This window comes from Variovorax sp. GW460-12-1-14-LB1, from assembly GCF_059423605.1.
Genome location: NZ_JBWKYF010000061.1, coordinates 1 through 41,834 on the forward strand (window position 1 = coordinate 1; position 41,834 = coordinate 41,834).

Annotated in this window: 39 protein-coding genes and 1 pseudogene; 16 read left to right on the forward strand and 24 right to left on the reverse strand. The window is 69.0% G+C overall.

The features are described 5' to 3' along the window. The 4 genes from AC07Y4_RS24750 to AC07Y4_RS24765 all read left to right on the forward strand — a co-directional run. Window positions 1–1,043 (forward strand): AI-2E family transporter (locus AC07Y4_RS24750; RefSeq protein WP_495266772.1); only part of this gene is annotated, 1,043 nt, incomplete at its 5' end. Between the two features lie 112 nt (window positions 1,044–1,155). After that, window positions 1,156–1,728: an isochorismatase family protein gene (locus AC07Y4_RS24755; RefSeq protein ID WP_495275230.1), complete on the forward strand. Its 573-nt coding sequence runs from the start codon at window positions 1,156–1,158 to the stop codon at window positions 1,726–1,728. A 61-nt stretch (window positions 1,729–1,789) separates the two neighbouring features. Further along, a complete protein-coding gene (locus tag AC07Y4_RS24760; RefSeq protein WP_495275231.1) occupies window positions 1,790–2,419 on the forward strand; it encodes a DJ-1/PfpI family protein in 630 nt (209 codons plus the stop codon). Continuing rightward, on the forward strand, window positions 2,389–3,384 hold the full coding sequence (locus tag AC07Y4_RS24765) for a GlxA family transcriptional regulator (protein ID WP_495275232.1): 996 nt from the start codon (window positions 2,389–2,391) through the stop codon (window positions 3,382–3,384). The genes AC07Y4_RS24760 and AC07Y4_RS24765 overlap by 31 nt, the downstream gene beginning before the upstream one ends. Here AC07Y4_RS24765 and AC07Y4_RS24770 read toward each other — a convergent pair. After that, on the reverse strand, window positions 3,381–4,673 hold the full coding sequence (locus AC07Y4_RS24770) for an RNA polymerase sigma factor (RefSeq protein WP_495275233.1): 1,293 nt from the start codon (window positions 4,671–4,673) through the stop codon (window positions 3,381–3,383). The genes AC07Y4_RS24765 and AC07Y4_RS24770 overlap by 4 nt on opposite strands. 143 nt (window positions 4,674–4,816) lie before the next feature. Between AC07Y4_RS24770 and AC07Y4_RS24775 the strand changes: the two genes are divergently transcribed. Continuing rightward, window positions 4,817–5,710 (forward strand): formylglycine-generating enzyme family protein, encoded by an 894-nt coding sequence (locus tag AC07Y4_RS24775; RefSeq protein ID WP_495275249.1) that lies wholly within the window; start codon window positions 4,817–4,819, stop codon window positions 5,708–5,710. Window positions 5,711–5,717: 7 nt separating this feature from the next. Here AC07Y4_RS24775 and AC07Y4_RS24780 read toward each other — a convergent pair whose 3' ends face one another. The 5 genes from AC07Y4_RS24780 to murJ all read right to left on the reverse strand — a co-directional run bounded on the left by AC07Y4_RS24780 (window position 5,718) and on the right by murJ (window position 9,637). Continuing rightward, complete coding sequence (locus AC07Y4_RS24780) at window positions 5,718–6,137, reverse strand: YciI family protein (RefSeq protein WP_495260982.1); 420 nt, start codon at window positions 6,135–6,137, stop codon at window positions 5,718–5,720. A 31-nt stretch (window positions 6,138–6,168) separates the two neighbouring features. After that, window positions 6,169–6,591: a YciI family protein gene (locus AC07Y4_RS24785; RefSeq protein WP_307694766.1), complete on the reverse strand. Its 423-nt coding sequence runs from the start codon at window positions 6,589–6,591 to the stop codon at window positions 6,169–6,171. Between the two features lie 123 nt (window positions 6,592–6,714). Then, complete coding sequence (locus AC07Y4_RS24790; protein WP_056571928.1) at window positions 6,715–7,143, reverse strand: bleomycin resistance protein; 429 nt, start codon at window positions 7,141–7,143, stop codon at window positions 6,715–6,717. A 24-nt stretch (window positions 7,144–7,167) separates the two neighbouring features. Continuing rightward, entirely contained in the window at window positions 7,168–8,019 is an 852-nt protein-coding gene (locus AC07Y4_RS24795; protein WP_062477211.1) for a SirB1 family protein, read from the reverse strand. A gap of 64 nt (window positions 8,020–8,083) precedes the next feature. Further along, window positions 8,084–9,637, reverse strand: coding sequence for a murein biosynthesis integral membrane protein MurJ (gene murJ, locus AC07Y4_RS24800; protein WP_495275234.1), 1,554 nt, complete (start codon window positions 9,635–9,637; stop codon window positions 8,084–8,086). A 118-nt stretch (window positions 9,638–9,755) separates the two neighbouring features. Here murJ and rpsT point away from each other — a divergent pair, with 118 nt between their 5' ends. Continuing rightward, window positions 9,756–10,070: a 30S ribosomal protein S20 gene (rpsT, locus tag AC07Y4_RS24805; RefSeq protein WP_056571937.1), complete on the forward strand. Its 315-nt coding sequence runs from the start codon at window positions 9,756–9,758 to the stop codon at window positions 10,068–10,070. A 165-nt stretch (window positions 10,071–10,235) separates the two neighbouring features. Here the strand turns inward: rpsT and AC07Y4_RS24810 are convergent, their stop codons facing one another. Continuing rightward, window positions 10,236–10,574 (reverse strand): DUF3579 domain-containing protein, encoded by a 339-nt coding sequence (locus AC07Y4_RS24810; protein ID WP_062477206.1) that lies wholly within the window; start codon window positions 10,572–10,574, stop codon window positions 10,236–10,238. A 160-nt stretch (window positions 10,575–10,734) separates the two neighbouring features. Here AC07Y4_RS24810 and AC07Y4_RS24815 point away from each other — a divergent pair, with 160 nt between their 5' ends. From AC07Y4_RS24815 to AC07Y4_RS24830, 4 genes are read left to right on the forward strand one after another with little or no spacing between them, the layout of a single operon-like run. Further along, complete coding sequence (locus AC07Y4_RS24815; protein ID WP_492684589.1) at window positions 10,735–11,946, forward strand: aspartate aminotransferase family protein; 1,212 nt, start codon at window positions 10,735–10,737, stop codon at window positions 11,944–11,946. Beyond that, window positions 11,943–12,878 carry an ornithine carbamoyltransferase gene (gene argF, locus AC07Y4_RS24820; protein ID WP_139706507.1) on the forward strand — a complete coding sequence of 312 codons (936 nt, stop codon included), beginning with the start codon at window positions 11,943–11,945 and terminating at the stop codon, window positions 12,876–12,878. The genes AC07Y4_RS24815 and argF overlap by 4 nt, the downstream gene beginning before the upstream one ends. Window positions 12,879–12,908: 30 nt before the next feature. After that, a complete protein-coding gene (locus AC07Y4_RS24825) occupies window positions 12,909–13,469 on the forward strand; it encodes a hypothetical protein (RefSeq protein ID WP_369646124.1) in 561 nt (186 codons plus the stop codon). After that, window positions 13,466–13,783 carry a YkgJ family cysteine cluster protein gene (locus AC07Y4_RS24830; RefSeq protein WP_495275235.1) on the forward strand — a complete coding sequence of 106 codons (318 nt, stop codon included), beginning with the start codon at window positions 13,466–13,468 and terminating at the stop codon, window positions 13,781–13,783. The genes AC07Y4_RS24825 and AC07Y4_RS24830 overlap by 4 nt, the downstream gene beginning before the upstream one ends. A gap of 4 nt (window positions 13,784–13,787) precedes the next feature. Here the strand turns inward: AC07Y4_RS24830 and AC07Y4_RS24835 are convergent, their stop codons facing one another. Beyond that, a complete protein-coding gene (locus AC07Y4_RS24835; RefSeq protein WP_062477192.1) occupies window positions 13,788–14,264 on the reverse strand; it encodes an Lrp/AsnC family transcriptional regulator in 477 nt (158 codons plus the stop codon). 175 nt (window positions 14,265–14,439) lie between these two features. Between AC07Y4_RS24835 and kynB the strand changes: the two genes are divergently transcribed. The 4 genes from kynB (at window position 14,440) to AC07Y4_RS24855 (ending at window position 18,584) form a co-directional block, all read left to right on the forward strand. Beyond that, the gene (gene kynB, locus AC07Y4_RS24840) at window positions 14,440–15,084 is read left to right on the forward strand and encodes an arylformamidase (protein WP_159273237.1); all 645 of its coding nucleotides are present in this window, start codon (window positions 14,440–14,442) and stop codon (window positions 15,082–15,084) included. A 14-nt stretch (window positions 15,085–15,098) separates the two neighbouring features. Continuing rightward, entirely contained in the window at window positions 15,099–16,379 is a 1,281-nt protein-coding gene (kynU, locus tag AC07Y4_RS24845; protein ID WP_495275236.1) for a kynureninase, read from the forward strand. After that, window positions 16,376–17,236 carry a tryptophan 2,3-dioxygenase gene (kynA, locus tag AC07Y4_RS24850; RefSeq protein ID WP_369646120.1) on the forward strand — a complete coding sequence of 287 codons (861 nt, stop codon included), beginning with the start codon at window positions 16,376–16,378 and terminating at the stop codon, window positions 17,234–17,236. The genes kynU and kynA overlap by 4 nt, the downstream gene beginning before the upstream one ends. 94 nt (window positions 17,237–17,330) lie before the next feature. Continuing rightward, the gene (locus tag AC07Y4_RS24855) at window positions 17,331–18,584 is read left to right on the forward strand and encodes an SMI1/KNR4 family protein (protein ID WP_495275237.1); all 1,254 of its coding nucleotides are present in this window, start codon (window positions 17,331–17,333) and stop codon (window positions 18,582–18,584) included. Window positions 18,585–18,839: 255 nt separating this feature from the next. On the opposite strand, the gene AC07Y4_RS24860 is transcribed toward AC07Y4_RS24855, so the two are convergent. The 11 genes from AC07Y4_RS24860 to AC07Y4_RS24910 form a co-directional block, all read right to left on the reverse strand. Then, on the reverse strand, window positions 18,840–20,024 hold the full coding sequence (locus AC07Y4_RS24860) for an FAD-dependent monooxygenase (protein WP_495275238.1): 1,185 nt from the start codon (window positions 20,022–20,024) through the stop codon (window positions 18,840–18,842). 5 nt (window positions 20,025–20,029) lie between these two features. After that, window positions 20,030–20,332 (reverse strand): DUF6587 family protein, encoded by a 303-nt coding sequence (locus AC07Y4_RS24865; RefSeq protein ID WP_062477175.1) that lies wholly within the window; start codon window positions 20,330–20,332, stop codon window positions 20,030–20,032. Between the two features lie 27 nt (window positions 20,333–20,359). Next, window positions 20,360–22,255 carry a ferrous iron transporter B gene (gene feoB, locus AC07Y4_RS24870; RefSeq protein WP_495275239.1) on the reverse strand — a complete coding sequence of 632 codons (1,896 nt, stop codon included), beginning with the start codon at window positions 22,253–22,255 and terminating at the stop codon, window positions 20,360–20,362. Beyond that, window positions 22,248–22,547, reverse strand: a complete 300-nt coding sequence (locus AC07Y4_RS24875) for a FeoA family protein (RefSeq protein WP_070062301.1) — start codon at window positions 22,545–22,547, stop codon at window positions 22,248–22,250. The genes feoB and AC07Y4_RS24875 overlap by 8 nt, the downstream gene beginning before the upstream one ends. 140 nt (window positions 22,548–22,687) lie before the next feature. Further along, window positions 22,688–23,524 (reverse strand): iron uptake system protein EfeO, encoded by an 837-nt coding sequence (efeO, locus tag AC07Y4_RS24880; RefSeq protein WP_082818180.1) that lies wholly within the window; start codon window positions 23,522–23,524, stop codon window positions 22,688–22,690. 48 nt (window positions 23,525–23,572) lie between these two features. After that, entirely contained in the window at window positions 23,573–24,874 is a 1,302-nt protein-coding gene (efeB, locus tag AC07Y4_RS24885; protein WP_492744675.1) for an iron uptake transporter deferrochelatase/peroxidase subunit, read from the reverse strand. A 22-nt stretch (window positions 24,875–24,896) separates the two neighbouring features. Beyond that, a complete protein-coding gene (gene efeO / locus AC07Y4_RS24890; RefSeq protein ID WP_495275240.1) occupies window positions 24,897–26,078 on the reverse strand; it encodes an iron uptake system protein EfeO in 1,182 nt (393 codons plus the stop codon). 12 nt (window positions 26,079–26,090) lie between these two features. Then, a complete protein-coding gene (gene efeU, locus AC07Y4_RS24895; RefSeq protein ID WP_495275241.1) occupies window positions 26,091–26,927 on the reverse strand; it encodes an iron uptake transporter permease EfeU in 837 nt (278 codons plus the stop codon). Window positions 26,928–27,048: 121 nt separating this feature from the next. Then, a complete protein-coding gene (locus AC07Y4_RS24900; protein ID WP_495275242.1) occupies window positions 27,049–27,510 on the reverse strand; it encodes a metallophosphoesterase family protein in 462 nt (153 codons plus the stop codon). Window positions 27,511–27,520: 10 nt separating this feature from the next. Further along, a complete protein-coding gene (locus AC07Y4_RS24905) occupies window positions 27,521–30,388 on the reverse strand; it encodes an aconitate hydratase (protein WP_495275243.1) in 2,868 nt (955 codons plus the stop codon). A gap of 290 nt (window positions 30,389–30,678) precedes the next feature. Then, a complete protein-coding gene (locus AC07Y4_RS24910; protein WP_495275244.1) occupies window positions 30,679–31,092 on the reverse strand; it encodes a hypothetical protein in 414 nt (137 codons plus the stop codon). A gap of 132 nt (window positions 31,093–31,224) precedes the next feature. Here AC07Y4_RS24910 and AC07Y4_RS24915 point away from each other — a divergent pair, with 132 nt between their 5' ends. After that, window positions 31,225–32,079: a helix-turn-helix domain-containing protein gene (locus tag AC07Y4_RS24915; RefSeq protein WP_062477152.1), complete on the forward strand. Its 855-nt coding sequence runs from the start codon at window positions 31,225–31,227 to the stop codon at window positions 32,077–32,079. Here the strand turns inward: AC07Y4_RS24915 and AC07Y4_RS24920 are convergent. The 5 genes and pseudogenes from AC07Y4_RS24920 to AC07Y4_RS24940 all read right to left on the reverse strand — a co-directional run. Continuing rightward, window positions 31,985–34,243 carry an acyl-CoA dehydrogenase gene (locus AC07Y4_RS24920; RefSeq protein ID WP_495275245.1) on the reverse strand — a complete coding sequence of 753 codons (2,259 nt, stop codon included), beginning with the start codon at window positions 34,241–34,243 and terminating at the stop codon, window positions 31,985–31,987. The two genes, AC07Y4_RS24915 and AC07Y4_RS24920, sit on opposite strands and share 95 nt — an antisense overlap. A 122-nt stretch (window positions 34,244–34,365) precedes the next feature. After that, window positions 34,366–34,956 (reverse strand): hypothetical protein, encoded by a 591-nt coding sequence (locus tag AC07Y4_RS24925; RefSeq protein ID WP_492697135.1) that lies wholly within the window; start codon window positions 34,954–34,956, stop codon window positions 34,366–34,368. 11 nt (window positions 34,957–34,967) lie between these two features. Continuing rightward, on the reverse strand, window positions 34,968–36,134 hold the full coding sequence (locus AC07Y4_RS24930) for a DUF2827 domain-containing protein (RefSeq protein ID WP_495275246.1): 1,167 nt from the start codon (window positions 36,132–36,134) through the stop codon (window positions 34,968–34,970). Then, window positions 36,131–37,282 (reverse strand): DUF2827 domain-containing protein, encoded by a 1,152-nt coding sequence (locus AC07Y4_RS24935; RefSeq protein ID WP_495275247.1) that lies wholly within the window; start codon window positions 37,280–37,282, stop codon window positions 36,131–36,133. Before AC07Y4_RS24935 ends, AC07Y4_RS24930 begins: the two co-directional genes overlap by 4 nt. An 85-nt stretch (window positions 37,283–37,367) precedes the next feature. Continuing rightward, a pseudogene (locus tag AC07Y4_RS24940) lies at window positions 37,368–41,132 on the reverse strand (beta strand repeat-containing protein); the annotation flags it as partial. Here AC07Y4_RS24940 and AC07Y4_RS24945 point away from each other — a divergent pair. Further along, a partial coding sequence (locus tag AC07Y4_RS24945; protein WP_495275248.1) for a hypothetical protein occupies window positions 41,092–41,834 on the forward strand: 743 nt, incomplete at its 3' end. The pseudogene AC07Y4_RS24940 and the gene AC07Y4_RS24945 overlap by 41 nt on opposite strands.

Here is a 41,834-nt window from a genome sequence, read left to right on the forward strand (position 1 = left end):
TCGCCGCCCCGCCCCCGGCCGCCGCCTCCCGCCACGTGGTACTGGCCAGTTACCTGCTGATGCTCGCGGGGCTGATGCTCGTGATGTGGCAGCACCTGCTGCCGGGGCTGCTGTGCGTGTGCATCGGCTTCCTGGTCGCACGCTGGTTCGCCCGGCTGCTGGGCGGCTGGCTGTCGCGCCTGAAGCCCCTGCGTTCCGCCGCCGGCAGCCTGGCCCGGGTGGTGGCGGTCACGCTGGTGCTGCTGGGCCCGATCGGCCTGGTCACGCTGGGGTTCTCGCAGGCGCGCGAGTACGTGCTCGATGCGCCCGACCAGTACCGCGAACTGCTCGACTACACGGCCCGCACGGTGCTCGAGCTGCGCTCCAAGCTGCCACCCGACATCGCCGTCTACCTGCCCGAGGGCGCGGCCGAGGTGCAGCGCATCGTCGCCAACTACCTGCGCACGCAGGCCGGCTCGCTCGCCATGGCCGGGCGCGCCTGGCTGGGCGGGCTGCTGTTCGCCTACGTGGGCCTGATCATCGGCGCGCTGGCCGCCGTGGCGCCGGCGCCTGCCCAGCGCCGGCCGCTGGCGCAGCAGATGTTCCTGCGCATCACCACCTTCGGCGAGGCCTTCGGCCAGATCGTCGCGGCGCAGTTCTGGATCGCCGCCTTCAACACGCTGCTGACCGCGATCTTCCTGCTGTTCCTGATGCCGCTGTGGGGCCTCGAGCTGCCCTACACGCCCGCGCTGATCACACTGACCTTCGTGGCCGGGCTGGTGCCGATCGTGGGCAACCTGGTCTGCAACTCGGTGATCACGCTGGTGGCGCTGTCGGTGTCGCCAGTCACGGCCGCGGCCTGCCTGGGCTTCCTGATCCTGATCCACAAGGCCGAGTACGTGATCAACGCCAAGGTGGTCGGCGCGCGCACGCAGATGCGCGTGTGGGAGCTGCTGTCGGTGATGTTCGTGGCCGAAGCGGTGTTCGGCCCCGCCGGGCTGGTGGCGGCGCCGCTGTACTACGCGTACCTGAAAAAGGAACTGCACGCAGGCGGCCTGGTCTAGCGACCGGGCAATGTCCTGATCTGATCGATTCCGGTCCGCTTCGGCGCGGACGAAGCGCTGGCGGCGTCCAAGAATAGGCGGCATCATCCACTTTGCCTTGCCCGCCACCGCCATGACCACCTGTCTGATTGTGATCGATGCCCAGGAATCGTTCCGCCACCGCCCCTACTGGAACGCCGCCCTGCTCGCGCCTTACCTCGAGGCCCAGAACGCGCTGATCGCCGGCGCCGTGGCGGCCGGACTGCCGGTCGTGCGTGTTTTCCACGTCGATCCGCCGCAGGTTGCGTCCAACCCCTTCGCGGTCGAATCGGGCCATGTGCGCCCGATCGACGGCCTCGCGCCCTTCGAGGCGGCCGCCACCTTCACGAAGCACCGCCACAGCGCGCTGGTCAACAGCGGGCTCGATGTGTGGCTCACGCAGCACGGCATCCGCCGCCTGATCGTGAGCGGCATCCGCACCGAGCAGTGCTGCGAAACCACCACGCGCCACGCCTCGGACCTGGGCTGGGAGGTCGACTACGTGACCGACGCCACCCTCACCTTCGACATGGTGCAGCCCGACGGCCGGCTGCTGTCGGCCGCCGACATCAAGGCGCGCACGGCGACCGTGCTGGACGGGCGCTTCGCCACGGTCTGCAGCGTGGCGCAGGCGTTGGCGCGTGCCACGGAAGGCGCGACCGCATGAGCGCCGCGCCGGGCCGCCCCAAGCAAGCTCGCACCGAAGTGCGAAGCACGGAGGTATTTCAATGACCCCGCTGCGCGTGCGCATCCTGGCCTACGACGGCGTCGAGGCGCTCGATTTCGCCGGCCCCTTCGAGGTCTTCACCACCGCCGCCCGCGTCCACCAGCGCCTGCAGCCGGGTGCGCCCGCGCCGTTCGAGGTCGCCTCGGTCGCCCACACCCGCACCGGGGAACCGGTGCAGGCGCGCGCCGGCCTGCGGCTGCTCGCCGACCACACGCTGGCCGATGCCGCCGCCACCGCCGACGTGCTGGTCGTCCCCGGCGGCCTGGTCGATGCGCCGATGGCGAGCCCCGACACCCTGCGCTGGATCGCCCGCTGCGCGGCCGGCGCACAGCTCGTCGCCTCGGTTTGCACCGGCGTCTTCCTGCTGGCGCAAAGCGGCGTCGTGACGCGCGAGGCGGTCACCACGCACAGGGAAGACCTCGCCGACCTGCGCGCCCAATTCCCACAGCTCGACGTGCGCGACGGCGTGCGCTGGGTCGACACCGGCCGCATCGTCAGCTCGGCCGGCATCAGCGCGGGCATCGACATGAGCCTGCACCTGGTCGAACGCCTGGCCGGACGCGACCTGGCCGAGCGCACCGCGCGCCAGATGGACTACGCATGGACCCGCAACGAGCCCCTGTCCGCGTAGTCTTCGTGCTCCTGCCCGACAGCCTGGTGCTTGACTGGGCCGGGCCGGCCGAGGCGCTGCGCATCGCCAACCAGCGGCTGCGCGCGGCGGGCCAGCCCGAGCGCTTCATCATCGAATTCGCGGGGCCGCGGCCCAGCATGAGGGGCTCGGTCGGCGTCGCGCTGTCGGGGCTGTCGCCATTGCCGACGCAGTGGGACGGCCCGGGCTGGGTGGTGCTGGTCGGCCTGCCGGGCGACACCATCGCGACCGACACCCCCGAGGCGCAGGACCTGCTGCACTGGCTGCGCGGCCAGCGCTTCACGCGCGGCGGCGTCGAGCTGGTCACGGTCTGCGCGGGCGCGCTGCTCGCGGCGCATGCGGGCGCGCTCACGGGGCGGCGCGTCACCACGCACCACCATCACCTGGACGAGCTGCGCGCCGTGGAGCCGCGCTGCGAGGTGGTGAGCAACCGCGTGTTCGTGATCGACCCGCCGGTCTACAGCAGCGCGGGCGTCACGACGGGCATCGACCTGATGCTGCACCGCATCGCCGACACCTGCGGCGAGGCGCTGGCGGCCCAGGTGGCGCAGGCGATGGTGGTGGCGCTGCGGCGCGGCCCGCACGACCCGGAGCTGTCGCCCTTTCTCGCCTACCGCAACCACCTGCACGCGGCGCTGCACCGGGTGCAGGACGCGGTCAGCGAACAACCGCAGGCCGACTGGAGCGTGCCGCGCATGGCCGAGGTCGCCCACACCTCGGCGCGGCACCTGACGCGCCTGTTCGTCGAGCACGCGGGCGTGGCGCCGCTGGCCTATCTGCGCCGGCTGCGGCTGGCGGCCGCGCAACTGGCGCTGGCCTCGGGTGCCAGCGTGACGCGGGCGGCGGAGCTGTCGGGCTTCGGCTCGGACACGCAACTGCGCCGCGCGTGGCACCAGTTCGGGTTGCCGGGCTCGCCCTCCGCGGGCACATCGGCGCCCGTCCGCTAAGGCTTGTCGCCGCAGGCCTCGGCGCGCGCCCGCAGCAGCGCCTGCTCGCGCGTGTTGCGCGTGAGCGCGGCCGCGCGCTGGAACTCCCGCCGCGCCTCGTCGCGACGGCCCAGCTTGAAGAGCAGGTCGCCGCGCACGGTCGGCAGCAGGTGGTAGCCCTTCAGCGCGGGCTCGTCCTGCAGCGCATCGACAACCTCCAGCCCGGCCGCCGGCCCGAAGGCCATCGACAGCGCGACCGCGCGGTTCAGCTCGACGATGGGCGACGGCGACAGCGCGGCCAACGCGTCGTACAGCGCCGCGATGCGGGCCCAGTCGGTCTCGCCCGCGGTGCGCGCGCGGGCGTGGCAGGCGGCGATGGCGGCCTGCAGCGCGTAGGGGCCGAGCGCGCCGCCCAGCGCTTCGGCGCGCGCCAGCGCCGCCAGGCCGCGGCGGATCAGCATCGGGTCCCAGCGCGCGCGGTTCTGGTCGAGCAGCAGCACCGGTTCGCCCGAGGCGCCCACGCGCGCGGCGGTGCGCGAGGCCTGGATTTCCATCAGCGCGACCAGCCCGTGCACCTCGGCTTCGCCGGGCACCAGCTCGGCCACGATGCGGCCCAGGCGCAGCGCTTCGTCGCACAGCGCGGGGCGCATCCAGTCGTCGCCGGCGGTGGCCGAGTAGCCCTCGTTGAAGATCAGGTAGAGCACCTCGAGCACCGAGGCCAGCCGGGCTTCGAGCTCGTGGCGGCGCGGCACCTCGAAGGGCACGCGCGCCTCGGCCAGCGTGCGCTTGGCACGCACGATGCGCTGCGCCACGGTGGCCTCGGGCACGAGAAAGGCGCGCGCGATCTCGTCGGTCGTCAGGCCGCCCATCAGCCGCAAGGTGAGCGCCACGCGCGCCTCGGTCGAGAGCACCGGGTGGCAGGCGGTGAACACCAGGCGCAGCAGGTCGTCGCCGATGTCGTCGTCGAGCGCCGCATCCACCGCCTGCGCGAAATCGGCCTGGGCCATGGCGTGCAGCGCATCGAGCTCGCGGCCGATCTCGGGCGCCTTGCGCTCGGCCAGCTGCACGTGGCGCAGGCGGTCGAGGGCGCGGTGCTTGGCCACCTGCGTGAGCCAGGCGGCGGGGTTGTCGGGCACGCCGTCGACGGGCCACTGCTCGAGCGCGGCCACCAGCGCGTCCTGCGCCAGCTCTTCGGCCAGGCCCACGTCGCGCACCTTGCGCGCGAGCGCGGCGATGATCTTCGCGGACTCGATGCGCCAGACCGCCTCGATGGCGCGATGGATGGCGGCGGTGTCCTGTCCGCGGCTCATGCGGCCTCGCTGCGGCCCGGCGAGCCGGATAGCATGCGGCCATGACACCACGCCTCGTCTTGTGGAGCCTGGGTTTCGCGTTCGGCCTCGCCTGCGGGGGCGTCCGGGCGGACGACCTCGCCGTGGAACGCAACAGCCTGGGCATGGCCTTCGTGCGATTGCCGGCCGGCGAGTTCCTCATGGGCAGCGACGAGGCGCCCGAGGCGCTGGCGCGCGACTACCCCCAGCTGCCCAAGGAACGCTTCACCCAGTTGGCCGACGAAGGGCCGGTGCACAAGGTGCGCATCACGCGGGCGTTCTGGATGGGCCGGCATGAGGTGACGATGGGCCAGTTCCGGCGCTTCCTCGAGGCCTCGGGCCACGTGCCCGAATCGGTGGCCGACGGCACCGGCGGCTACGGCTGGCGCGCCGACTACGACCCCGCCACCACGCGGCGCGGCGACGCCTTCGAAGGCCGTGACCCGCGCTACTCGTGGCGCAACCCGGGCTTCGCGCAGGGCGACGACCACCCGGTCGTCAACGTGAGCTGGAACGACGCGCAGGCGCTGGCCGCCTGGCTGAGCCAGACGGAGGGCCGGCGCTACCGCCTGCCGACCGAGGCCGAGTGGGAGTACGCCTGCCGCGCAGGCACGCGCACGCGCTACAGCACGGGTGACGATCCGGCCACGCTGCTGCGCGGGGCCAACGTGTTCGACACGCGCAGCGCCGCCCATTGGCCGCGCTGGCGCGCGATGGCGCTCGCGGGCGACGACGGTTTTGCCTTCACCGCCCCGGTCGGCAGCTTCGCGCCGAACGCCTGGGGCCTCTACGACATGCACGGCAATGCGTGGGAGTGGGTGGCCGACTGGCATGGCGACGAATACTACGCGCGCTCACCGGTCGACGACCCCCAGGGCCCCGCCACGGGCACCGTGCGGGTGCGCCGCGGGGGCTCCTGGCACACCTGGGCTTTCTATGCCCGCTCGTCGTACCGCAACTGGAATGCGCCGGACACACGCTACACGCTGGTGGGCATCCGGCTGGTGCGAGAAGACTAGGGCCCGCTTACTTCTTCAGGGTCTGCTGCATCGACGTGAACTCGCTCGCCACGTCCTGCACCTCGGGCGAGAAATCTTCGAGTTCCTGCACCTGTCGGATCTCGATGACCTCGTTCTCGCTGCCCGGGCAGCGGCTCGCCCATTCGATGGCCTCGGCGCGCGAGGCGACATCGATCAGCCAGTAGCCGCCCAGCACTTCCTTGGCCTCGGCGAAGGGGCCGTCGACCACCTTCGGCTTGCCGCCCGGAAAGCTCACGCGCGCGCCCATCGACGGCGGGTGCAGGCCCTCGCAACCGATCAGCACGCCGGCCTTCTGCAAGGACTCGTTGAAGGCCATCATCGACCCCACGCGTTCGACGTCGTCGGGCACCGTGCCGGGCGCGGCGTTTTCGTAGCCGTGGGGAATCATCAGCAGCATGAATCGCATGATCGTTTCTCCTTCGAGGAATGGATGAAGTTCAGCGGCCGGCCTTGGCAGCCGACTCGGCGCGCAGGCGGTCTTCCTGGGCCAGCAGCTCGGGCGTCATGGCCTCGCCGAAATCGGTGGCCTCGAAGACCTGGCGGATCTCGATCTCGCCTTCCTGGAACGGGCTGCGCTTGATCCACTCGATGGCTTCTTCCTTCGACTTGACCTGCAGCAGCCAGAAGCCCGCCAGCAGTTCCTTCGTCTCGGTGAAGGGGCCGTCGATGACGGTGCGCTTCTTGCCTTCGCAGCGCACGCGCGCGCCCTTGGACGACGGGTGCAGCCCCTCGCCCGCCAGCAGCACGCCGGCCTTGACCAGTTCTTCGTTGAACCGGCCCATCTCGGTGAGGAGCTCGGTGCTCGGCATCACGCCGGCTTCGGAATCGGGGCTCGCCTTGACCAGAACCATGAATCGCATGTCGTTTCTCCTGAAAGTGGGTGGGGATCGGGAGACGCCGGAATCTGCGTGCTCCTGTTCACACGTCGCGCGAGCGGGCCACGGATCGACACGGCCGCATCGATCTGCTTGTAATTTTGTGTTTCAGAGATAGCCGCAGAACCGCAGCACGTGGCCGTCGGGTTCGCGGATCGCGAATTCGCGCAGGCCCCAGGGCTGGGACGTGGGCGGCTCGATGATGGTCACGCCGCGCTTCACATAGGCGGCATGCAGGCCGTCGATGTCCTTGCCGACGTGGATCACGATTTCGCCGCGCCAGGGCCGGGCCTCGCGGCTGCCGCATTGCCACAGGCGCAGGTACACCGGGTCGCCATAGCTGCGGTCGCCCTTCATCACGCGGGCGTAGCTGGGCGGCTCGCCGGCGATGAAGTCGATCTCGAAACCCAGCACCTCGGAAAACCAGCGCGCGGCGCGCGAGACGTCGGACACCGGCAGCACCGGCTGCACGCCGTGGAATTCGTGCAGCGTGCCCAGGTCGGGCGCCGCGCTCACGCCGGTGCGGGTGTCGGTCATGGGCGTTATGGCTGTCGTGGCTGGTCAGTTGGCCAGGCGCCGCAGCAGCGCCACGCGCTCGGCGATCGCGTCGATGTCGAGCGCGTCTTCGGCGTTGGCGAGGTAGGTTTCGAGGTCGCGCACGGCCAGCGCCGCATGGCCCTGCTCGGCATGCGCCACGCCGCGGTCGCGGTGCTCGCCCCAGGCGGTGGGCAAGAGGGCAATGAGGCGGTTCTGCACCGCGATGTAGCGCGGCCAGTCTTCCTGCGCGTGGTGCACTTCCTTCAGGTTGCGCAGCATGCGCGCGATGATCTCGCGCGGGCTCGCGGGCTGCAGGTACAGGCCCAGCGGCACGTCGAACTCGCCGACCAGCCCGTTGCCGCGCTTGTAGGGTTCGAGCCGCTCGCCCAGCTCTTCGCGCGAGAGCGACTTGCCGGTGAACGGATCGATCACGACCTGCCCCTTGGGCAGCGTGACCTTGACCATGAAATGCCCCGGGAAGCTGATGCCGCGCGTCTGCAGGCCCAGGCCCTGGGCCAGTTCCATCCACAGCACGGCCAGCGAGATCGGAATGCCGCGGCGGGTGCGCAGCACGGCGTTCAGGTAGCTGTTGTCGGGGTCGTAGTAGTCGTTGACGTTGCCGCCGAAATTCAGGTCGCTGAAGAAGAACTGGTTCAGCGCGCGCAGCCGGGCCAGCGGCGCGGCGTCGGCCGGCAGGCGGCGCTTGAGGCGCGCGAGCAGCTGGTCGACGTCGCCCAGCACCTGCTGCACGTCGAGTTCGGGGTATTCGTCCTGCGCGATGCTGGCGGCCGCTTCGAGCAGCGGAAAGTGGTCATCGCTGCCGACCAGCGACTCGAAATATTCCAGTGCCGTGGGAACCTGGTAGCTGAACGTCATATGGCTTTGTAGAGGAGCCCGCAGGGAGCGTCAAGGCAGTGTTTTCCGGCTCGCCAACGGCGCTTCAGCGGCGCATGAAACTGCGCAGGCGCACGCCCGCGGCGGTGAGCACGGCGAAATAGAGCAGCGCGGCGCCGGCGATGAGCGCAGCCAGCAGGCCGATGCGGTGCAGGCGCTGCGCGCGCAGGCCGACCCAGTCGAAATAATGCGCGCCCCAGGCCAGCAGGGCCGCCAGCACCACGGTGCCCAACAGCACCTGCAGCGCGAACTTGCCCCAGCCGGGCTCGGGGGTGTAGCTGCCGCGGCGGATCAGGCCGATCAGCAGCCACAGCGCGTTGACCAGCGCCCCGATGCCGATGGTCAGCGTCAGCGCCGCGTGCTGCAGCAGCGGCACCAGGAAGAAGTTGAGCACCTGCGTGAACACCAGCACCGTCACGGCGATCAGCATGGGGGTGCGCGTGTCGTGCTTGGCGTAGTAGCCGGGCGCGAGCACCTTGACGGCCACGAGGCCGACCAGCCCCACGCCGTAGCCCATGAGCGCCACGGTGGTGCGGCCCACGTCCTCGCCGGTGTAGGCGCCGTTGTGGAACAGCACCGCCACGAGCGGTTTGGCGAACAGCAGCAGCGCCACGGCGCACGGCGCCGCCAGCAGCACCACGAGGCGCAGGCCCCAGTCAAGCAGCGAGGAGTAGCGCGCGTCGTCCTTGGCGGCGCGGGCGCCCGCGAGCTGCGGCATCAGCACCACGCCCAGCGCCACGCCGAGCATGGCGGTGGGGAATTCCATCAGCCGGTCGGCGTTGGTGACCCAGGTCACGCTGCCGGTGGCCAGGTGCGAGGCGATCTGCGTGTTGATGAGCAGCGAGATCTGCGCCACGCTCACGCCCAGCAGCGCCGGCAGCATGAGCTTCATGACCTTGCGGGTGGTCGGATCGGTCCACGCGGCGCGCAGCGCCTTGAAACTGGCGCCGATGCGCGGCATGAGCCCCAGCGCGCGCAGCGCCGGGATCTGCAGGGCCAGCTGCAGCACGCCGCCGACCATCACGCCCACGCACTGGGCGTAGATCGGCTCGATGCCATAGCGGCGAAACAGCGGCGCGCCGATGGAGATCGACAGGATCAGCGCAATGTTGAGCAGCACCGGCGACGCCGCCGGCACGGCGAACTTGCGCCAGGTGTTGAGGATGCCGCCCGCCAGCGCCACCAGCGACATGAAGCCGATGTAGGGGAACATCCAGCGCGTCATGACCACGGCGGCGTCGAAGCCCTGCAGGCCGCTGGCCATGGCCCAGACCAGCAGCGGCGCGCCGGCCACGCCGGCCACGCACAGCACCACCAGGGCCCAGGTCAGCAGCGTGGCGACGTGGTCGACCAGCTCCCGGGCGCCCTCCTGCCCCGCCTCGGTCTTGCGCGCGGCCAGCACCGGCACGAAGGCCTGGCTGAAGGCGCCCTCGCCGAACACGCGGCGAAACAGGTTGGGGATGCGAAAGGCGACGTTGAAGGCGTCGGTGAGCGCGCTGACGCCGAACACCGAGGCAAAGAGCACGTCGCGCACGAGGCCCGTGATCCGCGAAGCGAGGGTCAGCAGGGAGACGGTGGAGGCGGATTTGAACAGGGACACGGGGGCGAGTGTAGGGCTGCGAAAGGTGGCAAAAGCGGGCAATTCGGCAAAAACCGGAACCCGGCCTATAATGGAGGGCTTTGCTGCATCATCCTCAGACACCTAAGGAACACTAAATATGGCATCCGCCAAGCCCAAGAAGAAGAACCCGCGCCTCGCGTCGGGCCGCAAGCGCGTCCGCCAGGACGTCAAGCTCAACGCTGCGAACACCTCGCTGCGCTCCAAATACCGTACCGCTGTCAAGAACGTCGAAAAGGCTGTTCTGGCTGGCGACAAGACCAAGGCAAGCGAACTGTTCGCGAAGGCCCAGAGCATCGTCGACACCGTCGCCGACAAGGGCATCTTCCACAAGAACAAGGCCGCCCGCGACAAGAGCCGCCTGTCGGCCAAGGTCAAGGCCCTCGCCCTCGCGCCTGAAAAGGCCGCCGCCTGACACCTGTCAGGCAAGCCCGGACCGGAATCCTCCGGTCCGCCGTTTGATCGGGGTGCGCTGCAGCAAGCAAAAGTGAAAAACCGCCTTCGGGCGGTTTTTTCATGGGCGCTCGAAAAGCATCCAGGCGCGAGCAACCCACGCAGCCCCAAAAAAAAGACCTGGAAGTCAGGTCTTTTTGGGAGGGGGCGGCGTATCCGCCGGGTCGGGCACCAGGCAGGCCTCGGCCACCTGGAGGTTGTTGTCTTTGGCGAAGTTCACGCAGAAGTCCCAGGCCATGGGCTCGGCGTCGCGCAGGGCGCGGTTCACCACCACGCATTTCACGCCGTTGATGGTCGTGGGAATGCACCAGGGCGAGTAGCTCAGGTGGCTGCCCGGGTAGGCGCCGCCGGGGCGGAAGGAGCACATGACGCCGGCGAGGCGTTCGGCCCAGTCGCTGGGGCGAAAAGTGCGGCCATCGTGGGTGATGCCCTGGATGAAGATTTCTTTGGCGTTGGGGGAAATCATCGTGAAGTGAGGCGACCGGAACAGGTGCTGCGGTGCAGCAAGCGATTGTATCCGGGGCCCTTTTTGCATCCTGAATGGGGGGCATTGCTGTGATGCGGAATCCTCAACGAAGCCGTCAAATCGCACGCCTAGAATTCGTGCTCCCTATCTGGAGTACCGAATGAGCGCCACCGCCCAGCAACCCACCTCGCCCCACGTCATGAACACCTACGGTCGCCTGCCGATCGCGCTGTCGCACGGCCAGGGCTGCCGAGTCTGGGACACCACGGGCAAGGCCTACCTCGACGGCCTGGGCGGCATCGCCGTCAACACGCTGGGCCACAACCACCCCGAGCTGGTGCCCGCCCTGCAGGACCAGCTGACCAAGCTGATCCACAGCTCCAACTACTACCACGTGACCGGCCAGGAACAACTCGCCACCAAGCTCACCGAGCTGTCGGGCCTGACCAACGCCTTCTTCTGCTGTACCGGCCTGGAAGCCAACGAAGCCGCCCTGAAGCTGGCCCGCAAGTACGGCCACGACAAGGGCATCGAGCGCCCCGAGATCGTCGTCTACGAAGCCGCCTTCCACGGCCGCAGCATCGCCACGCTGTCGGCCACCGGCAACCCCAAGGTGCAGGCCGGTTTCGGCCCGCTGGTCGAGGGCTTCATCCGCGTGCCGCTGAACGACATCGAGGCGCTGAAGAAGGCCACCGAAGGCAACCCGAACGTGGTCGCCGTGTTCTTCGAAACCATCCAGGGCGAAGGCGGCATCAACCCGATGCGCGTCGACTACCTCAAGCAAGTGCGCGCGCTGTGCGACGAGCGCGACTGGCTCATGATGATCGACGAAGTGCAGTGCGGCATGGGCCGCACCGGCAAGTGGTTCGCCCACCAGTGGGCGGGCATCAAGCCCGACGTGATGCCGCTGGCCAAGGGCCTGGGCTCGGGCGTGCCGATCGGCGCCGTCGTGGCCGGCCCCAAGGCCGCCAACATCTTCGGCCCGGGCAACCACGGCACCACCTTCGGCGGCAACCCGCTGGCCATGCGCGCCGGTGTGGAAACCATCCGCATCATGGAAGAGCACAAGCTGCTCGAGAATGCCGCCACCGTCGGCGCCCACCTGAAGGCTGCGCTGGAGCGCGAGATCGGCAGCCTGCCCGGCGTGAAGGAGATCCGCGGCCAGGGCCTGATGCTGGGCATCGAGCTCGACCGGCCCTGCGGCGCGATCCTGAACCGCGCCTGCGACGCCGGCCTGCTGCTGAGCGTGACGGCCGACAAGGTGATCCGCCTCGTGCCGCCGCTCATCCTGAGCATTGCCGAAGCCGACGAGATCGTCGCGATCCTCGCGCCGATCGTCAAAACCTTCCTCTCGGAGCCCGTTGCGCAATGACGACCGCCGCCGCACCGAACGCCCTGCGCCACTACCTGCAGTTCTCGGACCTCACGGCCGACGAGTACGTCTACCTCTTCGATCGCATGGCGATCATCAAGAAGAAGTTCAAGACGTACGAAAAGCACCAGCCGCTGGTCGACCGCACGCTGGCCATGATCTTCGAGAAGGCCAGCACGCGCACCCGCGTGAGCTTCGAGGCCGGCATGTACCAGCTCGGCGGCAGCGTGGTGCACCTGACCACGGGCGACAGCCAGCTGGGCCGCGCCGAGCCCATCGAGGACAGCGCCAAGGTCATCAGCCGCATGGTCGACCTGGTGATGATCCGCACCTACGAGCAGACCAAGATCGATGCCTTCGCCGCGCACTCGCGCGTGCCCGTCATCAACGGCCTGACCAACGAGTTCCACCCCTGCCAGATCCTGGCGGACATCTTCACCTACATCGAGCACCGCGGCTCGATCCAGGGCAAGACGGTGGCGTGGGTCGGCGACGGCAACAACATGGCCAACACCTGGCTGCAAGCCGCCGAAATCCTCGGCTTCACGGTGCACGTGAGCACGCCCAGCGGCTACGAGGTCGACCAGTCGATCGCCGGCATCCGTTCGGGCGACAGCTACAAGGTCTTCCAGGACCCGATGGAAGCCTGCCGCGGCGCCGACCTCGTCACCACCGACGTGTGGACCAGCATGGGCTACGAGGCCGAGAACGAGGCGCGCCGCAAGGCCTTCGCCGACTGGTGCGTCGACGAGGACATGATGCGCATCGCCCAGACCGACGCCCTCTTCATGCACTGCCTGCCCGCGCACCGCGGCGAGGAAGTGCAGGCCGAGGTCATCGACGGCCCGCAGTCGGTCGTGTGGGACGAGGCCGAGAACCGCCTGCACGCGCAGAAGGCGCTGATGGAGTTCCTGCTGCTCGGCAGGCTCTGACATCGAGCCACTGAACCAACGGAGCGCCGCATGGAGCTGATGAACCGCTACCTGCCGCGCTACCAGTTCGCGGAGACGCACAGCCTCCACGTGCCCGCATCGCCCGCGCGCGTGCTCGACGTGGCGGCCCGCCCCGAGATCACCGACGACCCCGTGGCGCGCAGCCTGATCGCGCTGCGCGAACTGCCGAACCGCCTGGCCAGCCGGCTCGGGCTGGCCGCCCCCACGCTGCGCCAGCGCGAGGCTTTCGGCTTTGCCGACTTCACGCCGCTGGGGCGCGACGGCGAACGCGAACTGGCCTTCGGCCTGGCCGGCCGCTTCTGGCGCTTCGACTACGGCCTGGTCCCGCTGGCCGACGGCCCGGCCTTCGCCGCGCTCGACGCCACGGGCCTGGCCAAGCTGGTGCTTCACTTCACGGCCGAGCCCGAAGGCACGGGCACACGCCTCACCACGCGCACCCGGGTCTGGTGCGGCGATGCCGCCGCGCAGCGCCGCTTCACCGCCTACTGGCTGCTGATCCGTCCCGCGAGCGGGCTGATCCGTCGCCGCATGCTGCAGCGCGTGCGTGACGCCGCGCTGCTCGCCCCATGAATCCCTGCCAGACCTGCGGCGCCTGCTGCGCCAGCTACCGCGTCGACTTCAGCGTGCACGAGCTCGACGACCATGGCGGCCGCGTGCCCTCGGGCCTGGCGGTCGACGTGAACGACGCCCTGTGCCGCATGCGCGGCACCGACCACACGCCGCCGCGTTGCGCCGCGCTCACCGGCAAGATCGGCCAATCGGTGGCTTGCGGCATCTACGAATGGCGGCCCAACCCCTGCCACGAGCTGCAGGCCGGCAGCGACGCCTGCCAGCGCGCGCGCCTGCGGCATGGGCTGGCGATGCTGTCCGACGAACTGCACTGACGGTTCAGGCCACAGGCACCGGGAGGCCGCCCAACTGCCCCTTGAACTCCTGCAGCGAGAAATGCGTCTGCACGTGGCGCACGCCCGGCAGGCGGTGCAGCTTGCGCTGCAGCAGGTCGGAATACGCGTCGAGGTCCTTCGCGACCACCACGAGGATGAAATCCGCCGGCCCCGAGATGCCGTGGAACATCACCACCTCGGGAATCGCGCACACCGCGTCCTCGAAGGCGCGCGACGAGATCTCGGTCTGGTGGTCGATGCCGACCATCACGAAGGCCAGCACGCCAAAGCCCAGCGCGCGCCGGTTCAGGCCCGCGTGGTAGCCGCCGATCACGCCGTCGTCTTCCAGCTTCTTCACCCGGCGCCAGCACGGCGACTGCGACAGGTGCGCCATCTGCGCCAGCTCGCCCGAGGTCAGGCGGGCGTTGTCCTGAAGCGCGCGCAGCAGCTGGAGGTCGGTTCGGTCGAGGTCGGCTTGCATGATTTGTTCTCCAATTCCCGTTGATTGAATAGATTATTCAATCTTTCGACGATTGATGGATAACTTCTCGACGCAAGGCAGTCACTGCGCATAGCATTCGGCACCCGCCGGCCCCTTGTGGAGCGACTCCAACCGGCCCACACTGCCCTTTTATTCCTTCGCCCTGCCGCCCGCCATGACCGCCCCGCTCCGACTCTGGGACATCTCCGCCCCCGTGCACGCCGGCAGCCCGGTGTTCCCGGGCGACACGCCGTATTCGCAGCAGTGGTGCGCCACCATCGGCCCCGGCTGCCCCGTCAACGTGAGCGCAATCACGCTGTCGCCGCACGTGGGCACCCATGCCGACGCGCCGCTGCACTACGCCCCCGAGGGCCAGACCATCGGCCAGGTCGACCTCACGCCCTTCCTCGGCCCCTGCCGCGTGATCCACGCGATCGGCCGCGGCCCGCTGGTCACCTGGGAGCACATCGCGCATGCCGTGAACGACACGCTGCCCCCGCGCGTGCTCGTGCGCACCTACCCGGCCATGCCCGTCGACCGCTGGGACCCGCAGCTCGCGGCCTATGCGCCCGCCACCGTCGAACGCCTGGCGGCCATGGGCGTGAAGCTCATTGGCATCGACACCGCCAGCATCGACCCGGCTGACAGCAAGACGCTCGACAGCCACCAGCGCATCCGCCACCTCGACCTGCGCGTGCTCGAGAACCTCGTGCTCGACGACGTGCCCGAGGGCGACTACGAACTCATCGCGCTGCCGCTCAAGCTGACGAGCGCCGATGCCTCCCCCGTGCGCGCCGTGCTGCGCGAACTTCCCCGCTGAAACCCCTCCCTTCCATGACGACGACCCTCGCCGACTGCCGCGCCCTCGACGCGCAAGACCCGCTGCGCGCCCTGCGCGACCAATTCACCCTCCCCGAGGGCGTGCTCTACCTCGACGGCAACTCGCTCGGCGTGCTGCCCAAGGCCGCGCCCGCGCGCATCGCCGACGTGGTGGCCAAGGAATGGGGCGAAGGCCTCATCCGCTCCTGGAACACCGCGAGCTGGTTCGACCTGCCGCAGCGCCTGGGCGACAAGGTGGCCCGGCTGATCGGCGCGGCGCCGGGCGAAGTGGTGTGCACCGACAGCACCTCCGTCAATCTCTACAAGGTGCTGTTCGCGGCGCTCTCGCAGCAGAAGGCGAGCGGCCGCAAGCTGGTGGTGAGCGAGCGCAGCAACTTCCCCACCGACCTGTACATCGCCGAATCGCTGTGCCGTGAACGCGGCTTCACGCTGAAGCTCATCGACGCGAGCGAATTGCCCACTGCGCTGACCGACGAAGTCGCCGTGCTCATGCTCACGCACGTCAACTACCGCACCGGTGCCATGCACGACATGAAGGCCGTCACCGCCGCCGCGCACGCCGCGGGCGCGCTCACCGTGTGGGACCTGGCGCACAGCGCGGGCGCCGTGCCCGTGGCGCTCAACGACAGCAACGCCGACTACGCGATCGGCTGCGGCTACAAGTACCTCAACGGCGGCCCCGGCGCGCCGGCCTTCGCCTGGGTGAACACGAAGCACGCAGGCCAGTTCGAGCAGCCGCTGTCGGGCTGGTGGGGCCACGCGGCGCCCTTCGAGTTCACGCCGCACTACCGCCCCGCGCCAGGCGTCGGCCGCTACCTGTGCGGCACGCAACCGGTCATCGCGCTGGCCGGCCTCGAGTGCGGGCTCGACACCGTGCTGGCCGCCGAAGCCTTCAACGGCACCGGCGGTGCGATGGCCGCGCTGCGCACCAAGTCGCTCGCACTCACCGACCTGTTCATCCGCCTGGTCGAAGAACGCTGCGCCGGCCAGGGCCTGTCACTCGTCACGCCGCGCGACCACGCACTGCGCGGCTCGCAGGTGTGCCTCAGCCGCGAGGAAGGCGCCTACGCCATCGTGCAGGCGCTGATCGCGCGCGGCGTGATCGGCGACTACCGCGCCGGCGATTCGCAGATGCCCGACATCCTGCGCTTCGGCTTCACGCCGCTGTATGTCGGCTTCGAGGACGTGTGGCACTCGGTCGAACACCTCGTGCAGGTGCTCGAGACCGGCGAGTGGCGACGCGCCGAATTCAACCGCAAGAACGCAGTGACATGAGCACCGACAACGACAACAACAAGACCCCCGAGTCGATCGTCCACGAAGAGAAGGCGCAGCTGGACTTCAGCAAGTCCATGAGCTACGGCGACTACCTGCACCTCGACGAGATCCTGAACGCGCAGCACCCGCTGTCACCCGCGCACGACGAGATGCTGTTCATCGTGCAGCACCAGACCAGCGAACTCTGGATGAAGCTCATGCTGCACGAGCTGCACGCCGCCGTGCGCTGCATCGCGCAGGAGCAGCTGCCCGACGCCTTCAAGATGCTCGCGCGCGTGAGCCGCATCATGGAACAGCTGGTGAGCGCGTGGACCGTGCTCTCGACCATGACGCCGCCCGAATACACGGCGATGCGCCCCTACCTCGCCAACTCCAGCGGCTTCCAGAGCGCGCAGTACCGCTGCATCGAGTTCCTGCTCGGCAACAAGAACGCCGCCATGCTCAAGCCCCACGCGCACCGCGCCGACCTGCTCGCGCAGGTGGACGCGGCCTACCGCGCGCCCTCGCTGTACGACGAGTCGCTGCGCCTGCTCGCACGCCACGGCCTGCCCGTGCCCGCCGACCGCCTGGAGCGAGACTGGACCCAGCCCTACGAATCGAGCGACGGCGTCGAGGCCGCCTGGCTCACGGTCTACCGCAACCCGCACGACCACTGGGACCTGTACCAGCTCGGCGAAAAACTCACCGACCTCGAAGACGCCTTCCGCCTCTGGCGCTTCCGCCACGTGACCACTGTCGAACGCGTGATCGGCTTCAAGCGCGGCACCGGCGGCACGGGCGGTGTGAGCTACCTGCGCAAGATGCTCGACGTGGTGCTGTTCCCCGAGATCTGGAAGCTGCGCACCGATCTGTAGTGCGTCATGCCGGGGCTTGCAGCAGCCCCGGGCGAACGAGGGTTGCTCCCTCGGCGCAAAGCGCTACATTTTGGAGAACACGGAGGCCGCTGCCATGAACAACAACACCTCGTTCTCTGCCGAAGAGCTCTCCACCCTGCGCGAACATGGCGTCGTGCTGTTCGCCGACCGCGTGATCTTCGACGCGCAACCGCCGATGCCGCAGCAGCAGATCGATGCGGTGCAGGCGCTGTGCGCCGGCCCGTTGCCCGAGGCGCTGGTCGCGCTGTGGCAGCACACGGCAGGCGGGCGCCTCGACTACGACCTCGCGTTGCCGATGAACGGCAACGTCGAGAGCGTCAGCTGGTCGGAGCTGTTCTGGGACGGCAGCGACGGCTACCGCGACCTGCAGGGCTGGATCGAACATGAGCAGGAACTCGCCGAGGAAGCGGCCGAAGACAGCGGCACGCCCTGGAGCGGCAAGCTCACGCACCTGCCCTTCGGCGGCTTCGAGTACTGCGACCGCGTCTACGCGGTGGTCGAGCCCGGTGCCACGCACGGCCAGGTCATCGCGTGGAAGCAGGGCCTGCCGCCGGCCTGGACCCACGCGCTGCACGAAGACGGCCTGAGCCCTGTCGCGGCCGACCTGTACGGCGCCTTCGCGGCGCTGCATCTCGATGAAGACCCGCTGGCGCCGACGGGCGACTACTTCTCGGGGCAGGCGCTGCTCGCCTACCTCGACGACCGCCACGAAGGCTACGGGCTGGACCTCGACCTGATGGACAAGCTGGTCACCTTCTATTGCCGCGCCATCGTCGACTGGCGCACGCCGCTGGCAGACGGCACGCTGCGCCATCACCCGGCGCTCGCACGCGCGGCACTGCGCCACGCGATTGCCACCGACGACGCTGCGCTGGTCGCCGAACTTGCCGCCGCAGGCCTGAACTTCGAAGGGCCGCATGAAGGCAGTGCACTCGCCACCGACGTGGCCGTGGGACACAGCGCCTTCGCCGCCGCAGCCGCGCTGGTGCGCGCAGGCGCGCCGGTGGCATCCGACGTGCTGCGCAACATCGACGGTCAGATCTCGCCCGAACTCACGAGCGCCCTGCTGGACAACGGCGCCGAGCCGACCGTGGCGGCCATCGTGAAATGCGCGGCCTGCGGTGCGCCCGCCAGCGCGCATCTGATCGCCGACGCCTGCGCGCAGATCGGCATCGACGTGCCGCCGGCCTTCGTGGCGGATCGCGATGCGATGCTGGTCGAGCTGGAAACCACGCTCGCGCAGATGCGCGATGGGACGCAGGGGCATTACCTGGGGCAGGAAGGTCTCGCGGAGCGCATCGAGCATCTGCAGACGTTCCGGCTCTGATTCTTTCAGGGCGACGCTCACGCCGACGGGGCACCTTGCTCCGCGAATGTCCCCCGGCCTGCGGCCTCCTCCTTGATTTCGCTGCGCAAGGCACTGCATCGGCGAGCAGTGCGGCTGTTGATCGGCTACACACCAGCGCGGCGTCCCGTGCCCAGGACACTGGGTGCTTCCCGCAGCGAAATCAAGGAGGAGGGGCGAAGCCCCGGGGGACATTCGCGGAGGGAAGTACCCGGTGGCCTGGGCACGCGCCCTGGATCAGCCGCCGTACAACCAGGGCTGATCGAGCAGCCGGGAGCCCAGCAAGCGCATCGCCATGTCGCGCCCGAAGCGCACCGCACCCGTGGCATGAAAGATCTCGCCATTGCGACGCGCCCGCGCCTGCACTTGCGCGTTGCGTTCCCAGCGCGCCTCGGCATAGCGTGCAAACGCAGCCGGCACACCCAGCGCCGAGGTATCACCCAAGGCATCCGCCAACGCGACCGCATCTTCGATCGCCATGCCAGCGCCTTGCGCGAGGTACGGCACCATCGGATGCGCAGCATCGCCCACCAGCGCGACGCGCTCATGCGCCATGTCGCCAGGACCAGCCACGGGCGCGCGATCGCTCAGCGTCCACGCGCGCCAACTCGGCATCGCATCGAGCAATGACTGAAGATTCGCACAGCTGCGCCCCATCGCCTGCTTCAGCGCGACAAGGCTGCTGGCCTGATCCCAATCGCGCGCATCGCCCGCAGGTGCAGATTCGGCAATCACGACGACGTTGAGCGCATCCCCCGCGCGCACCGGGTACGCGACCGCATGCAAACGCGGCCCGAGCCACACATCCACGCGCGAACGACGCAGCGCCGCAGGCAGATCGGCCTGACGCACCAGCGCACGCCACGCCGTGTGCCCGGTCACGCGCGGCGGCGCTTCGGCGGATTCGGATTCGAGCTGCGCGCGCACCAGGCTCCACAGGCCGTCGGCCCCCACCAGCGCCTCGCCCTCCCACGCACGCGCGTCGGTGCTCGAGACGCAGACCAGGTCGTCGCTGGTCTCGACCTGCCGGATGCGCGCGGCCGTGACTAGCGAGCCCGTGCCCTGCGCGCGCACGGCATCGAGCAGCAGCGTGTGCAGGTCTGCGCGGTGCACGCAGCAGTACGGCGCGCCGTAGCGCTGCTGCATGGCATCGCCCAACGGCATGCGGGCCAGTTCGGCGCCGCTGCCGGCGCTGTGGACCACCAGCGCTTCGGGGCGCGCCGCGATGGCCGCGAGGCCGCGGCCGAGGTCGAGTTGTTGAAGGCGGCGGGTGGCGTTGGGGCCGAGCTGCACGCCGGCGCCGATTTCGCCGAAGTCGGCGGCCTGTTCGAAGACGTCGGCGCGGTGGTGGGCACGGGACAGCGCCAGCGCCGTGGCCAGCCCTCCGATCCCGCCCCCGGCGACGAGGATGTGCGCGGGCATCGGACTCAGCGTCCGGTGCTGGGCGTGGTGGAAGTCAGCGCGGGGCTGCTGTGGCTGTCGGCCGGGTCGGCGCCAGCGGGTTTCTTGGGGGCACAGCTGCCGCAGCTGTCGCACGAGCCGCAGCCCGAGGTCTTGGCCAGCGAGGCGGCAAGCTGATCGGCGCGGGCCTGATCGATGAGGCCCGCGCGCTGCGTGCCGGCCGCGAACTTGCGCGCGGCGCCACGGCGCCAGCCGGCAGGCATCCAGCGCCAGACCGCGTAGAGCGCGGCGGCCGCGACGATCAATCCGACGATCAGTTGCTGTGTCATGTCTTCTTCAACCCTTTCCCTGTGGTTTTACCCCGCGCCGAAAGCGAGTGCAATGCGATAGGTCAAGAAGCATGCCACGTATGCCAGGGCGAATAAGTAGCCCGCCATGATCCACACGTATTTCCAGGAGCCGGTTTCGCGCTTGACGGCCGCCAGCGTCGAGATGCACTGCGGCGCGAACACGTACCAGACCAGCAGCGACAGCGCGGTCGCCAGCGACCAGCTGCCGGCGATGAGCGGCTCCAGCGCGCTGGCCACGTCGTCGCCGGTGGCCGAGAGCGCGTACACCGTGCCCAGCGCGCCCACCGCGACTTCGCGTGCGGCCATGCCCGGCACCAGCGCGATGGAGATCTGCCAGTTGAAGCCGATGGGCGCGAAGATGTGTTCCAGCCCGCGGCCGATCATGCCGGCCAGGCTGTACTGGATGGCGGGGCCGGTCGCGCCTTCGGGCGGCGACGGGAAGGTCGACAAAAACCACAGCAGGATCGTCAGCGTGAGGATGATCGTGCCCACGCGCTGGATGAAGATCCATGCCCGCTCGTAGAGCCCCAGCGCCAGGTTGCGCAGGTTCGGCCAGCGGTAGGCCGGCAGCTCCATCAGCAGCGGCGAGTGCCGCGTGCTGTCGCGAAAGCGCTTCATCACCCAGGCCACCGCCATCGCCGAGACGATGCCGAACACATACAGCGCGAACAGCACCACGCCCTGCAGGTTGAAGATGCCGCCCACGTCGCGCGCCGGAATGAAGGCCGCGATGAGCAGCGCATACACCGGCAGCCGCGCCGAACAGGTCATGAGCGGCGCGATCATGATGGTCGTGATGCGGTCGCGCCAGTTGCTGATGGTGCGCGTGGCCATCACGCCCGGAATGGCGCAGGCGAAGCTCGACAGCAGCGGAATGAACGAGCGGCCCGACAGGCCCACGGTGCCCATCAGGCGGTCGAGCAGGAAGGCCGCGCGCGGCAGGTAGCCGGAGTCTTCGAGCGCGAGGATGAACAGGAACAGGATCAGGATCTGCGGCAGGAACACGATCACGCCGCCCACGCCCGCGATCACGCCGTCGACCAGCAGGCTCTGCAGCATGCCTTCGGGCATGTGCGTCTTGATCAGGTTGCCCAGCCCCTCGGTGCCGGCCTTGATGGCGTCCATCGGCACGTTGGCCCAGCTGAACACGGCCTGGAACATCAGGAACATGGTGACCGCCAGCACCAGCATGCCCCACACCGGGTGCATCACGACGCGGTCGATGCGGTCGCTGGTGTCCAGGCTGCCCACGGGCTCCTTCACGGCCAGGCCGAGGATGCGGCGCACCTCGCGCTGCGTGGCGAGCACGTCGTCCAGCCCGGGCGCCTTCCAGGGCTGGGGCGCCGCGGCGGCGACCGGTGCGTCGAGCGCCTCGAGCAGGTTCTTCGCGCCGCCGGTGTGCACGCCCACGGTCTCGATCACCGGCACACCGAGTTCGCGCGAGAGCACGGCGGTGTCGACCGCGATGCCCTGCTTCCTGGCCATGTCGGTCATGTTGAGCGCCACCACCATCGGCAGGCCGAGCTGGCGCGCTTCGAGCACCAGCCGCAGGTTCAGGCGCAGGTTGGTGGCGTCGGTCACGCACACGAGCAGGTCGGGCAGCGCTTCCTGCGCCTGGCCGGTGACGATGTCGCGCGTGACGGCTTCGTCGGCGCTCAGGGCATTCAGGCTGTAGGCGCCCGGCAGGTCGAGCACGAACACACGGCGGCCGGTGGGCGTGCGAAGCGTGCCTTCCTTGCGCTCGACGGTCACGCCGGCGTAGTTGGCCACCTTCTGGCGGCTGCCGGTCAGCAGGTTGAAGAGCGCGGTCTTGCCGCAGTTGGGGTTGCCCAGCAGCGCGATGCGCGCGGGCTGCGCGGTGGCACCGAGACGGCCCGGCCCCTGGATGACGGCTTCAACCATGGTTCGCGGCCCCCGGCGTGACGTGGATCAGCGCGGCCTCGTGGCGGCGCAGCGCGAAGGTGGTGTGGCCCAGGCGCACGGCCAGCGGCTCGCGGCCCGGGGTGCCGGTGGCGACGATGCGCACGGCCTCGCCCGGCACGAAGCCGATTTCGGTCAGGCGCAGCACCAGCTCGCGGTCGTCCGCGCTGTCGGGGCGGGCCACGTCGAGCACGGTGGCCCACTGATGGGACGGAAGCTGGTCGAGGCTCAGCGCGGTGGTGGTCGGCGCTGCGCCGAGGTCGTTGTTTCGCACGGTGGAGGTGCGCCCCCCGGAAACCCCGGGGCACGCCAGTAAGCAAAAGCCAGATGCTAGCAATTCTCACTCGCGAAAACCTGACCAACCCCAAAAAGTCCCGGGTCAGCCGGAAATGAGCGGGTCCCCCGGGGCCGGACTCAGTTCAGTCCGAGCATCCCGCGCAGCTTCGACAGGTCTTCGGCCAGCGTATTCACCCGCCCGGCCAGCATCTTGCGGTCGCGCTCGGTGAGCTTCGAATAGGTCTCGAAGCCGCCGTCGGCCGTGCGGTACTTGGCCAGCGTGTCGAACACCACCTTGAAGTTGGCGTCGGCCTTCTCGGCAAACGGCTTGTCCTGCTTCACGACCAGCGGGCGCAGCAGCTCGACGATCTTGTAGGCGCCCTCGAAGTTCGACTGGAAGTCCCACAGGTCGGTGTGGCTGTAGCGGTTTTCCTCGCCGGAGATCTTGGTAGCGGCCACCTCTTCCATCAGCACGGCGGCGCCGCCCACGACCTTCTCGGGCGGGAAGGTCAGCGCGCCCAGGCGCTTTTGCAGCTCGAGCACGTCGGCCAGCAGCTTGTCGGCCACGGGGTTCAGGTCCTTGGTGCTCTTGAGCGTCCACAGGCTGTACTCGATGCGGTGGAAGCCGATGAAGGCCGGGTCTTTCTCGGCCTTCTCGTGGTCGTCCGCGCGCGAGTCGATCGACTGGTCGAGGTCGGTGAACAGCTCGGCCACGGGCTCCACGCGCTCGTAGCTGGTGCGCGTGGGCGCGTAGAGCTTCTTGGCCTTCTCGATGTCGCCGGCCTTCACGGCGGCGGTGAACACGCGCACGTCGGCGGCCAGCTTGCGCACGTTCTGCGTCACGTAGATCTTGTAGTCCGAGATCGGACCGACCAGCTCGAGTGGCGACACGGCGGCCTGCGCGCCGACGGCGTAGAGCCCGGCAAAGCCTGCGACGAAAGCGGCGAGGAAGCGGCGGCGGAACTGCACGGTCATGGATCTCCTTGGATGCGGTGCGGTGGTGATGAAAGAAAAAGGGAGCGATCAGGCGGCCAGCAGGCTGCGCCCGAGCCAGTCGTCGGCGCCCTGCACGCCCGGCAGCGTGAAGAAGAAGCCGCCGCCGATGGGCTTGATGTATTCCTCGAGCGGCTCGCCGTCGAGGCGGGTCTGCACGGCGACAAAGCCCTTCTCGAGGTCGGCCTGGTAGCAGATGAACAGCAGGCCCATCTCGAGCTGGCCCGACTTGGTGACGCCGTTCGAATAGTTGAAGGGCCGGCGCAGCATCAGGTTGGCGTCCGAGGCCTTGGTGCGCGGGTTCGCGAGGCGGATGTGCGCGTCCATCGGCGTCGCCTTGCCTTCGGGGTCCTTGGTGTAGTCGGGCACGTCGTGCTCGGTCTTGCCACCGTCCAGCGGCGCGCCGCTGGGCTTGAGGCGCCCCATGATGGCCTCCTGCTCCTGCAGCGGCGTGCGGTCCCAGCGCTCGACGAAGTTGCGGATGATGCGCACCGCCTGGTAGCTGCCGCCCACGGCCCAGGCGGGCTCATCGCCGTTCGGCTGCACCCAGACGTGCTTGTTCATGAGCGTGTCGTCGGCCGAGTCGGGGTTGGCCGAGCCGTCGCGAAAACCGAGGAAGTTGCGCGCGCTCTCCGCGGGCTGGCCCGCCACGGCCGGGATCGGCGGCACGGAGCCTTCCTGCTTCCAGTGCAGCACCAGCAGGTCGGGCGTGTTCTTGATGATGTCGCGCAGCGCGTGGATGTTGGTGTCGGGCGTGTTGGCGCAGAACTGGATCGACAGGTCGCCGTGGCACAGCGCGGCGTCGAGCGCGTCGTTCGGGTGGCGCTGCATCGGCTTCAGGCGCAGCGGCTTCTTCTTGTCGAGGCCGAAGCGCTCGTCGAACAGCGAGGCACCGACCGACACCGTCACGGTGAGCCCGTCGGGCTGCACCACCGGGCCGAGGATGCCGGAGCCCGCGGGCGGCAGCTTGGGGTCGGGGTCGGTTTGCGGGCCGCCTTGCGTGAGGAAGGCGATGCGCTCGGTGAGCGTGCGCATCAGCCGCTCCAGGTCGGCGCGGTTCTCGGCCAGCACGTAGAACGAGGCGATCATGCCGGCCGTCGGGCGCGGCGTGACCACGCCCGCCTGGTGCTTGCCGCGGAAGGGCACGCGGTCTTGCGTGTGGGTGCTCTGCGGCGCGTCGGTGACCTGTACGCCAGTGTCGGGCGCGCCCGGAATGGCCGCGCCGGCGCGCGCGCTGGCGGCGAGCCCGGCAAAGGCCACGCCCGCGGCGCCGAGCATGCGGCGGCGGTGCGGCGAGGCAGGAGCGGTGTCGTTCTTCTTCGTCGGTTCCATGGGGTCGTCGTTCTCTCTCAACTCATTCCAGACCGAGCGCGGCGTTCACCTTGCCCAGTTCCTCGGCCAGCGCACGCACCGGCACGGCCAGCGCCTGGCGCTGCGCGTCCTCCAGCGGCGCGGGCTGGAAGCCTTCGCCGGCGCGGTACGGCGCCAATGCGGCGTCGAAGGCGGCAAAGCGCTCGTCCACGGCCTTCTGCTGCGCGGGCGCGGCCTTCACGAGCAGCGGCTGCAGCAGGTCGGCGATCTTCTTGGTGCCTTCGTAGCTGCCCTGCAGGTTCACCAGTTCGGCATGGCCGTAGTGGTCTTCGCCGCCGGCCGGCAGGTTGTCGGCCACGCGGCGCAGCAGCTTCGAGGCGGCGCTCGCGAGCCGTTCGGGCGGCACGCTCAGTGCGCGCAGGCGCGTCTGCAGCGTCTCGACGTCGGCCAGCAGCTGGTCGAGGACCGGGGCCAGCGCCTTCGCGTCGCCCTGGCCGTACAGCGCGTACTCGATGCGGTGGAAGCCGCTGAAGCCTGGGTCGGCCTCGCGCTTCTCGAAGTAGTCGGCGCGGGCGTTGATGCGCGCGTCGAGGTCGGCGAACAGCTCGGCCATCGGCTCGATGCGCTTGTAGGCCTGGTGGGCCGGCGCGTAGAGCGCGCGCGCCTGCGCCAGGTCGCCGGCCTTGACGGCATCGGCCAGCGCGCGCGCTGCGTCGTCGAGCGTGGCGGCCTCCAGCCGCAGGAACACCTGGTACTCGGCCAGCGCGCCCACGTAGTTGACGAGCGAGGGCCGCGCCTCCTCGGCCAGCGAGGCCGCCGACGGCGTGACGTGCAGCTTGCCGCGCGGGTTGCTCAGCAGGCCGCAGGTGATGGCGAAATCGCCCGGCGAGAGCTTGACCGTCATGGTCTGCGAGAAACCGGGCGCGATGTTCTCGCGCTCTTCGACCACCATCACGCCGTCGAGAATTTCCCACTCGAGCGCGCGGTTCGACTGGTTGACGATGGTGAAGGTCGTGCGCCCCGCGGGCACGGTGATCTCGTTCGGGTCGCAGGCGTTGCCGCGGATCGTGACGGTGACGGCATGGTCGACCGCCTTGGGCGGCGCCTTGCGCGCCTGGTTCGAGGCGTACCAGAAGGCCGCGAGGCCGGCGACGACCAGCAGCGCCGAGGCGCCCACGGCGACGCGCATGAGCGTCGATGACGAAGAAGGAGAGGAAGAAGACATCGGGAAAAAAGATCAGCCGGCAGCGGCCGTGCGCGGCGCCGCAGCAACCGCCGGGCGCAGGAAGAAGAACAGGGCCACGGCCAGGAAGGTCAGGTAGACGATCACCTCGCCCACCACGGGCGCGGCCTGGTAGCCCAGCAGGCCCGACAGCACGGCGCCCACGGGGCTGTCCATCGGCAGGGTTTCGCTCATGTCGAACACCACGGTCTGCAGCTGGTTCCACACGCCGGCCTCGTGCAGCTTGCGCAGCACGCCCGCCAGCAGCCCGGCCGCGACCAGCAGGATGAACAGGCCCGTGAAGCGGAAGAAGCGGCGCAGGTCGAGCCGCACGCCGCCCGAGTAGATGCCCCAGCCGACCACCACCGACACGGCAATGCCCGCGAGCGCGCCCACGGGCGCTTCCCAGCCGGTGCTCTGCTGGAACACGGCCAGCAGGAAGAAGACCGACTCCAGCCCCTCGCGCGCGACCGCCAGGAACACCATGCCGATGAGCGCCCAGCCCTGCCCGTCGGCATGCTGCGCCAGCGCCTTGTCGATCGACGCGTGCAGCTCGCCCTTGATGGAGCGGGCGGCCTTGCGCATCCAGAACACCATCGTGGTCAACATGACCACGGCGATGAGCCCGACCACGCCCTCGAACAGCTCCTGCTGCTTCTGCGGAAACTCCGCCGCCAGCAGTTGCAGGCCGGCGCCGGCAAAGAGCGACAGCGCGGTGGCCAGCAGCACGCCGACCCACACCGCGGGCATCAGCACGCCGCGACCGCTTTGTTTCAGGTAACTGGCAACGATGCCGACGATCAGCGCGGCCTCGATGCCTTCGCGCAGCATGATGAGAAAGGGAATGAGCATCTCGGAACAGAAGAACGTTCTTTGAAAATGCCCCGATGTGGTGCATTTCTCAAGGAACGGCCCGAGGATACCCCATCAAATAAGATTTATTCTCAATTAGGGGTATTCGACCCCGCCCCGCTCACAAGGGCAGTTCGACGATGTGCGCGCTGACGGTGTCGCCGTCGACGATCAGTTCGGCCACGGCGATAGGCAGCTTGAATCGGCGCGGGCCGGCGCTGCCCGGATTGACGTAGAGCACGCCGCCGCGCTCCTCGACCTTGGGTTGGTGCGAATGGCCGGAGATGACGACACGCACGCCGGCACCGGCGGGGTCGATGTCGATCTGGGAAAGGTCGTGGATCGCGTAGACATGCACGTCGCCGACCTTCAGGAATGCCGTCTCTGGAATGGCCCCGGCCCAGGCCTCGCGGTCGTTGTTGCCGCGTACCACCGTCAGCGGCGCGATCGCGGCCAGCGCGTCGAGGATGCCGGCGTCGCCGATGTCCCCGCCGTGCACGATGAAGTCGCTGCCCCGCAAGGCCGCCACGGCCTGCGGGCGCAGCAGGCCGTGGGTGTCGGAGATGAGCCCGACGCGGATCAAGCCCGACCCGTCAGGCCGCCAGCAGCTGCCGCAGCACGAACGGCAGGATGCCGCCGTGCTTGTAGTAGTCGACCTCGATCGGCGTGTCGATGCGCAGGCGCACCGTCACCTCCTGGTGCGTGCCGTCGGCGCGGTGCACGACCAGCTTCACGTCCATCTGCGGCTTGAGTTCGCCGCCGATCACGACGTCGATCTTTTCCTCGCCCGTGAGGCCCAGCGTCTGCCACGAATCGGCGCCGCGGAACTGCAGCGGCAGCACGCCCATGCCGACCAGGTTGGCGCGGTGGATGCGCTCGAAGCTGCGCGCCACCACGGCCTTGATGCCCAGCAACTGCGTGCCCTTGGCGGCCCAGTCGCGCGACGAGCCGGTGCCGTACTCCTCGCCGCCGAACACGATGGTGGGCGTGCCCGCTGCCATGTACTTCATGGCGGCGTCGTAGATGAACATCTTTTCGCCGCCCGGCTGGAACAGCGTGACGCCGCCCTCTTCCTGCGTGCCGTTGGCGTCCGGCGGAATCATCAGGTTCTTGATGCGCACGTTGGCGAAGGTGCCGCGCACCATCACGTCGTGGTTGCCGCGGCGCGAGCCGTAGCTGTTGAAGTCGGCCTTGGGCACGCCGTGCGCCTTGAGCCAGATGCCCGCGGGCGAGCTTTCCTTGATGGAGCCGGCCGGCGAGATGTGGTCGGTGGTGATCGAGTCGCCGAACAGCGCCATGACGCGCGCGCCCTGGATGCCCGCGTCCGACGCGTGCGGCTGCATCTGGAAGCCCTCGAAGAACGGCGGCTCGGCGATGTAGGTCGAGGTGGGCCAGTCGTAGACCTGGCCGGTCGTGCCCTTGATGCTCGTCCAGAACTTGCCCGGATCGCTCTTGACCTTCTCGTAGTTCGCGCGGAACGACTTGGCGTTCATCGCGAAGCGCAGGTTGTCGTCGATCTCCTTCGGCGTGGGCCAGATGTCGCCCAGGTACACGTCCTTGCCGCCCTTGCCCTTGCCCACGGGCTGGGTCATGAGGTCGGTCATCACGTTGCCCGCGATGGCGAAGGCCACCACCAGCGGCGGCGAGGCCAGGAAGTTGGCCTTCAGGTTCGGGTGGATGCGCGCCTCGAAGTTGCGGTTACCCGAGAGCACGGCCGCGCCGATGAGGTCGTTCTTCGTGATGGCTTCGTTGATCTCGGGCGTGAGGTCGCCGGCATTGCCGATGCAGGTGGTGCAGCCGTAGCCCGCGAGATAGAAGCCCAGCTTCTCCAGGTACGGCAGCAGGCCCGCCTTCTCCAGGTATTCGGTGACGATGCGCGAGCCCGGGGCCAGCGAGGTCTTGATGTGCGGCTGCACCTTCAGGCCCGCTTCCACCGCCTTCTTGGCCAGGATGCCGGCCGCGAGCATCACGCTCGGGTTGGAGGTGTTGGTGCACGAGGTGATGGCCGCAATGAGCACGTCGCCGTTGCCGATCGTGATCTGGCCCTTGGGCGCGGGCGGTGCCGTGGCGCTGGTGTGGGCCGCGGCCTTGGTCGAGCGGTTGGCCACCATCTCGATGACCGGGCGCGGCGAGCCGGGCGGCGGCGGGGGCACTTCGGTGTCGCCGCTCTGGCCGTCGCGCGTCAGCGCGTAGCGCTGCTTGAGCTTGTCGGCCGGCTGGTTGAAGCCGTTGGCGTCGTTGGGCTTGCTGTACAGCTCGGCGAACTTGGTCGACAGGTGGCCCAGGTCGATGCGGTCCTGCGGGCGCTTGGGGCCGGCCAGGCTGGGCGAGACGGTGCCCAGGTCGAGCTTGACGACCTTGGTGTAGTCGATGTCGCCCGGGGCGGGCATGCCGAACAGGCCCTGCGCCTTGTAGTAGGCGGCGAAGCGCTCCACTTCCTCCTTGGTGCGGCCGGTGCCTTCGAAGTAGGCCACGGTCATCTCGTCGACCGGGAAGAAGCCCATGGTGGCGCCGTACTCGGGCGCCATGTTGCCGATGGTGGCGCGGTCGGGCACGGCGATGGACGCGGCACCGGGGCCGAAGAACTCGACGAACTTGCCCACCACCTTTTCGGCGCGCAGGATCGAGGTGACGTACAGCACCAGGTCGGTGGCCGTGACGCCTTCGCGCAGCTTGCCGGTGAGCTCGAAGCCCACCACGTCGGGCGTGAGCATGTAGACCGGCTGGCCCAGCATGGCGGCCTCGGCCTCGATGCCGCCCACGCCCCAGCCGACCACGCCGATGCCGTTGATCATGGTGGTGTGGCTGTCGGTGCCCACCAGCGAGTCGGGGTAGTACACCGGCGTGTCGCTCTTGTCGGCCGGGCTCTTGTAGACGCCGCGCGCAAAGTACTCGAGGTTGACCTGGTGCACGATGCCGAAGCCCGGCGGCACGACGCCGAAGGTGTCGAAGGCCTGCATGCCCCACTTCATGAACTGGTAGCGCTCGTTGTTGCGCTGGAACTCCAGCTTCATGTTCAGGTCGAGCGCCTTGGGCGTGCCGTAGTAGTCGACCATCACCGAGTGGTCGACCACCAGGTCGACGGGCACCAGCGGCTCGATGGTCTTGGGCGACTTGTTCAGCTTGGCGGCCACACTGCGCATGGCGGCCAGGTCGGCCAGGAGCGGCACGCCGGTGAAGTCCTGCAGCACCACGCGGGTGACGACAAAGGGAATTTCGTCGGTGCGCTCGGCGTTGGGCGCCCAGTGGGCCAGCTCCTCGACGTGCTTGGCCGACACCTTCTGGCCGTCGCAGTTGCGCAGCACCGACTCGAGCACGATGCGGATCGACACCGGCAGGCGCTCCACCGAGGGGTACTGCTTGGCCAGTTCCTTCAGCGACCAGTACTTGCCGGACTTGCCCGACGCGGTCTTGAAGGTCTTGAGGGTGGACGCAAACGCGTGCGCCGGGGCTTTGGCCATGAGAAGACTCCTGTGTGTTCGTGGAAGCCTCTCAAGGATAGCGAGGTTCAATGTCAGTGGCTGTAGTCGGTCTTCCTTGTCGGGCTCTCCCGGAACTATCGTTCTCATAGCGAAAACGCCCGCCGCACGGGGTGCGGCGGGCGTGGAGCGGACGGTCGTCGGGCGCGCAGAAGGTGTGAAGAAACCGTAGCGAGCGGGCCGAGGTCGCATCGAGGACCGGAGCCGTACACGCGTACGGTGAGGACCGCAGATGCGAGATCGGGACGCGCAGTAGGTTTATTCACACCTTCTCAGGCCATCGCCATGCCGGCGGCGTCCCGGGTGCGGCGCAGCCCGGTCCACTGCAGCTCGGCCAGCACGACCACGCACAGCGCCTGCGCCAGCACCCAGGCCGTGCCCAGCGCGGTGACCGCGAACACGCCGCTCACCAGCAGCGCCACGCAGGCCACGGCCCAGGCGAAGTTGCCGACGACCACGAGGCCGATCAGCGTGCGCGGCGGCGTGGCGCGGCTGGCCATGAAGGCGGCGGCGGCCGCATAGGCCAGCAGGAACACGCCGGTGCCCATGAGCAGCCAGGCGGGCAGGCCGGTCAGGGAGGCGAGGGCATCGGTGAACGCCACCTGCAGCGCGCCGGTCGCGGCGCACGAAGCGGCGTCGGCCCACATCACGTTCGACAGGAAGCGGGGGGAAGCGAAAACAGACATGTGGATCTCCTGGGTGGGTACGCTGCAGGCCAGTCCTGCTGCGTTGGGGTCGATGATTCCGCCGGGCGTGGATCGCGTCGATGACCTGGGAGGTCATGGCGCCGCGCCGCCGCCGCGCCAGAATGCGGCTCCATGAACACCCCCCGCACCCATTCGTCCAAGGCCGCCGCCGCCGGCCTTCCCGGCGCACGCGATCCGTTCGGCGCCCACCTGCGGCACTGGCGCACCCACCGCCGCCTGAGCCAGCTCGACCTGGCGCAGGAGGCCGAGGTCTCGACCCGCCACCTGAGCTACGTGGAAACCGGCCGCGCCGCGCCCAGCCGCGAGATGGTGCTGCGCCTGGCCGAGCGCCTGGACGTGCCGCTGCGCGAGCGCAACGCGCTGCTGGTGGCCGCCGGCTTCGCGCCCATGTACCGCCAGCGCTCGCTCGACGACCCGGCCATGGCCTCGGCGCGCCGCGCCATCGACCTTGTGCTGAAGGGCCACGAGCCCTTCCCCGCGCTGGCCGTGGACCGCCACTGGAACCTGGTGGCGCACAACGCGCTGGTGCCTCTGCTCATGGAAGGCTGCTCGGCCGAGCTGCTGAAGCCGCCGATCAACGTGCTGCGCCTGAGCCTGCACCCCGAGGGCGTGGCGCCGCGCATCGCGAACCTCGCGCAGTGGCGCACGCACCTGCTCGAGCGGCTGCAGCAGCAGATCGCCGCCACCGGCGACACCGTGCTGCAGGCGCTGCACGACGAGCTGGAGGGCTACCCGCCGCCCGCCGTGAGCCACGACGCGCCGCTGCTCGACACCGCGCTGTCGGCGGTGGCCGTGCCGTTCCAGGTGGTCATGCCCAGCGGCGTGCTGAGCTTCATCAGCACCATCACGATCTTCGGCACGCCGGTGGACGTCACGCTGCAGGAACTCGCGGTGGAGTCGTTCTTTCCGGCGGACGAGCAGACGGCAGCGGCGCTGACGGCACTGGCGGCGCAGCAGGCACGCTGAGGCCGGCGCTGCCGTCCGCGTTGCGCGCCGGCCCCTCGAAGTCGTCGACCTGGATCACCTTGTCGGCCGCCTGCAGGTAGGCCAGCGCCAGCGCGGGGTCGCTGGCCGATTGCGCCGCTTCGTCGAGCGAGCGCGTGCGGCGCAGCACCTTGTTGAGCGCGGCGGTCTCCTCGCCCAGCCGCGCACCGAGCGCCATCGCCTGCATCAGGTCGCGCAGGCCGCCCGGGCCGGGTTCCGACAGATCGGGCACGAGGCGAGCGACCACCTCCGGGCGCGTGCGCAGCAGCTCGGCCAGCGCCATCAGCTGCACGTCGCGCAGCGGCGCCAGGTGCGCGGTGCGGCGCAGCACCAGCGCGCCCAGCAGGCGCCGCCCCGGCGTCGGCAGGTTGGCGTAGAGGTCGCGCAGGATCTTGCCGGCCTCGTCCAGCTGCAACCGGATCGCGGCCTGCGCAAAGGGCAGCAGTTCGGGCGCCGCATCGACGCGGTAGCGCCACACGCAGGCGCTCGCCAGGTACAGGTGGGCCAGCACGTCGCCCAGCCGCGCCGACAGCAGCTCCATGCGCTTGAGCTTGCCGCCGAGCAGCCCCATGGCCAGGTCGGCGGTGAGCGCGTACTTGGCGCTCATGCGCGCGATGAGCCGCGCTTCGGCCGCCAGCGCCTCGGGCGGATCGCCGAGCACCGGCGCGCCGAACAGGCTGTGCCACAGGTTGCGCGCCACATGCCTGCCGTGCGCGATGAGCGCCTGGCCCAGCGCCGTTTCGTCTTTCGCCTGCACCGCCGCCATTTCGTCGAGCACGTGCGGGTGGCAGCGCACCGCGCCCTGTCCGAACACGATGAGCGCGCGCGTGAGGATGTTCGCGCCCTCCACCGTGATCGCGATCGGCGCCTGCCGGTAGGCCACGCCGAGCAGGTTCGACGGGCCCGAGATGATCCCCTTGCCGCCGAGGATGTCCATGCCCCGGTTCACCGCGCGCCGGCCGGCCTCGGTGAGCTGCACCTTGAGGATCGCGCTGGCCACGCTGGGCCGCTCGCCCTTGTCGAGCGCGGCCGCCGTGAAGCGCCGCGCGGCATCGGTCGCATACAGCTGCGCCGACATCTGCGCGACCAGCCCCGCCACCGCATGGAACTTGCCCACCGGCAGGCCGAACTGCTCGCGGATCTGGCCGTAGGCGTTGCTCACGTACAGCGCGGTCTGCTGCATGGCCGAGCCCAGCGCGGGCAGCGAGATGGCGCGGCCCGCAGCCAGGCATTCCATCAGCATGCGCCAGCCCTGCCCCACCTGTGCCTCGCCGCCGATGACCCAGTCCATCGGCACGAACACCTGCCGGCCGCGGATCGGGCCGTTCATGAAGGCGCTGTCCATCGGGCGGTGGCGCCGGCCAATCGCCATGCCCTCGTGCGGCACGGGAATCAGCGCGCAGGTGATGCCCAGCTCACGCTGGCCTTCGGGCCGGCTCTCGTCAACGGCATGGAACGCCAGGCCGACCACGGTGGCGACCGGCGCGAGCGTGATGTAGCGCTTGTCGAAATCGACCAGGAAGCCACGCGTGCGCCGGCCCTGGAACTCGCGCTCGACGAGCACGCCGCGGTCAGGAATGGCGGCGGCGTCGGAGCCCGCATAGGGTGAGGTCAGGCCGAAGCACGGCAGCTCGCGGCCATCGGCCAGGCGCGGCAGGTAATGGTCTTTCTGCGCGTCGGTGCCGTAGCGCAGCAGCAACTCGGCCGGCCCGAGCGAGTTGGGCACCATCACCGTGACGGCCGTTGCCACGTTGACGCTCGCGATGCGCGCCACCACCGTCGCGTGCGCGTAGTGCCCGAAGCCCAGGCCACCGAAGGCCTCGGGAATGATCATTCCGAAGAAGCGCTTCTCGCGCAGGAAGCGCCACACCTCGGGCGGCAGGTCGTGCGCCTGGTCGATGGCGTGGTCGTCGAGCATGCGGCACAGCGCGGGCACCTCGTTCGCCAGGAAGGCTTCTTCGTGCGCGCTGAGCTGGTTGGGGCCGGCGGCCGTCAGCGCATCGAAATCGGGGCGTCCGGCAAAGAGCTGGCCTTCGAACCCGACCGTGCCGGCCTCGAGCGCGGCACGCTCGGTGTCGCCCAGCGGCGGCAGGGCCTTGGAGAAAGGCTGCATCGCCCATCGGCCGATCAGGGTCGCCAGTGGCATGGGGTCTCCTTGCGCCGCACCGGAGCGCGCGGCATGCGTCCATTCTTGGACGGCACCGGCCCGCACCGGGCCGGTCAAGGGCGTTCGCGCGTGTCGGAGACGGGCTCGCGCGGCCCGGGGGATCAGCGGCGCTTGGGCGCCTGCCCGGCCGGCGCGGCGGCCGGCACGGGTGCATTGGGATCGCGCCAGCCGTACTCGACGTAGCGGCGGATCACGAGGCAGCCCGGCGGCGAGTCGATCAGCGAGACCGACGAGGTGGGTTCCTTGTCGTCGGTGTAGACCGTGTAGATCGGCAGCAGCGGCGTGCGCTTGTAGTTCTTCAGTTCCTGCTCGGCCACGCTGGCGCAGGTGAAGGGCGCCACCGAGATGCGCTCGGCCGCCACGGTGCAGGCGCCGCTGTCGTCGGGGATGGCGGTGATCGACGCGGCCACGCCCGCGTTCGGGTACTGGATGCCGACCAGCGAGAACACCGGGCCGGCGTCGGGGCGCTTGCGGTCCCAGTCGAGCAGCACGTCGTGCGCGCGGCTGCCCTGCACAGTGAGCGTGGCCAGCCGCGTGATGGCGGGCAGGCAGCGCTGCACGCCCACGCTGGCAGCGGCGCGCGTGAGCGTGTCCTGCGGCGCCGCGGGCGGGGCTAGCACGCCCTGCGCGAGCGCGCTGCCGGCCATCGCGAGCGTGCAGGCTACAACGGTGGATCGGGCGAGGACGTTCATCGGTGTCGCCTTCACGCGTAGAGGCTCTCGATGGCCGCCGAGTAGAGGCGCACGTTCTCCTCGCCTTCCGGGTCGAGCTTCGCGATGAGAGCGCGTGCGCGCTCGCGGTAGGCCGGCAGGTTGGCGTCGTGCTCGGCGAACGCGCGCCGCAGCGCCTGTCCGCCCTCCTCGCAGTCGAAGCCGTGATAGCGGTAGCCGCAGTCGCCGATCAGGTGCGAGTTGTGGATGAGCGGCCAGCCGCCATACAGCGCCTCGTAGTAGAGGTAGTTCTGCGCGTTCTCCCAGTGGTGCGCAAAGACCGCGTCGATCGCGCCCGGCAGCACCTGGTACAGCGGAAAGCGCCCCTCGAAGGTCGCCAGGCCGTGCCGCACCAGATCGAGGCTCTGGGCGAAAGCGACGAAGTTCGGCTTGTCCTTCAGATGGAAGCTGTTGTAGACCCACATCTTCTCGATGAGGCGCGGCTGCGCGCGGTGCGCCGACTCGCAGCCCAGCATCGGGATGAAGCTGGTCTTCACCATGCAGATGTTGGGCTCGAAGATGGCCACGCGCCACTGCTTGCGCCCCGGCTCGTAGGCGAAGCGCTTGCCCTCAGCGCCGCGCGCCATCGCCTTCTCGACCACCATCGGGCTCCACAGGTGCGGCATGAGCTTGGTGGGCGCGCGGAAGGTGCTCGCGAAGTACGGCTTGCAGGAGGTTTCGTACTCGGGCAGCGTCCACACCTCGTCGTAGGGCGCGCCGCTGACCAGCATGCCGTGCGGCTTGTTGAAGGTCATGCGCTCGATGTCGATCACGTAGTCGTTGCCCACGCGCATCGAGACGATTTTTCCGCCGCGCTCGCGGAACGCCACCGACCAGTCGCGCCCCAGCTGCGCGCTCATCTCGATCATGAGGTCGAGCTCGTGCGCGGCGGTGGCCATGTCGATGATCGGCACCGGCGAGTCGGCCAGGAAATTGGTGGCGTCGGCCGGGCCGCCGTCGCCGCCGCCGGCCACCAGCACCGTGCGCTCGACGCAGGGCGAACGCAGCAGCAGCATCACGAGGAACAGGCAGTTCTGGTAGACGCCGTTCTCCCACAGGCTCTGCTCGCCCTTGCGGATGAAGATGGAGACGCCGACTTTCAGCCGGGTCGGTGAAGCGGCCGCGCGCGGGCCTGCGGTGGGATTCTGCACCTCGCTCATGCGGCCACCTTCGCGTTGCCGGCACGGAACGCCGGATCGCCGCCCACCAGGTTCAACAGCCGCTGCGCGTAGCCGTCGATGTTGGCGGGGTGCATCGGATCGATCGCGTCGAACACGCGCTGGCTGCGCGCGCGGTAGTCATCGAGTTGCGCGTCGTGGCCGCGCACGGCCGCGGCCAGCTGTTCGGCGCCGACGGCGATGTCGAAGTCGGGGTAGTAGTAGCCGGCATCGCGCAGCCACGGCGAGTTGTGCACCAGCGGATAGTTGCCGTACAGCGCGTCGAGGTAGCTGTAGTTCTGGTCGTTCTGCCACTGGTGCGACACCACCGCGTCGGCGTGCTGCACCATGAAGCCTGCGAAGTCATGCCGCCCGTGGAAGGTGGCCTTGTGCTGGCGCACGATGTCCAGCGAGTTCGCCAGGTAGAGCATCGTCGGATGGTCTTTCAGGTGCAGCGTGTTGAGCACGTGCATCGCCGCGACGTGCTCCGGGTTGGCGCGGTAGGCCCCGTCGCTGATCAGCATCGGGATGCTGCACGACTTCACGACCGAGATGTTGGGCTCGAAGATCGCCACCCGAAAGCCCGGTTGCTCCGCCGTGCGCGGCTGGTAGCCGAAGCGAAAGCCCTGCGCCTGCACCTCGTCCACGCGCTGCGCCAGGAACTGCGGCGACCACAGGTACGGCACCTCGTGCACCGGGCAGCGGTGCAGCGTGCGCATCATCGGCGCAAAGGCCGTGTCCTTGGGCAGCAGCCAGATCTCGTCGCAGCGGTCGGTGGCGCCGAAGTGCCCCTTGTCGGCAAAGACGATCGGCTCGGCCAGCGCCACGAAGGGCTGCCCCACGCCATGGAAGGCCACCCGCCCGCCGCAGGCGCGGAAGTACGACAGCCACTGCACGTCGAGCGCGCCGGCCATTTCGATGACCACGTCGAGCGCGTCGGTCAGCTCGCGGGCGCGGCCCAGCGTGAGCCCCATCGCCGACAGGTCGACCTGCGGCGGCATCGCCTGCTGGTCGCCCGCGTCGATGAGCGTGACGGACTCGACGAATTCGATGCGTTGCAGCAGCCGGGCCAGGAACAGGACGTTCTGTCCCATTCCGTTTTCCCAGATGTTCTGCCCCGCGTGGGAGAGGACTGAAATACCGATGCGCATGGCCGAAGTGTGTACCAAAAAAACAATGGCTCCCGCGCGCAGGGCGCGGGAGCCACCGGACCGGGGGCGTCGGCCTAACGGCCTTTTACTTCCACTTCCAGCCGATGCCCGCGTTGACGCCCCACTCCTTGCCGGTGGAGCTCAGGCCCGCGCCCCAGGAGATCTTGCCGTCGTCCGACAGGGCCTTGAAGGTCAGCGCCACCGCGCTGTAGCCCTTGTACGAACCCATGCCGATGCCGATCGTCTTCTCGCCCGGGTACAGCGTGGGCAGGTAGGTGCCCGACATCGCGAAGGCCATCGCCGAGCCCGAGTAGGCGATGCGCGCCACGTCGCCCACCTGCTTTTGCACCTGCTGCAGCTGGCCCAGGTTGACCGCGTCGCCCGGCAGCACGCCCGGCGCCACGTTGCTGATGCGCGTGGGACCCGAAGTCTCGGTGCCCAGCGTGATCTGGTTGTAGTTCACCGACCCGTCGGGGTTGGTGGCGTACTGCACGCTGCTGGCCTTCGCAGCCGCCGAGACCGCCTTCAGCTGCGCCACGTTGGTCGCGTCGCTGTCGGCCGAGCCGGCTGCCACGCCCGTGATCTGGCGGAACTGGTTGTTGGCCGCATCGCCCACCGACACCGCCGCCTGCGTGCTGGTCGTGGCCTTGATGGCCGCTTCCTGCTGCGCATTCGCGCTGCCCGGCACGTAGCCAGCCACGCCCGCCGCCCGCGAGGCCACCGAGTTCGCACCCAGTGCCACGCCGCCGGTCTGCTGGACCACCGCGCCGAAGCCGATGGCCGTGCCCTGCGCGATGTTCTGCGCCTTGCTCAGCGGCGTGCCGCCGGCGTCCGCACCGTCACCCAGGGCCACGCCGCCGCCGCCGGCACGGGAGTTCGCGCCGATCGCCTGCGAGCCCGTGGCCAGCGCCCCGGTGCCGATGGCGATCGCGTTGGTGCCCGTGGCCTGCGCCCCGAAGCCCACCGCCACAGCGCCGTCGGCCGTGGCCTTCGCGCCGTTGCCGGCCGCGAAGGAGTTGGCGCCGCTGGCTTCGGAACGCGGCCCGATCGCCACCGCTTCCGCACCGCTGGCCTTGGAGTCGGTGTTGGTCGAGTTGGCGTGGAAGTACTTGGTGCCCTTGTCGTTGATCGTGTTGACCGTCGTGCTCAGGCTGCTGATGCTGCTCGTGGCGGTACTCAGGCCGGTCGATGTCGAGGTCGACAGGCTGGAGAGCCCGCTGGCCGCGCCGCCCACGCTGGTGGACAGGCTGTCCAGGTTGCTGTTGGTGGTGCTCAGGCCGGTCGACAGGCTGTTGACGGTGCTGTTGGTCGTGCTCAAGCCGGTCGAGAGGCTGCTCACGTTGCTGTTCGTCGTGCTCAGGCCCGTCGACAGACTGCTGACGTTGCTGTTGGTCGTGCTCAGGCCGCTCGACAGGCTGCTGACGTTGCTGTTCGTCGTGCTCAGGCCGGTCGACAGGCTGTCGACGCTGCTGTTCACCGTGCTCAGACCCGTGGACACCGAGCTGGACAGGCTGTTCACGCTGCTCGTGACCGTGCTCAGGCCGGACGACGTGGAGGTCGAGAGGCTGTTCAGGTTGCTGTTCGTCGTGCTCAGGCCCGACGAGAGGCTGCCGACATTGCTGTTGGTCGTACTCAGGCCGGTGGACAGGCTGCTGATGCCGCTGTTGGCAGTGCTCAGGCCGGTCGACAGGCTGCCGATGCTGCTGTTGGCGGTGCTCAGGCCGGTCGACAGGCTGCCGATGCCGCTGTTGGCAGTGCTCAGGCCGGTCGAGGTCGAGGACGACAGGCTGCCCAGGTTGCTGTTCGTCGTGCTCAGGCCCGTCGACAGGCTGAAGATGCCGCTGTAGGCGGTGCTCAGGCCGGACGAGAACGAGGTGGACAGGCTGCTGACGTTGCTGTTGGTCGTGCTCAGGCCGGTCGACAGGCTGTCGATGCTGCTCGTCGCCGTGCTCAGGCCGGACGAGGTCGAGGTCGAGAGGCTGTCGACGTTGCTGTTCGTGGTGCTGAGGCCTGTCGAGAGGCTGTCGATGTTGCTCGTGGCGGTGCTCAGGCCCGAGGACGTGGAGGTCGAGAGGCTGCCGACGTTGCTGTTGGTGGTGCTCAGGCCTGTGGAGAGGCTGGAGATGCCGCTGGTGGCGGTGCTCAGGCCGGTCGAGAGGCTGCTCACATTGCTGTTCGTCGTGCTCAGGCCGGTGGACAGGCTCGAGATGCCACTGGTCGCCGTGCTCAGGCCGGTCGACAGACTGGAGATGCCGCTGGCGGCGGTGCTCAGGCCGGTCGACAGGCTGTCGATTCCGCTCGTGGCGGTGCTCAGACCCGAGGACGTGGAAGTCGAGAGGCTGCTGACGTTGCTGTTCGTCGTGCTCAAGCCAGTGGACAAGCTGGAGATGCCGCTGGTCGCCGTGCTCAAACCGGTCGAGAGGCTGTCGATGTTGCTCGTGGCGGTGCTCAAGCCAGACGACGTCGAGGTCGACAGGCTGCTCACGTTGCTGTTCGTCGTGCTCAAGCCGGTGGACAGGCTGGAAATGCCACTGGTGGAGGTGCTCAGACCGGTCGAGAGGCTGTCGATGCCGCTCGTCGCCGTGCTCAGGCCTGACGAGGTCGAGGTCGAGAGGCTGCTCACGTTGCTGTTCGTGGTGCTCAGGCCCGTGGACAGGCTGGAGATACCGCTCGTAGCCGTGCTGAGACCCGACGACGTCGACGTCGACAAGCTGCTGACATTGCTATTGGCGGTGCTCAGGCCCGTAGACAAGCTCGAGATGCCGCTAGTGGCTGTGCTCAGGCCGGTCGAAAGGCTGCTCACGTTGCTGTTCGTGGTGCTCAGACCAGTCGACAGACTGGAGATGCCGCTGGTTGCGGTACTCAGACCCGTCGACAAGCTGTCGATGCCGCTGGTAGCGGTGCTGAGGCCGGACGACGTGGAAGTCGACAGGCTGCTGACATTGCTGTTCGTCGTGCTCAAGCCGGTGGACAGGCTGTCGATGCTGCTGGTCGCAGTGCTCAAGCCAGACGACGTCGAAGTCGACAGGCTGCTCACGTTGCTGTTCGTCGTGCTCAAGCCGGTGGACAGGCTGGAGATACCGCTGGTTGCGGTACTCAGACCCGTCGACAAGCTGTCGATGCCGCTGGTAGCGGTGCTGAGGCCGGACGACGTGGAAGTCGACAAGCTGCTCACGTTGCTGTTCGTCGTGCTCAAGCCGGTGGACAGGCTAGAGATGCCACTGGTGGCAGTGCTCAGGCCGGTCGACAGGCTGTCGATTCCGCTCGTAGCGGTGCTCAGGCCACTCGACGTGGAAGTCGACAGGCTGCTGACGTTGCTGTTGGTCGTGCTCAGTCCAGTGGACAGGCTGGAGATGCCACTGGTCGCCGTGCTCAAACCAGTCGAGAGGCTGTCGATGCCGCTCGTGGCGGTGCTCAGGCCCGTCGACAGGCTGGAGATGCCGCTCGACGTCGAAGTCGACAAGCTACCCACGGTGCTGTTCGTGGTGCTCAGGCCCGTGGACAGGCTGGAGATGCCACTGGTCGCCGTGCTCAGACCAGTCGAGAGGCTGTCGATTCCGCTCGTCGCGGTGCTCAGACCGGACGACGTAGACGTCGACAAACTGCTCACGTTGCTGTTGGTCGTGCTCAAGCCAGTGGACAAGCTGGAGATGCCGCTGGTGGCGGTGCTCAGGCCGGTCGACAGGCTGGAGATGCCGCTCGACGTCGAAGTCGACAGGCTACCGACGTTGCTGTTCGTGGTGCTCAGGCCCGTGGACAAGCTGGAGATACCGCTGGTGGCGGTACTCAGCCCCGTCGACAAGCTGTCGATGCCGCTGGTAGCGGTGCTGAGACCGGACGACGTCGACGTCGACAGGCTGCTGACATTGCTGTTCGTCGTGCTCAAGCCGGTGGACAGACTCGAGATGCCACTGGTCGCCGTGCTCAAGCCGGTCGAGAGACTGTCGATGCCGCTCGTCGCTGTGCTCAGACCCGACGATGTCGAAGTCGACAGGCTACTCACGTTGCTGTTGGTGGTGCTCAATCCCGTTGACAGACTCGAGATACCGCTGGTTGCGGTGCTCAGGCCCGTCGACAGGCTGTCGATGCCGCTCGCGGCCGTACTCAGGCCGCTCGACGTGGAGGTCGAGAGGCTGCTGACGTTGCTGTTCGTCGTGCTCAGGCCCGTGGACAGGCTCGAGATACCGCTGGTCGCCGTGCTCAAGCCCGACGACGTCGAAGTCGAGAGGCTGTCCAGGTTGCTGTTCGTAGTGCTCAGGCCCGTGGACAGGCTGGAGATGCCACTGGTCGCCGAGCTCAAGCCGGTCGAGAGGCTGTCGATGCCGCTCGTGGCCGTGCTCAGTCCCGACGACGTTGAAGTCGACAGGCTGCTGACGTTGCTATTCGTCGTGCTCAAGCCGGTGGACAGGCTGGAGATGCCGCTGGTTGCCGAGCTCAATCCCGTGGAGAGGCTGGAGATACCACTGGTTGCGGTGCTCAGACCCGTCGACAAGCTGTCGATGCCGCTGGTAGCGGTGCTGAGGCCGGACGACGTGGAAGTCGACAGGCTGCT

Excerpts from the sequence above, each read along its gene's own strand:
- AC07Y4_RS24755 (WP_495275230.1), top strand. The coding sequence starts at position 1,156 with ATGACCACCTGTCTGATTGTGATCGATGCCCAGGAATCGTTCCGCCAC.
- AC07Y4_RS24760 (WP_495275231.1), top strand. The coding sequence starts at position 1,790 with ATGACCCCGCTGCGCGTGCGCATCCTGGCCTACGACGGCGTCGAGGCG.
- AC07Y4_RS24765 (WP_495275232.1), top strand. The coding sequence starts at position 2,389 with ATGGACCCGCAACGAGCCCCTGTCCGCGTAGTCTTCGTGCTCCTGCCC.
- AC07Y4_RS24770 (WP_495275233.1), bottom strand. The coding sequence starts at position 4,673 with ATGAGCCGCGGACAGGACACCGCCGCCATCCATCGCGCCATCGAGGCG.
- AC07Y4_RS24775 (WP_495275249.1), top strand. The coding sequence starts at position 4,817 with ATGGCCTTCGTGCGATTGCCGGCCGGCGAGTTCCTCATGGGCAGCGAC.
- AC07Y4_RS24780 (WP_495260982.1), bottom strand. The coding sequence starts at position 6,137 with ATGCGATTCATGCTGCTGATGATTCCCCACGGCTACGAAAACGCCGCG.
- AC07Y4_RS24785 (WP_307694766.1), bottom strand. The coding sequence starts at position 6,591 with ATGCGATTCATGGTTCTGGTCAAGGCGAGCCCCGATTCCGAAGCCGGC.
- AC07Y4_RS24790 (WP_056571928.1), bottom strand. The coding sequence starts at position 7,143 with ATGACCGACACCCGCACCGGCGTGAGCGCGGCGCCCGACCTGGGCACG.
- AC07Y4_RS24795 (WP_062477211.1), bottom strand. The coding sequence starts at position 8,019 with ATGACGTTCAGCTACCAGGTTCCCACGGCACTGGAATATTTCGAGTCG.
- rpsT (WP_056571937.1), top strand. The coding sequence starts at position 9,756 with ATGGCATCCGCCAAGCCCAAGAAGAAGAACCCGCGCCTCGCGTCGGGC.
- AC07Y4_RS24810 (WP_062477206.1), bottom strand. The coding sequence starts at position 10,574 with ATGATTTCCCCCAACGCCAAAGAAATCTTCATCCAGGGCATCACCCAC.
- AC07Y4_RS24815 (WP_492684589.1), top strand. The coding sequence starts at position 10,735 with ATGAGCGCCACCGCCCAGCAACCCACCTCGCCCCACGTCATGAACACC.
- argF (WP_139706507.1), top strand. The coding sequence starts at position 11,943 with ATGACGACCGCCGCCGCACCGAACGCCCTGCGCCACTACCTGCAGTTC.
- AC07Y4_RS24825 (WP_369646124.1), top strand. The coding sequence starts at position 12,909 with ATGGAGCTGATGAACCGCTACCTGCCGCGCTACCAGTTCGCGGAGACG.
- AC07Y4_RS24830 (WP_495275235.1), top strand. The coding sequence starts at position 13,466 with ATGAATCCCTGCCAGACCTGCGGCGCCTGCTGCGCCAGCTACCGCGTC.
- AC07Y4_RS24835 (WP_062477192.1), bottom strand. The coding sequence starts at position 14,264 with ATGCAAGCCGACCTCGACCGAACCGACCTCCAGCTGCTGCGCGCGCTT.
- kynB (WP_159273237.1), top strand. The coding sequence starts at position 14,440 with ATGACCGCCCCGCTCCGACTCTGGGACATCTCCGCCCCCGTGCACGCC.
- kynU (WP_495275236.1), top strand. The coding sequence starts at position 15,099 with ATGACGACGACCCTCGCCGACTGCCGCGCCCTCGACGCGCAAGACCCG.
- kynA (WP_369646120.1), top strand. The coding sequence starts at position 16,376 with ATGAGCACCGACAACGACAACAACAAGACCCCCGAGTCGATCGTCCAC.
- AC07Y4_RS24855 (WP_495275237.1), top strand. The coding sequence starts at position 17,331 with ATGAACAACAACACCTCGTTCTCTGCCGAAGAGCTCTCCACCCTGCGC.
- AC07Y4_RS24860 (WP_495275238.1), bottom strand. The coding sequence starts at position 20,024 with ATGCCCGCGCACATCCTCGTCGCCGGGGGCGGGATCGGAGGGCTGGCC.
- AC07Y4_RS24865 (WP_062477175.1), bottom strand. The coding sequence starts at position 20,332 with ATGACACAGCAACTGATCGTCGGATTGATCGTCGCGGCCGCCGCGCTC.
- feoB (WP_495275239.1), bottom strand. The coding sequence starts at position 22,255 with ATGGTTGAAGCCGTCATCCAGGGGCCGGGCCGTCTCGGTGCCACCGCG.
- efeO (WP_082818180.1), bottom strand. The coding sequence starts at position 23,524 with ATGACCGTGCAGTTCCGCCGCCGCTTCCTCGCCGCTTTCGTCGCAGGC.
- efeB (WP_492744675.1), bottom strand. The coding sequence starts at position 24,874 with ATGGAACCGACGAAGAAGAACGACACCGCTCCTGCCTCGCCGCACCGC.
- efeO (WP_495275240.1), bottom strand. The coding sequence starts at position 26,078 with ATGTCTTCTTCCTCTCCTTCTTCGTCATCGACGCTCATGCGCGTCGCC.
- efeU (WP_495275241.1), bottom strand. The coding sequence starts at position 26,927 with ATGCTCATTCCCTTTCTCATCATGCTGCGCGAAGGCATCGAGGCCGCG.
- AC07Y4_RS24905 (WP_495275243.1), bottom strand. The coding sequence starts at position 30,388 with ATGGCCAAAGCCCCGGCGCACGCGTTTGCGTCCACCCTCAAGACCTTC.
- AC07Y4_RS24910 (WP_495275244.1), bottom strand. The coding sequence starts at position 31,092 with ATGTCTGTTTTCGCTTCCCCCCGCTTCCTGTCGAACGTGATGTGGGCC.
- AC07Y4_RS24915 (WP_062477152.1), top strand. The coding sequence starts at position 31,225 with ATGAACACCCCCCGCACCCATTCGTCCAAGGCCGCCGCCGCCGGCCTT.
- AC07Y4_RS24920 (WP_495275245.1), bottom strand. The coding sequence starts at position 34,243 with ATGCCACTGGCGACCCTGATCGGCCGATGGGCGATGCAGCCTTTCTCC.
- AC07Y4_RS24925 (WP_492697135.1), bottom strand. The coding sequence starts at position 34,956 with ATGAACGTCCTCGCCCGATCCACCGTTGTAGCCTGCACGCTCGCGATG.
- AC07Y4_RS24930 (WP_495275246.1), bottom strand. The coding sequence starts at position 36,134 with ATGAGCGAGGTGCAGAATCCCACCGCAGGCCCGCGCGCGGCCGCTTCA.
- AC07Y4_RS24935 (WP_495275247.1), bottom strand. The coding sequence starts at position 37,282 with ATGCGCATCGGTATTTCAGTCCTCTCCCACGCGGGGCAGAACATCTGG.